50 protein-coding genes and 1 pseudogene (1 of these 51 cut by a window edge) are annotated in these 57,265 nt (G+C 66.2%); 22 read left to right on the top strand and 29 right to left on the bottom strand.

The features are described 5' to 3' along the window. The 7 genes and pseudogenes from LDO54_RS26205 to LDO54_RS26235 all read right to left on the bottom strand — a co-directional run. Positions 1-1,008 (bottom strand): ESPR-type extended signal peptide-containing protein (locus tag LDO54_RS26205; protein WP_290371137.1); only part of this gene is annotated, 1,008 nt, incomplete at its 3' end. Between the two features lie 471 nt (positions 1,009-1,479). Further along, a complete protein-coding gene (locus tag LDO54_RS26210) occupies positions 1,480-6,006 on the bottom strand; it encodes a YadA-like family protein (RefSeq protein WP_224013670.1) in 4,527 nt (1,508 codons plus the stop codon). Positions 6,007-6,102: 96 nt separating this feature from the next. Next, positions 6,103-6,342: pseudogene (locus tag LDO54_RS39065) on the bottom strand (ESPR domain-containing protein); the annotation flags it as partial. Between the two features lie 334 nt (positions 6,343-6,676). Next, positions 6,677-7,582, bottom strand: coding sequence for a cation diffusion facilitator family transporter (locus LDO54_RS26220; protein WP_224013591.1), 906 nt, complete (start codon positions 7,580-7,582; stop codon positions 6,677-6,679). Further along, positions 7,579-8,652, bottom strand: a complete 1,074-nt coding sequence (gene selD / locus LDO54_RS26225; RefSeq protein WP_224013592.1) for a selenide, water dikinase SelD — start codon at positions 8,650-8,652, stop codon at positions 7,579-7,581. The genes LDO54_RS26220 and selD overlap by 4 nt, the downstream gene beginning before the upstream one ends. A gap of 54 nt (positions 8,653-8,706) precedes the next feature. Further along, positions 8,707-9,651: an alpha/beta fold hydrolase gene (locus LDO54_RS26230; protein WP_224013593.1), complete on the bottom strand. Its 945-nt coding sequence runs from the start codon at positions 9,649-9,651 to the stop codon at positions 8,707-8,709. Then, positions 9,648-10,682, bottom strand: a complete 1,035-nt coding sequence (locus tag LDO54_RS26235) for a M14 family zinc carboxypeptidase (protein WP_224013594.1) — start codon at positions 10,680-10,682, stop codon at positions 9,648-9,650. Before LDO54_RS26235 ends, LDO54_RS26230 begins: the two co-directional genes overlap by 4 nt. Before the next feature lie 305 nt (positions 10,683-10,987). Here LDO54_RS26235 and phnC point away from each other — a divergent pair, with 305 nt between their 5' ends. The 4 genes from phnC (at position 10,988) to LDO54_RS26255 (ending at position 14,944) form a co-directional block, all read left to right on the top strand. Further along, the gene (gene phnC, locus LDO54_RS26240; RefSeq protein ID WP_224013595.1) at positions 10,988-11,881 is read left to right on the top strand and encodes a phosphonate ABC transporter ATP-binding protein; all 894 of its coding nucleotides are present in this window, start codon (positions 10,988-10,990) and stop codon (positions 11,879-11,881) included. A gap of 62 nt (positions 11,882-11,943) precedes the next feature. Further along, complete coding sequence (gene phnD, locus LDO54_RS26245) at positions 11,944-12,930, top strand: phosphonate ABC transporter substrate-binding protein (protein ID WP_224013596.1); 987 nt, start codon at positions 11,944-11,946, stop codon at positions 12,928-12,930. An 8-nt stretch (positions 12,931-12,938) separates the two neighbouring features. Beyond that, positions 12,939-13,799: a phosphonate ABC transporter, permease protein PhnE gene (gene phnE, locus LDO54_RS26250; RefSeq protein WP_224013597.1), complete on the top strand. Its 861-nt coding sequence runs from the start codon at positions 12,939-12,941 to the stop codon at positions 13,797-13,799. Positions 13,800-14,107: 308 nt separating this feature from the next. Continuing rightward, positions 14,108-14,944, top strand: a complete 837-nt coding sequence (locus LDO54_RS26255) for an EamA family transporter (protein WP_224013598.1) — start codon at positions 14,108-14,110, stop codon at positions 14,942-14,944. Positions 14,945-14,973: 29 nt separating this feature from the next. On the opposite strand, the gene LDO54_RS26260 is transcribed toward LDO54_RS26255, so the two are convergent. Further along, positions 14,974-16,767, bottom strand: a complete 1,794-nt coding sequence (locus tag LDO54_RS26260) for a PLP-dependent aminotransferase family protein (protein WP_224013599.1) — start codon at positions 16,765-16,767, stop codon at positions 14,974-14,976. Positions 16,768-16,891: 124 nt separating this feature from the next. Here LDO54_RS26260 and gabT point away from each other — a divergent pair, with 124 nt between their 5' ends. Together gabT and gabD are read left to right on the top strand one after the other, a co-directional pair. Further along, entirely contained in the window at positions 16,892-18,184 is a 1,293-nt protein-coding gene (gabT, locus tag LDO54_RS26265) for a 4-aminobutyrate--2-oxoglutarate transaminase (RefSeq protein WP_224013600.1), read from the top strand. A 175-nt stretch (positions 18,185-18,359) separates the two neighbouring features. Further along, positions 18,360-19,811 (top strand): NADP-dependent succinate-semialdehyde dehydrogenase, encoded by a 1,452-nt coding sequence (gene gabD / locus LDO54_RS26270; protein WP_224013601.1) that lies wholly within the window; start codon positions 18,360-18,362, stop codon positions 19,809-19,811. Between the two features lie 173 nt (positions 19,812-19,984). Here the strand turns inward: gabD and LDO54_RS26275 are convergent, their stop codons facing one another. From LDO54_RS26275 to cyoA, 6 genes are all read right to left on the bottom strand, one after another. After that, positions 19,985-20,605, bottom strand: coding sequence for a hypothetical protein (locus LDO54_RS26275; protein ID WP_224013671.1), 621 nt, complete (start codon positions 20,603-20,605; stop codon positions 19,985-19,987). 324 nt (positions 20,606-20,929) lie between these two features. Continuing rightward, positions 20,930-22,132: a 3-oxoadipyl-CoA thiolase gene (gene pcaF, locus LDO54_RS26280; RefSeq protein WP_224013602.1), complete on the bottom strand. Its 1,203-nt coding sequence runs from the start codon at positions 22,130-22,132 to the stop codon at positions 20,930-20,932. 315 nt (positions 22,133-22,447) lie between these two features. Beyond that, positions 22,448-22,765, bottom strand: a complete 318-nt coding sequence (gene cyoD, locus LDO54_RS26285) for a cytochrome o ubiquinol oxidase subunit IV (RefSeq protein WP_224013603.1) — start codon at positions 22,763-22,765, stop codon at positions 22,448-22,450. Beyond that, the gene (gene cyoC, locus LDO54_RS26290) at positions 22,766-23,377 is read right to left on the bottom strand and encodes a cytochrome o ubiquinol oxidase subunit III (protein ID WP_224013604.1); all 612 of its coding nucleotides are present in this window, start codon (positions 23,375-23,377) and stop codon (positions 22,766-22,768) included. A gap of 3 nt (positions 23,378-23,380) precedes the next feature. Further along, positions 23,381-25,384, bottom strand: a complete 2,004-nt coding sequence (cyoB, locus tag LDO54_RS26295) for a cytochrome o ubiquinol oxidase subunit I (RefSeq protein WP_224013605.1) — start codon at positions 25,382-25,384, stop codon at positions 23,381-23,383. A 6-nt stretch (positions 25,385-25,390) separates the two neighbouring features. Next, on the bottom strand, positions 25,391-26,284 hold the full coding sequence (cyoA, locus tag LDO54_RS26300; protein ID WP_224013606.1) for a ubiquinol oxidase subunit II: 894 nt from the start codon (positions 26,282-26,284) through the stop codon (positions 25,391-25,393). Between the two features lie 614 nt (positions 26,285-26,898). Here cyoA and LDO54_RS26305 point away from each other — a divergent pair. Further along, on the top strand, positions 26,899-27,723 hold the full coding sequence (locus tag LDO54_RS26305) for an IclR family transcriptional regulator (RefSeq protein WP_224013607.1): 825 nt from the start codon (positions 26,899-26,901) through the stop codon (positions 27,721-27,723). 76 nt (positions 27,724-27,799) lie between these two features. On the opposite strand, the gene LDO54_RS26310 is transcribed toward LDO54_RS26305, so the two are convergent. The 4 genes from LDO54_RS26310 to phnF form a co-directional block, all read right to left on the bottom strand. Then, a complete protein-coding gene (locus tag LDO54_RS26310; protein ID WP_224013608.1) occupies positions 27,800-28,693 on the bottom strand; it encodes a LysR family transcriptional regulator in 894 nt (297 codons plus the stop codon). Positions 28,694-28,828: 135 nt separating this feature from the next. After that, the gene (gene phnN / locus LDO54_RS26315) at positions 28,829-29,410 is read right to left on the bottom strand and encodes a phosphonate metabolism protein/1,5-bisphosphokinase (PRPP-forming) PhnN (protein WP_224013609.1); all 582 of its coding nucleotides are present in this window, start codon (positions 29,408-29,410) and stop codon (positions 28,829-28,831) included. After that, positions 29,407-30,174 (bottom strand): DUF1045 domain-containing protein, encoded by a 768-nt coding sequence (locus LDO54_RS26320; RefSeq protein ID WP_224013610.1) that lies wholly within the window; start codon positions 30,172-30,174, stop codon positions 29,407-29,409. Before LDO54_RS26320 ends, phnN begins: the two co-directional genes overlap by 4 nt. Then, positions 30,171-30,926: a phosphonate metabolism transcriptional regulator PhnF gene (gene phnF, locus LDO54_RS26325; protein WP_224013611.1), complete on the bottom strand. Its 756-nt coding sequence runs from the start codon at positions 30,924-30,926 to the stop codon at positions 30,171-30,173. The genes LDO54_RS26320 and phnF overlap by 4 nt, the downstream gene beginning before the upstream one ends. 257 nt (positions 30,927-31,183) lie before the next feature. On the opposite strand from phnF, the gene phnG reads away from it, so the two are divergent. From phnG to LDO54_RS26380, 11 genes are all read left to right on the top strand, one after another. After that, positions 31,184-31,681, top strand: a complete 498-nt coding sequence (phnG, locus tag LDO54_RS26330; protein ID WP_224013612.1) for a phosphonate C-P lyase system protein PhnG — start codon at positions 31,184-31,186, stop codon at positions 31,679-31,681. Beyond that, positions 31,678-32,352: a phosphonate C-P lyase system protein PhnH gene (phnH, locus tag LDO54_RS26335; protein WP_224013613.1), complete on the top strand. Its 675-nt coding sequence runs from the start codon at positions 31,678-31,680 to the stop codon at positions 32,350-32,352. Before phnG ends, phnH begins: the two co-directional genes overlap by 4 nt. Next, positions 32,352-33,446, top strand: coding sequence for a carbon-phosphorus lyase complex subunit PhnI (locus LDO54_RS26340; protein WP_224013614.1), 1,095 nt, complete (start codon positions 32,352-32,354; stop codon positions 33,444-33,446). Before phnH ends, LDO54_RS26340 begins: the two co-directional genes overlap by 1 nt. Then, on the top strand, positions 33,443-34,363 hold the full coding sequence (locus LDO54_RS26345; protein WP_224013615.1) for an alpha-D-ribose 1-methylphosphonate 5-phosphate C-P-lyase PhnJ: 921 nt from the start codon (positions 33,443-33,445) through the stop codon (positions 34,361-34,363). The genes LDO54_RS26340 and LDO54_RS26345 overlap by 4 nt, the downstream gene beginning before the upstream one ends. Beyond that, a complete protein-coding gene (phnK, locus tag LDO54_RS26350) occupies positions 34,360-35,130 on the top strand; it encodes a phosphonate C-P lyase system protein PhnK (RefSeq protein ID WP_224013616.1) in 771 nt (256 codons plus the stop codon). The genes LDO54_RS26345 and phnK overlap by 4 nt, the downstream gene beginning before the upstream one ends. A gap of 13 nt (positions 35,131-35,143) precedes the next feature. After that, positions 35,144-35,917, top strand: coding sequence for a phosphonate C-P lyase system protein PhnL (gene phnL, locus LDO54_RS26355; protein WP_224013617.1), 774 nt, complete (start codon positions 35,144-35,146; stop codon positions 35,915-35,917). Positions 35,918-36,034: 117 nt separating this feature from the next. Continuing rightward, positions 36,035-37,168 carry an alpha-D-ribose 1-methylphosphonate 5-triphosphate diphosphatase gene (locus tag LDO54_RS26360; protein ID WP_224013618.1) on the top strand — a complete coding sequence of 378 codons (1,134 nt, stop codon included), beginning with the start codon at positions 36,035-36,037 and terminating at the stop codon, positions 37,166-37,168. A 552-nt stretch (positions 37,169-37,720) separates the two neighbouring features. Next, a complete protein-coding gene (locus LDO54_RS26365) occupies positions 37,721-38,488 on the top strand; it encodes an ABC transporter substrate-binding protein (RefSeq protein WP_224013619.1) in 768 nt (255 codons plus the stop codon). Positions 38,489-38,703: 215 nt separating this feature from the next. Continuing rightward, positions 38,704-39,843, top strand: coding sequence for a succinylglutamate desuccinylase/aspartoacylase family protein (locus tag LDO54_RS26370; protein WP_224013620.1), 1,140 nt, complete (start codon positions 38,704-38,706; stop codon positions 39,841-39,843). Between the two features lie 492 nt (positions 39,844-40,335). Then, the gene (locus LDO54_RS26375; protein WP_224013621.1) at positions 40,336-41,496 is read left to right on the top strand and encodes a porin; all 1,161 of its coding nucleotides are present in this window, start codon (positions 40,336-40,338) and stop codon (positions 41,494-41,496) included. 190 nt (positions 41,497-41,686) lie between these two features. Further along, positions 41,687-42,130 (top strand): DUF6232 family protein, encoded by a 444-nt coding sequence (locus LDO54_RS26380; protein WP_224013622.1) that lies wholly within the window; start codon positions 41,687-41,689, stop codon positions 42,128-42,130. Positions 42,131-42,250: 120 nt separating this feature from the next. Here the strand turns inward: LDO54_RS26380 and LDO54_RS26385 are convergent, their stop codons facing one another. After that, positions 42,251-44,704: a glycogen/starch/alpha-glucan phosphorylase gene (locus tag LDO54_RS26385; protein WP_224013623.1), complete on the bottom strand. Its 2,454-nt coding sequence runs from the start codon at positions 44,702-44,704 to the stop codon at positions 42,251-42,253. 664 nt (positions 44,705-45,368) lie between these two features. Between LDO54_RS26385 and LDO54_RS26390 the strand changes: the two genes are divergently transcribed. Next, positions 45,369-46,718 carry an MFS transporter gene (locus tag LDO54_RS26390; protein ID WP_224013672.1) on the top strand — a complete coding sequence of 450 codons (1,350 nt, stop codon included), beginning with the start codon at positions 45,369-45,371 and terminating at the stop codon, positions 46,716-46,718. A 77-nt stretch (positions 46,719-46,795) separates the two neighbouring features. Here LDO54_RS26390 and ltaE read toward each other — a convergent pair whose 3' ends face one another. Continuing rightward, a complete protein-coding gene (gene ltaE, locus LDO54_RS26395) occupies positions 46,796-47,800 on the bottom strand; it encodes a low-specificity L-threonine aldolase (RefSeq protein ID WP_224013624.1) in 1,005 nt (334 codons plus the stop codon). Between the two features lie 51 nt (positions 47,801-47,851). Here ltaE and LDO54_RS26400 point away from each other — a divergent pair, with 51 nt between their 5' ends. Then, positions 47,852-48,070: a hypothetical protein gene (locus tag LDO54_RS26400; protein ID WP_224013625.1), complete on the top strand. Its 219-nt coding sequence runs from the start codon at positions 47,852-47,854 to the stop codon at positions 48,068-48,070. Positions 48,071-48,102: 32 nt separating this feature from the next. Here the strand turns inward: LDO54_RS26400 and LDO54_RS26405 are convergent, their stop codons facing one another. Further along, positions 48,103-48,846: a murein hydrolase activator EnvC family protein gene (locus LDO54_RS26405; RefSeq protein WP_224013626.1), complete on the bottom strand. Its 744-nt coding sequence runs from the start codon at positions 48,844-48,846 to the stop codon at positions 48,103-48,105. 336 nt (positions 48,847-49,182) lie between these two features. Between LDO54_RS26405 and LDO54_RS26410 the strand changes: the two genes are divergently transcribed. Then, positions 49,183-49,503 carry a hypothetical protein gene (locus LDO54_RS26410; RefSeq protein ID WP_224013627.1) on the top strand — a complete coding sequence of 107 codons (321 nt, stop codon included), beginning with the start codon at positions 49,183-49,185 and terminating at the stop codon, positions 49,501-49,503. A gap of 130 nt (positions 49,504-49,633) precedes the next feature. Continuing rightward, positions 49,634-50,488, top strand: coding sequence for a DUF2968 domain-containing protein (locus LDO54_RS26415; RefSeq protein WP_224013628.1), 855 nt, complete (start codon positions 49,634-49,636; stop codon positions 50,486-50,488). 779 nt (positions 50,489-51,267) lie between these two features. On the opposite strand, the gene LDO54_RS26420 is transcribed toward LDO54_RS26415, so the two are convergent. The 8 genes from LDO54_RS26420 to LDO54_RS26455 form a co-directional block, all read right to left on the bottom strand. Beyond that, positions 51,268-51,594, bottom strand: coding sequence for a DUF4148 domain-containing protein (locus tag LDO54_RS26420; RefSeq protein ID WP_224013629.1), 327 nt, complete (start codon positions 51,592-51,594; stop codon positions 51,268-51,270). Positions 51,595-51,842: 248 nt separating this feature from the next. Beyond that, positions 51,843-53,255, bottom strand: coding sequence for an NADP-dependent phosphogluconate dehydrogenase (gene gndA, locus LDO54_RS26425; protein ID WP_224013630.1), 1,413 nt, complete (start codon positions 53,253-53,255; stop codon positions 51,843-51,845). A gap of 139 nt (positions 53,256-53,394) precedes the next feature. Continuing rightward, positions 53,395-54,036: a DUF938 domain-containing protein gene (locus LDO54_RS26430; RefSeq protein ID WP_224013631.1), complete on the bottom strand. Its 642-nt coding sequence runs from the start codon at positions 54,034-54,036 to the stop codon at positions 53,395-53,397. A gap of 28 nt (positions 54,037-54,064) precedes the next feature. After that, on the bottom strand, positions 54,065-54,682 hold the full coding sequence (locus tag LDO54_RS26435; protein ID WP_224013632.1) for a pyridoxamine 5'-phosphate oxidase family protein: 618 nt from the start codon (positions 54,680-54,682) through the stop codon (positions 54,065-54,067). A gap of 67 nt (positions 54,683-54,749) precedes the next feature. Further along, the gene (locus LDO54_RS26440; protein WP_224013633.1) at positions 54,750-55,631 is read right to left on the bottom strand and encodes an NAD-dependent protein deacetylase; all 882 of its coding nucleotides are present in this window, start codon (positions 55,629-55,631) and stop codon (positions 54,750-54,752) included. 40 nt (positions 55,632-55,671) lie between these two features. Then, positions 55,672-55,875, bottom strand: coding sequence for an oxidoreductase-like domain-containing protein (locus LDO54_RS26445; protein ID WP_224013634.1), 204 nt, complete (start codon positions 55,873-55,875; stop codon positions 55,672-55,674). A gap of 127 nt (positions 55,876-56,002) precedes the next feature. Beyond that, positions 56,003-56,812, bottom strand: coding sequence for an SDR family oxidoreductase (locus LDO54_RS26450; RefSeq protein ID WP_224013635.1), 810 nt, complete (start codon positions 56,810-56,812; stop codon positions 56,003-56,005). A 36-nt stretch (positions 56,813-56,848) separates the two neighbouring features. Next, on the bottom strand, positions 56,849-57,265 hold the 3' portion of the coding sequence (locus LDO54_RS26455; RefSeq protein ID WP_224013636.1) for a LysR family transcriptional regulator. 468 nt of this gene lie beyond the right edge of the window; 417 of the gene's 885 nt are visible here — the last part of the coding sequence; its start codon lies off the right edge, out of view; the stop codon is at positions 56,849-56,851.

The following is a 57,265-nucleotide window of genomic DNA, read 5'->3' on the forward strand; positions in this document are numbered from 1 at the left end:
CGAGCCGTTCACCGCATCGGTACTCGATGCGGTCAGCGCGCCGCTTGCCACGTTGTGAAGCGCCACAGGCGTATTCGCGTCAACACCGCCGAGCGTCACCGAATCATGCGCCGACGACTCGTACATCACCGCATCGGCTGTCTGACCTTGCAACGCCGTGATCGCCGTCGTATTCGCCGTCACCGCCGTGTTGGTCGCGTTGAGTTGCGAGCCGTTCACCGCATCGGTGCTGCTCGACGTGATCTGCCCCGCCGCCACATTCGTCACCTGACGCTCCGCGCCCTTCGCGCCCACGCTCACCACGCCGGTGGGCGACACGCCCGCGAAATCGTACGTCTTGCCGCCGATCACGCCGCTCGCCGTCGCGACAGCCGCAGACGTCGCCGCACCACTGCCCAACGCCACCGAATTCGCCACCAACGCCTTCGCGCCATTGCCGATCGCCACCGAACTGCCCACGGCGGCCGTCGCGCCGCTGCCGAGCGCAAGCGAGTCGTCGCCTTGCGCGAGCGTCGACGCGCCCACCGCCACGGCACGCGCGCCCGTCGCCTTCGCGGCGCCGGTCTGGGTGGCGTCCACCCTGTCGCCGCCGAGCGCGACCGATTGCACGCCGCCGGCCGTCGCGCCGCCGCCCAGCACGGTGGCGCCGTCCGCGAGCGCGTTGCTGTGATCGCCGAACGCAAGCGCCGACACGCCGTTCGCGACCGACGACGTGCCAATGGCCATCGAATCGGTGTCGTTTGCATAGGCATTACAGCCCATCGCAAAGTAATTCAGGCCCGAACCGCCGATCGTCGTGCCCGAGCAGCTATCCGCCGAAATGACCGGCGAACCTTCCGTATCCAGCACAAGGGCCGCGCGCGCGTCGTCCAGTGCGCCACTCGATGCAGCGGCCACGGCGAGCGCACTCAGGAGCACGCCCCCCTTGCCCCGGGCGCGCGCGCTCTCCTGCACCGCGACCCAGCACCCCGTTGCGGCGCTCCAGATGCTCCGATAAATCCTGTTCATTCGCCATCCTTATCATTGCAACAACACCGCGAATCCAGAGAGAACGAACAGGATTCGTCAGGCTCCGACGCGCTTCGCGATTCAGCATTGCAGGGCGTCCACGCCGGACGCCCACGTCGCGCATCGGCCGCTGCGACAGTGCGGCGGCACATCGCGCCGCCTGCGTGGAGCGGGACGCAACATGCAACAAAGATTTGCAATCGATGAAGTATCGACCGAGGGGAAATCCTATGACCGCGTAGGACGCAGAAAAATAGGAATATTCCTAAATGAGATAGGGCGCGGACCTGCGCGCAGGGTCCACGTCAAACTCGTCCGATATTGGCGATGTCGCCCATGCGGCCATCCTGCGTCACGCCGCCGCAATAAAAAAAAGCCCGGTGGTCTTTCGACCACCGGGCCTGGAATGCGCGGCTTGTGTGCTCAGCCGCGCGGTTCACCCCGTAGCATTGTTTTTTTCCTGGCGCTCGATTACCACTGATAACCCGCGCCAACGGTCACGCCGGTGTTGCCCTGGCTGCTCGAACTCGCCGATGCCTTGGCGACCCAGCGGTTGTTGCGCGTCACGTAGGACACACCGAGCGCCATGCCGGTCTGACCGCCGATACGCGAACCGGCAGCGGCCACCATCGTCTTGCCCGGCTCGGTCGGCTGGGGGAGACCCGCCACCGCCATCGCCGCCGCCGCCGCGCCGAACGCGTCCTTGCGCACGTCGCTGATCTGGTTCTGCACGCCAGCGATACGCTGATCGACATAACCCTGACCCTGCGAGGCCATCGCGTTGAGCTGGTTCACGTTCACCGCATCGGTGCCCGCCGTGCCCGCCGCGACGTTGGTGATCTGGCGTTCGCTGCCCGCCGAGCCCACCGACACCGCGTTGTCGCGATCGGCGATCGAACCTGCGCCCAGCGCCACCGCGTTCGTGCCGCTGGCCTGTGCGTTCGCGCCGATCGCCACCGACTTCTCGCCGCTGGCCACCGCGTTCGCACCCGCCGCCGTCGCATGAGCGCCGGTTGCCTGCGCGCCTTCCGTGTCGCGGTTGCCTTGCGCCGCGAAGAACGGGTTGACCGCCGCTTCCGCCGCCTGCTGGACCGACGCGATGGCGTCGTTCATCTGGCCGACGTTGACCGCATCGGTGTTCGCCGTGCCGGCCGCGACGTTGTGCAAGCCGACCGGCGTGCTGCCGTCGCCGAACGTCACCGAATCGTGCGCCGACGAGTCGTACATCACCGCGTTCGCCATCTGCCCTTGCAGGTTCGTCACGTTGCCTTGCAGGCCCGCGATGTCGGTCGTGTTCTGCGCGACCTGCTGATTCGTCGCGTAGAGCTGCGAGCCGTTCACCGCGTCGGTGCTCTGCGCGTTCAGCGCGCCCGCCGACACACCGGTCAGCACACGCGTGCCCGCCGTGCCCGTGAAGTCCACCAGATTGCCGTCGGTGCCCTTCGCGACCGTGATGGTGCGCGTGGTGGCGTCCTGCTGCACGAGGCCGATGGTGCCGCTGCTCAGCGCGTCGGACAGATCCTTCACGCGGCCGTCGATGTTCGTGAAGGCATCGCCGGCGTTGTTGAACGTCGAGCCGCCGATGTTGTACGTCGGACCGGAAATCGAGCCGTCGTCGTTCACCGTCGAGCCGCCGCCCAGACCGGTCGCCGTGCTGCTGGCGAGCTTGTAGAGCTGCGAGCCGTTCACGGCGTCGGTGCTCGACACGTTCACCGCGCCCGCCGCCACGTTGTGCAGCGCGACCGGCGTGCTCGAACCGGCACCGCCCAGCGTCACCGAGTCATGCGCCGACGAGTCGTACATCACCGCGTCGGCCATCTGACCGCCGAGGCTGGTGATGCTGCCCGCGAGGTTGCTCACGTCGCCCTGCAGCGTCGTCACCGAGCCTTGCAGATTGCTGATGTTGGTCGTGTTCAACGTCACCTGCGTGTTGGTCGCGTAGAGCTGCGCGCCGTTCACCGCGTCGGTGCTGGTCGACGACAGCGTGCCCTGCGCCACGTTGCTCAGCTTCACGTTCGTGCTCGCGCCGACACCGCCCAACGTCACCGAGTCATGCGCCGACGAGTCGTAGATCACTGCGTCCGCCATCTGACCGCCGAGGCTGGTGATCTGGCTCTGCATGGTGGTGATGTTGTTGTTCGTTGCGTACAGCTGCGAGCCGTTCACGGCGTCGCTGCTGGTCGACGACAACGTGCCTGCTGCCACGTTGCTCAGCTTCACCTTCGTGCTCGCGCCGACACCGCCCAGCGTCACCGATGCATGCGCCGACGAGTCATAGATCACCGCGTCAGCCATCTGGCCGCCGAGGCTGGTGATCTGGCTTTGCAACGTCGTGACGTTGCCCGCGATGTTCGACACGTTCGTGTTGGTCGCGTAGAGCTGCGAACCGTTCACCGCATCGCTGCTGGTCGACGACAACGTGCCCGCTGCCACGTTGCTCAGCTTCACGTTCGTGCTCGCGCCGACACCGCCCAGCGTCACCGAAGCATGCGCCGATGAGTCGTACAGCACCGCATCCGCCATCTGACCGCCGAGGCTGGTGATCTGGCTCTGCATCGTGGTGATGTTGCTGTTCGTCGCGTAGAGCTGCGAGCCGTTCACCGCATCGCTGCTGGTCGACGACAGCGTGCCTGCTGCCACGTTGCTCAGCTTCACGTTCGCGCTCGCGCCGACACCACCCAGCGTCACCGACGAATGCGCCGACGAGTCGTACATCACCGCATCCGCCATCTGGCCGCCGAGGCTGGTGATGCTGCCCGCGATGTTGCTCACGTCGCCTTGCAGCGTCGTCACCGAGCCTTGCAGGTTGCTGATGTTGGTCGTGTTCAACGTCACTTGCGTGTTGGTTGCGTAGAGCTGCGAGCCGTTCACGGCGTCGCTGCTGGTCGACGACAACGTGCCCGCTGCCACGTTGGTCAGCTTCACGTTCGTGCTCGCGCCGACACCGCCCAGCGTCACCGATGCATGCGCCGACGAGTCGTACAGCACCGCGTCAGCCATCTGACCGCCGAGGCTGGTGATCTGGCTCTGCAACGTCGTGACGTTGCCCGCGATGTTCGACACGTTCGTGTTCGTCGCATAGAGCTGCGAACCGTTCACTGCATCGCTGCTCGTCGACGACAGCGTGCCCACCGCCACGTTGCTCAGCTTCACGTTCGTGCTCGCGCCGACACCGCCCAGCGTCACCGATGCATGCGCCGACGAGTCGTACATCACCGCGTCAGCCATCTGACCGTTGAGGCTGGTGATCTGACCTTGCATCGTCGTGACGTTGCCTTGCAGATTGCTGATGTTCGTCGTGTTCGCCGTCACCTGCGTGTTGGTCGCGTAGAGCTGCGAGCCGTTCACCGCGTCGGTGCTGGTCGACGTCACACGGCCTGCTGCGACGTTCGTCACCTGACGTTCTGCGCCTGCCTTGCCCACGCTCACCACGCCGGTCGGCGTCGTGCCTGCATAGGTGTATGTCGTGCCACCGATCACACCATTGGCGGTCGCCACAGCCGCAGCCGTGGTTGCGCCGTTGCCCAGCGCCACGGAGTTCACCGTGGAAGCATTCGCACCGGTACCGATCGCAACCGCGCCGGCTGCGCTAGTCGAAGCGAGTGCGCCGATGGCCGTCGAGTTGGCCGCCGCCGCGCTGGCCGCGCCGCCAAACGCAACGGCGCCCGATGCCTTGGCATAGGAACTGCTGCCCACTGCCACGTTGTTGCCGCTCCCTCCTGCCGAGCCTGCATTCGCGTTGTTGCCCAGCGCGACCGAATCGTAGCCTTCAGAGAACGCGGACTGACCGATCGCGATATCGGAGGAATTGTTGTAGAGCGACCCGGTGTTCGTTTGAGCCCCATTGCCGATGGCAATCGAACGATAGCCCTGCGCCGACGCGCTTGCACCCAGCGCGACATTGCCGCCCTGCGAGTTAAAGCCCGCTCGGCTTGCCGCCGCTCCATCACCAATCGCGATGTCATCCGCGTAATTGGCAGCGGCGGCCGGCCCGATCGCCGTCGAGTTCGCACCGTTCGCCACCGAATCCGCCAGCGACGAGTTCGTGTGGAAGTACTTGATGCCGCCGCCGTTCGTGATGTTGTTGACGGCGCTGTTGAGGCTCGTGATCGAGGTCGTGTTCGCCGTCACCTGCGTGTTGGTCGCGTAGAGCTGCGAGCCGTTCACCGCGTCCGTGCTGCTGGACGTCACTTGACCCGCCGCGACGTTCGTCACCTGACGTTCGGCGGTTGCCTTGCCCACGCTCACCACGCCGGTGGGCGACGTGCCTGCATAGGTGTACGTCGTGTCGCCGATCACGCCATTGGCGGTCGCCACAGCGGCCGCCGTGGTCGCGCCATTGCCCAGCGCAACCGAGTTCACCGTGGAGGCATTCGCGCCGTAGCCGAGCGCGGTGGCATTCGTCGCGGATGCCGTCGCCCGGGGGCCGAGCGCGGTACTCCACGAACCGCTCGCGGTCGTCTGATAGCCGGTCGAAACCGCTACGCCATTGGCATACGATCCGTTGCCCAAAGCCACGCCAGAGTTGTTGCTATCGGTCGATGCAACCGTGGCACCTTTACCCAGCGCGACGCCGTTTGCGATGCTGCTGGCGGCAGAGCCAATCACGATCGCGTCGTTCCCCAGGGACGTGGCGCCGGTACCGATCGCTACGGCGTTTGACGCCGTCGTCGTCGACGCATTGCCGATCGCGATGGCATTCGCACCACTCGACGACGCAGCGGAGCCGATCGCAACACTGTTGCTGCCGGCGGCGTTCGCCGTGAAGCCGAATGCGTTGCTGCCGGTACCGCCCGCATTGGCCTGCATGCCGACTGCCGTCGCGCTACCTGCCGCGGTCGAGCCGAATCCCATGGCGACGCCATAGTCGCCCTTCACCGAGGCGAACGCGCCATAAGCCGTGGCCGCAAGCATGTTGCCGCCCGAGGCGGAACACCCTGCGACCAGCGAATAGGATCCGCTACCGTCGATCGGGTTGGTTTCCGCGGCGTAAGCCACGCCGTTGATGGTCCCCGCGCCAGTGCTGCATGTGCCAGTCGAAGGCACAATGGTAGAGGCCTTGGCATTCATCGCGACACCGCCAAACGCAGTGGCCGCAAGCGACGCAGCAAGCACGGTCCGAACCGTCCGCAGGCGCGAACCTTTTCCACGCGCCCGCGCGGTTTCCTGCGCCACCACCCACGCACCAATCGCCGCGTTCCACACAGTGCGATAAATCTTGTTCATCTTGGATTCCTCGGGAAAAGTTACTGGACAGCGATTCACAACCAAAAACTTCGCTATCCGAAATAAATGCCTCTTCACAGAGCCCGTGGCACGAATGTCTGCCTCCATTCAAATCAGGTAGCAGAACAATCGATGGGGTTGTGGAAGCGATGAACCCAGTCTAAAAATTTCCGCGATGCGAGCGAATAGGACGAATTCGAATCAGGGCCGGTGCGGCGTGGGTTGACGCACGGCGGCCACGCGCAAGCCGAGGTGTCTCGCATATCGGAGAAACCATCGGAATAGGACGAATTCGAAAGGCGGGAAAATCGCGCACGAGAACCGGGCGCGCGGTACGCGAGAAAGCGTGAGGAGAGAGAAAAACAAAACGGGCCGCGCTCAAGGAGCGGCGGCCCGTTTAAACATGGTCAGATCCGCACAAGACGGATCGCACAAAAGAACTTTAACGATTCACGAAATCCGGTTCGAAAAACACCCAGCGCACTTCTGGAAAACGCGCCTGCAAATCGGCCTCGATTTCGTTGATGGCTTCGACCATCGTGCGGCTGTGATCGTAATCGATCATTTCGGCCTGCACCGCCACGACGATTTCCTTGCCCCATTGCAGCGTGATGATGTTCATGATCGCGCGGATCTCGGGACGCGCGCGCAAATACGCCTCGATGGCGCGGCGCATCTCCGGGCTCGCCGATTCGCCCACGATCATCGACTTCACCTCGCGCGCGACGAGCCACGCGATCGTCATCAGCAAAAAGCCGATGCAGATCGAGCCGCACGCGTCCCACACCGGGTTGCCGGTAACGACGGTCAGCAGCACCGCGACGAACGCAATCGCGAGACCCGCGAGCGCGGCGACGTCCTCGCCCGCCACGACCAGCAGATCGGAATCGCGCGTCTCGCGAAACCAGCGCCACAGCGGTTTGCCGGGATTGCCCTTGCGAATCTCGCGCATCGCGCCGTACAGCGAAAGCGCCTCCAGCACCACCGAAATGCCGAGCACGGCGAGCGCGATATAGACGTACTGCAGCGGCTCGCGCGTGAACAGCCGATGCACGCCCTCGTAGACGGAAAACGCGCCGCCCACGAAGAACAGCAGCAGCGCGACCAGCAGCGAGTAGAAGTTGATCGCGCGGCCCGAGCCCATCGGATGCAGCGGCGAAGGCGGCTCGCGCGACTGGCGCAGGCCGAACAGCAGCAGCAGTTGATTGCCGCAATCGGCGGTCGAGTGAATCGCCTCAGCGAACATCGAGCCGGAACCCGTGAACACCGCCGCCGCGTATTTGCAGACGGCGATGCCCGCGTTTGCCGCGAGCGCGTAGAAAATGGCTTTCGGCGACTCCGCGCTCATACGACCTCGACGCGCGCGGGGCCTTCGCTCAATTCGCCGATCACGCGCGCATCCGCGAAACCGTCGTCGCGGAACAGCGCGAGCACATCCTCCACGCGTTCCGGCGCGCAGGCGACGAGCAGGCCGCCTGAGGTCTGCGGATCGGTGAGCAGCGTGCGCGCGCTCTCGGGCAGGCCCGGCGCGAGCGTCACGCCCTCGCCGTACGAGGCCCAGTTGCGCCCCGACGCGCCCGTGAACACGCCCTGATCGACGAACGCCTCGACGCCCGGCAGCCACGGCAGATCCGCGTAACGCACGCGCGCCGTGAGACCCGCGCCGCGCGCGATTTCGAGCGTATGGCCGAGCAGGCCGAAGCCGGTCACGTCGGTCATGGCGTGCACGTCGTCGAGTTCGGCGAGCGCCGCGCCCGGCTTGTTGAGCATCGTGGCGGCGGCGACCATCGCCTGGTAGCCGGCATCGTCGAGCAGATCTTTCTTGAGCGCCGCCGAGAGCACGCCCACGCCGAGCGGCTTGCCGAGCACGAGCACGTCGCCCGCGCGCGCCGACGCGTTGCGCTTCACGCGCGACGGATGCACGACGCCGAGCGCCGCGAGCCCGTAGATCGGCTCGACCGAGTCGATCGAATGGCCGCCCGCGACGGGAATGCCCGCCGCCGCGCAGACGTCCTCGCCGCCGCGCAGCACCTGCGCGATGACTTCGTGCGGCAGCACGTTGATCGGCATGCCCACCAGCGCGAGTGCGAGGATCGGCTTGCCGCCCATCGCGTAGACGTCGGAGAGCGCGTTGGTCGCGGCGATGCGGCCGAAGTCGTACGGATCGTCGACGATCGGCATGAAGAAGTCGGTGGTCGCGACGATGGCCTGCTCGTCGTTGAGCTGATAGACGGCGGCGTCGTCGGCCGTCTCGGTGCCGACGAGCAGATTGGGGAACGCGGCCGTGAGCGGCGTGCTGCGCGCGAGCAGCGCGGAGAGCACGCCCGGCGCGATCTTGCAGCCGCAGCCGCCGCCGTGCGAAAGGCTCGTGAGGCGCGGCGCGGCGCTGCCCGATGAAGTGCGGACGGTGTCGTTCATGGCGGGAAATCTTCCTGAAAGTGCTGACGAAACGTCCCTATTATGGGGCAATCGTCACGGCGGCGATGCAGGCTCGTCCGGCGCGAGGGCGGGCGAATCGGCTTGCGGTTCCGCCTCGGCGCTCGCGCTCGCGGAATCGCTCACAGAATCGCTCGCGGGATCGCTCGCTAATTCGCTTGCGGATTCCGTCACGGATTCATTCACCGCTTCGATCGCGCAGATCGCCTCGATCAGCCAGTGCGGATCGTCGTGCGGCAAATCGTGGCCCGCCCACGGATGCTCGACGTGGCGCGCGCCCCACGCCTGCGCGAGCCGCGCCGAACACACGGGATTCACCAGTTGATCCGCGCGCGACGACGCCACCAGCACCTCGCAGCGCGGCACGCCGCGCGCCGAAAACCGCGCGGCGGCCCAGAGCTGGCGCAGCGCGTTCGCACGGCTCACCGGCGCGCTCGCGCGGATCGCGCGCCAGGTGTCGAGATCGGCGGCGAGCGTGTTGCGGCGCGCGCAGGTCGCGGCATGAATGCGCGTCTCGGCCACGCCGATGCGGTCGCGCCCGCGCCAATGCTGCGCCGCGTGCAGCAGCGCGGGCCACGCGGCGGGCCGCAGGCGCTCGTCGAAACGGCTGAAGGGCTGCATGCTCGTGTTCACGAGCACGAGCCGCGCGATCTCGGCCGGAAAGCGCAGCGCCCAGGCCGTCGCGACCATGCCGCCGAGCGACATCGCCAGCACGCGGACCGGCGGCGCGCCCTCGCGGAGCACCAGCGCGCGCTGAAGCTCGTGGCGCACGGCATCGACGTAATCGTTCACGTCGAGCGGCGACACCGCGTGATGGCGCGTGCCGTTGCCCGGTAGATCGACAGGCAGCACGGCGCCGCCACGCGCTTCGAGCAGCGGCGCGAACGCGCCCCAATGCCGCGACTCGCGCGTGAGCCCGCGCAGCAGCACCCACGGCGCTGAAGCCGCCGACGACGACGATGGGTTCAGGTTCGCACTCATACGCCGGGCCGCTGATACCAATGCCCGATCGCGCTTTGCAGCACCTGCTGGCGCGCGACGCCTTCGGGCAGCCAGCGTTCGGACGAATACGCGGCGCGCGTGAGGAAATCGAACAGATTCGCGTGACGCCGCAGCACGCGCGCGGTGCGGTGCTGCATCACCGGATTGAACATGCCCTGACGCGAAAAGATCTGGCGCGGATTTTTCTTGATCCACAGCCACGAGCCCAGTTCGAGCGTGAGCGGCAGGAACACGTTGTCGGCGGGCGCGCGATCGTACGCGCAATCCCACAGATCGCCGTGCAGCAGATATTGATGGCTCTGCGGCTCGAACGTGTAACCGTGATGCGGATGCGCGCGTTCGAACATCGTTTTCAGCACGTACATTTCAGGCAGATGACGCATGAGCTGACGCGTGCGCGCGTACGGAAACCAGATGCTGTCGCTCCATCCGTAACCCGAATGACAATCGAGCGCGAACGCGAGCGGCCGGTTCGTGAGTTCGTCGTCGACCACTTTGAGCAGCGCCGAGGCTTCGGTTTCCATCGTCGCGCCGCGCCGTCCGCGATACCACGGCAGCCACGACCCCACGCGCTGGCCGCCCGCGAGAAAGGGCACGCGCTCGTCGGCGTCCTGCGGCGCGTTGCGCATCAGATCGACGCCATTCGGATTCGCGCGCGTGGCGAGCCACATGCCGCCCGGGTTGACGATGGGCATCATCACGAGCCGCACCGATTCGAGCTGGCGCATCAGCAATTCGTCCCACGCGAGACGGCCCACGAGCGCGCGCATGTAATCGAGCACGAGTTGCGAGCCGATGCGTTCGAGCCCATGAATGCCGCCGAAAAAGCCGATCGCGGGCGCGTGCGGATCGCGCGAGCCCACCGCCGCCACGTAGAGCGAAAACGACCGGCCGCGCACCGCGACCTCGCCCGCGCTGCGGATGTCGAACCAGGGCGAGCCCGCGTCGAGGAGCGTTTTCAGGTCCTCGTATTCGGCGAAGCTGTCGGGAAGGAAGCTCAGTGCCTGCATGGCGTCGCGGGTCGTCGCTCGTTCGGTTCAAGGGAAACAGCGCGGCATTCGAAAACCGGGGACAGCACATGCGTTTGCCAACAATATAGCCCTTTCATGCGGCATTCCGCGTGACATGTGTGAGACGTCACACAGATGTCATCACCTCGACTTGTTGCGCCCTCGTGAACGTCTTGTGAATGTGTAGTCGTCTAGACGTCGCGACACCTTCACTCAACCGTCATAGTCGCTTCCTAGAATGTCCCCGACTCGAGCACGGGATGCGCACGCCTCCCACTCATCGGATGAATGGAGCCGACGCTGACATGAGCGCGCAAATGGACGCAATTCGAATCGAACGACTGTCGAAAACTTTCGGGCCGCAGCGCAAGGCGCTCGACGAAATCAACCTGCGCGTGGGCGTGGGCGAAATGGTCGCGTTGATCGGCGCATCGGGCTCGGGCAAGTCGACCTTGCTGCGCCATATCGCGGGTTTCGTCGCCGCCGATCCGCAGCCTTCGCGCATCGAGATTCTCGGCCGCCCGATCCAGCAGGACGGACGCATCGTGCGCGAAGTGCGCCGCATTCGCCGCGACGTCGGCTTCGTGTTCCAGCAGTTCAATCTCGTGCATCGCCTGAGTGTCGAGACCAACGTGCTGATCGGCGCGCTCGCGCGCCTGCCGCTGTGGCGCCGTCTCACCGGCCGCTTTCCGCGCAGCGAGCGCGAGTTGTCGATCGCGGCGCTCGCGGAAGTCGGTATCGCCGATAAAGCGCACGAGCGCGCCGCGAATCTCTCCGGCGGCCAGCAGCAGCGCGCCGCGCTCGCCCGCGCGCTGGTGCAGCGCGCGCGCCTGATTCTCGCCGACGAACCGATCGCCTCGCTCGATCCCGAATCGTCGCGCCGCGTGATGGACATGCTGCGCATGCTCAATCGCAATCACGGGCTCACGGTGGTGGTGTCGCTGCATCAGGTCGATATCGCCATGCAGTATTGCCCGCGCACGATCGCGCTGCGCGACGGCCGCGTGGTCTACGACGGGCCGTCCGCCGCGCTCACGCCCGAGCTGTTGCAGAAGCTGTACGGCAGCGCCGCGCGCGAATTGCTCGAAGCGGATGCGGCGCCTTCACAGGCGTCCACGCAAGCGGAAACACAAGCAGCAACACAAGCGGCAACGCAAGCACGCGCGCAGCAGTTCGGCGCGCAGCCGAAGGCGGCCTAGCCCCTTCTGCGCGAATCGCAAGCAAACGTTTTCTTCCCCAACCGAACCGGACCGCCTCTCACATGAAACTGATCCGTTCCCTGCTTTCCTGCTGCGCCGCCGGCGCCGTTGCGTTCGCCTCGCTCGGCGCATCGGCCGCTCATGCCGACGACCTGAACTTCGGTATTATTTCGACCGATTCATCAGCAGTCCTCAAGCAGCGCTGGCAACCGTTCATCGACGACATGAGCCGTCAGACTGGCCTGCACGTGAATGCGTTCTTCGCCACCGACTACTCGGGCATCATCGAGGCGATGCGCTTCAACAAGGTGCAGATCGGCTATTTCGGCAACGCCTCGGCGATGGAAGCCGTGGACCGCTCGAACGGCGAAGTGTTCGCGAAGGTGCTCTACGCGAACGGCGACGCGGGCTACAAGTCGGTGCTGATCACCAACGTCGACAGCCGCGTGAAGACGCTCGACGACGTATTCAAGAATCCTAAGGAACTCACGCTCGGCTGGGGCGACCCGAATTCCACGTCCGGCTCGCTGATCCCCGGTTATTACCTGTTCGCGCAGCGCAATCTGCCCGTGAACGCGACCACGTTCAAGACCGTGCTGCCGTCGAGCCACGAAGCGAATCTGCTCGCCGTGGTCAACAACAAGGTCGATATCGCCACCAACAACACGATGGAACTGGCCACGCTGGAACGCAAGCACCCCGACCGCTTCAAGCAGGTGCGCGTGCTGTGGACCTCGCCGCTGATTCCGTCCGATCCGCTCGTGATGCGCAAGGATCTGCCCGAGGCGACCAAACAGAAGCTGCGCGACTTCTTCTATCACTACGCGAAGACCGATCCGCGCGAGAAGAAGATCATGGCCGATATCACCGGCTACGCGGGCTTCGCGCCGTCGAGCGACGAGCAACTGCTGCCGATCCGCCAGATCGCGCTGTTCCAGCAAAAGCAGAAGATCACCGCCGACACGCATCTTTCCGACGACGACCGCAAGAGCCAGATCGCGGCCATCGACGCGAAGATCGGCGCGCTCAACGCCGCCGCGAAACCGTGATGGGCGCGATGGACTTCGACGCCCCGCCGATCGCCGCGCAGAACGCGCAGAACGCCCCGAACGCCCAGAGCGCCCAGAGCGCCGATGCGAAAGCGCGCCTGCAAGCCGCCTCAAGCAAGCGCAGCTGGTCCTCGCTCGTGCTGTGGGCGATCGTGCTGATGCTGCTCGGCGCGGCGTGGCGCGGCGCGGACATGCGCCCGCTCGACCTGCTCTCCGATTCGGCGAACATGGGCACCTTCGCTGAAGGCTTCTTTCCGCCCGACTTCCACGAGTGGCGCACCTACGTGCACGAAATGTGGGTGACCATCGCGGTCGCGCTCTGGGGCACGGCGCTCGCGCTCGTCTGCGCGGTGCCGTGCGGGCTGATGTCGGCGCACAATCTCGCGCCGCGCTGGGTGCTGCATCCGGTTCGCCGCCTGATGGACGCGTGCCGCGCCATCAACGAGATGGTGTTCGCGATGATCTTCATCGTGGCCGTCGGGCTCGGTCCGTTCGCGGGCGTGCTCGCGCTGTGGGTGCACACCACGGGCGTGCTCGCCAAGCTGTTCGCGGAAGCCGTCGAAGCCATCGATCCGCGTCCCGCCGAAGGCGTGCGCGCGACCGGCGCCACGCCGCTCGACGAAATCATCTACGGCGTGCTGCCGCAAGTCATGCCGCTGTGGATCTCCTACGCGCTCTACCGTTTCGAGTCGAACGTGCGCTCGGCGATGGTGGTGGGCATGGTGGGCGCGGGCGGCATCGGCGTCGTGCTCTACGAGGAAATCCGCTCGTTCGACTATCCGCAGACCTGCGCGGTGCTGATCATGGTCGTGGCCGTGGTGACGGTGATCGATCTGGTGTCGGCGCGGCTGCGCGCGCGCGTGATCTGATCGCGGTTTTCGCCGATACGGCGCTTCTTGTGCGCCGCGTTGTGCGCCACGCTTGCGTGCTGATCGACGCGAGCCCCGGGACGAGGGTCTCGCGGCTCGCGTTGCGCATTGCTCGCGTGGCTCAAGCAGCGTGACAAACGCGCTACAGGGTGAAATTCGCCGCGAGGTTCGCGGCCAATTCGCTGGCATCGCCCGCCATTCGCTGGAATAATGAGAGCCTTGCGGCGATTTGCATCGCTTTGTGGCAAATTGTGGCATTCACCGCGCCGCGTTCTCCACCTCCAACCGCCTCACCGCGATCACTCTCGATGGCCAGTTTCGTCGTCCTGCTGGTTTTGCTCTCGGCGCTCATGCACGCGAGCTGGAATGCCTTCCTTCATCTCTCGAACGACCGCGTCTGGCTGCTCGGCATGTTCTCGGTGCCGTATGTGATCGTGAGCGCGATCGCCGTCTGCGTGCTGCCGCTGCCCGACGCCGCGAGCTGGCCGTACATCGCCGCCTCCGCCGTGCTCGAACTCGCGTACTGCTTCACGCTCGTGCGCGCCTATCGCAGCGGCGACTTCGGCCAGATCTACCCGATCGCGCGCGGACTCTCGCCGCTGCTCATTTCGGCGGGCGCGCTGGTGTTCGTGCACGAGGAACTGCACCCGCTCGCGGCAACCGGCGTCGTGCTGGTCTCGCTCGGCATCATGTCGCTGGCGTTCCGGCGCGGCATGCGCTTCTCCGGCGAAAGCGTGCCGTATGCGCTGCTCACGGGTCTGTTCATCGCGGTCTATTCGATCGTCGACGGCCTCGGCGCGCGCGCCGCGGGCAACGCGCTCAGCTACATCATGTGGGTCTATCTGCTCTGGAACGTGCCGCAGTTCCTGATCGTCTGCAAGATGCGCGGCGGTGCGGCACAGATGTTCACGTCGAAGGCCGCCGTCGCGCGCGGCATGCTCGCGGGCGTGCTCGCGCTCGTCGCGTATTGCTTCGTGATCGAGGCGTTCCGTTTCCTGCCGATCGCGATGGTGTCGGCGCTGCGCGAACTGTCGTCGATCTTCGCGGTGCTGATCGGCTGGCTGTTCATGAAGGAGCAACTCACGGCGCGCCGCATGATCGCGTGCGCGCTCGTGACTTGCGGCGCGGTGTTGATCCGGCTTTAAACAGCTTTAAGCGGCTGCAGGCGCGCAGTTCAAGCGAACGTCGGCAACGTCACGTCGATGGCTTCGGCGAGCGTGTCGAACGCGGGCGCGATCTCCTCGTCGGGCACGCACGCATAGCCGATCAGCAAGCCCGACGCCGCGCGCTCGCGCTCCGAGTAATACCCCGACAAGGGCCGCACGACGATGTTGCGCGCGAGCGCGGCCTCGGCCACGGCGCGGTCGTCGCTGCCTTCGGGCAACTGCATCACGACGTGCAGGCCCGCATCGCCGCCGAGCGCGGGCAGCGCGTCGCCGTAACGGCGCGTCGCGGCGTCGAGCAGCGCCTGACGACGCTGGCCGTAAAGCGCGCGCATCTTGCGGATATGCGACGTGAAATGCCCCTCGGCGATGAACTCCGCCAGCACGGCCTGCTGCAATAGCTGGCCTTCGCGATACAGCTCGGCGCTCGCGGTCGCGAAGCTTTCGGCGAGCGGTTCGGGCGCGACCAGATAACCGACGCGCAGCCCCGGAAACAGCGTCTTGCCGAAGCTCCCCACATAGATCACCTGCCCCGCCGTATCGAGCCCTTGCAGCGATGCGAGCGGACGGCTGCCGTAACGGAATTCGCTGTCGTAATCGTCCTCGATGATCCAGCACTGATGCTGGCGCGCGTATTCGAGCAACATGCGGCGGCGCGCGAGGCTCATCACCATCCCGAGCGGATATTGATGCGACGGCGTGACGAGGATGAGCTTCGGCGGCGGCGCGGCGAAATCGGCGGCGGACGGGTTGATGCCCTCGCTGTCGACGGCGACCGGACGCGCCTTCAGCCCCGACACGTGCAGCACGCTGCGCACGCCCCAGTAGCACGGATCTTCGGTCCAGATGGTGTCGCCGGGATCGGACAGCAGACGCACGGCCAGGTCGACCGACTGGTGGATGCCGGTCGTGATGATGATCTGCTCGGGCGAGCAGCGCACCGAGCGCGAGGTGCGCAGATAGTCGGCGAGCACGTGACGCAGCAGCGCGAGGCCGCCGCCCGGCGCGTAGGTCAGCAGGTCGGGGCGCAGGCTGCGCCAGTATTTGTTGTGCAGACGCGTCCAGACGCGCGCGGGAAAGCGCGAGACGTCGGGGACGCCCGGCATGAACGCGCCGCCCTGACGCTTCGAGACGCCCGCGCCCGCGATCAGGCGCGCGCCGCGCGTGGATAAGGCACGCGCGGCGGGGCGATGGATCTGGGCGGCGGCGGCGAGTGCGTCGGGCGGTAGCGAGAGCGATGGCGATGGCGTCGCGGTGGATGCGGATGCGGCGAGGCCTGGGTGCGCCGCACTCGCCACGGCCGCCGCGAGCGTGCCGCCTGCTGAATGCCGCGCGTTCGCGCTCGCGGGTGATCCGGCTGCGGCTCCGGTTGTGGCCCCAACTCCGGCTCCAGCTCCGACTCCGGCCAGCCCCATCGCGCCCCGCACGCCGGGGCTGTTAGTTGCAATCCCGACGCCCGACGATCCGGCTCCTCCCGCTACGCCACTTTTCCGCCCATCGACAGAGCCAATTTCCGCCGCGCCGACGATTTCATCCGGCGACGTATCGGCGACAAACGTGCCGCGCCCGGTCGCCGAGGTCACATAGCCTTCGAGCACCAATTGTTCGTAGACCTGCGTGACGGTATTGCGCGCGATCCCCAATTCCGCCGCCAGCAGCCGTGAAGACGGCACGCGCGCGCCCGCGGGCAGCTCGCGCGACAGGATCGCCTGCTGCAACAGCCGGTGCAACTGGCGATAGACGGGCTGTCCGCTGCCGCGCTCGATCCGCTGGGCCAGCCAGTCTGACAGGACACTCGCTCGCATCGAAATTGGCTCCTATGAATTTATTTGAATGGCTCTGAAATTTAGAGCCAAACGTGAGTATAGTCGCGCCATGGACTGCTTGCCGGTCCACCAACCAATCCGAAAACCGAAGTTTGTGAAGGAGATGAACGTGAGCAAGAACGCCGATCTGCAGAGCCGCAAGGACGCCATCACGCCGCGCGGCGTGGGCGTCATGTGCAACTTCTACGCCGAGCGCGCTGAAAACGCGGAACTGTGGGACGTCGAAGGCCGCCGCGTCATCGACTTCGCCGCCGGCATCGCCGTGTGCAACACGGGCCACCGCCATCCGAAGATCGTCGCCGCCATCAAGGCGCAGCTCGATCGCTTCACGCACACCGCCTACCAGATCGTGCCGTACGAGTCGTACGTCTCGCTGGCCGAAAAGGTCGCCGCGCGCGCACCGGGCAGCTTCGCGAAGAAGGCCGCGTTCTTCACGACCGGCGCCGAAGCCGTCGAAAACGCCGTCAAGATCGCCCGCGCCTCGACCGGCCGTCCGGGCGTGATCGCCTTCGCGGGCGGCTTCCACGGCCGCACGATGATGGGCATGGCGCTCACCGGCAAGGTCGCGCCGTACAAGCTCGCGTTCGGTCCGTTCCCGGCCGACGTCTACCACGCGCCGTACCCCAACGCGGTCCACGGCATCAGCACGGCCGACTCGCTCAAGCACATCGAGATGCTGTTCAAGGCCGACATCGATCCGAAGCGCGTCGCCGCGATCATCTTCGAACCGGTTCAGGGCGAAGGCGGCTTCTACCAGGCGCCGGCGGACTTCGTGCGCGGCCTGCGCCAGATCTGCGACACGCACGGCATCCTGCTGATCGCCGACGAAGTGCAAACGGGCTTCGCGCGCACCGGCAAGCTGTTCGCGATGGAACACTACGACGTCACGCCTGACCTGATGACGATCGCCAAGAGCCTGGCCGGCGGCATGCCGCTGTCGGGCGTGGTCGGCCGCGCCGAAGTCATGGACGCGGCAGCGCCCGGCGGCCTCGGCGGCACGTACGCGGGCAACCCGCTGGCCGTGGCGTCGGCGCACGCGGTGCTCGAGATCATCGAAGAAGAAAAGCTCTGCGAACGCGCCACGAAGCTCGGCGACAAGATCAAGGCCAAGCTCAACGCGATGAAGGCAGAAGTGCCGCAAATCGCCGACGTGCGCGGTCCGGGCGCGATGAACGCCGTGGAATTCTGCAAGCCGGGCACGAGCGAAGCCGACGCCGACTTCACGAAGCGCGTGCAAACCGCCGCGCTGAACCGCGGTCTGCTGCTGCTGGTTTGCGGCGTGTACTCGAACGTCGTGCGTTTCCTGTTCCCGCTGACGATCCAGGACAACGTGTTCGACGAAGCGCTCGCGATCCTCGAAGAGTCGATCAAGGAAGCCGTGGGCGTGCCGGCGTAAGCCTCACAGCCTGCATCGCGACCGCTGCAAGACCTCCGGCCCGCCGCGCGCGGGCCATCCCTGACGGCACATCGGCACTTGCCGCTGTGCCGTTCGTCGTTGTGCGCCGTGCGCCGCGACGACCCACCGAATTACATCGCATTCAATCGAATCGAAGCCTGTCGGGAGTTCTGAGATGAACCTGAAAGACGCATCGCTGCTGAAGAATCTGGCCTACATCAACGGCGAATGGCAAGGCGCCGAAGACGGCGCCACGCTCGACGTGACCAATCCCGCCACCGGCGCGCTGATCGGCACGGTGCCGCGCATGGGCGCCGCCGAAACGCGCCGCGCGATCGCCGCCGCGAACGCCGCGTGGCCGAAGTGGCGCGCGAAGACCGCGAAGGAACGCAGCGTCATCCTGCGCAAGTGGCACGACCTGATGATGGAAAACGCCGACGACCTCGCGCTGATCCTCACGACCGAACAAGGCAAGCCGCTCGCCGAAGCGAAGGGCGAAATCGGCTACGCCGCCTCGTTCCTCGAATGGTTCGCGGAAGAAGGCAAGCGCATTTACGGCGACACGATCCCGACCGTCGCCAACGACAAGCGCCTCGTCGTGACGAAGGAAGCGATCGGCGTGTGCGCCGCGATCACGCCGTGGAATTTCCCCGCCGCGATGATCACGCGCAAGGTCGGCCCCGCGCTCGCCGCAGGCTGCCCGATTGTCCTCAAGCCCGCCGAAGCCACGCCGTTCTCGGCGCTCGCGCTGGCCGTGCTGGCCGAACGCGCGGGCGTGCCCGCGGGCATCTTCAGCGTCGTCACGGGCGACCCGAAGGCCATCGGCGGCGAACTGACGAGCAACCCGACCGTGCGCAAGCTGTCGTTCACGGGCTCGACCCCGGTCGGCCGCCTGCTGATGAGCCAGTGCGCCTCGACGGTCAAGAAGGTCTCGCTCGAACTCGGCGGCAACGCGCCGTTCATCGTGTTCGACGACGCCGATATCGACGCCGCCGTCGCGGGCGCAATCGCCTCGAAGTATCGCAACAGCGGCCAGACCTGCGTCTGCACGAACCGCTTCTACGTCCACGACGCCGTGTACGACACGTTCGCCGCGAAGCTCAAGGACGCGGTCGAAAAGCTCAAGGTCGGCCTCGGCACCGAGGGCGGCGTGACGCAAGGCCCGCTGATCAACGAAGCGGCCGTGCTGAAGGTCGAATCGCATATCGAAGACGCGCTCGGCAAGGGCGCGCACGTGCTGACGGGCGGCAAGCGCCACGCGCTCGGCCACGGCTTCTTCGAGCCGACCATCCTGACGGGCGTCACGCCCGCGATGAAGGTCGCGCGCGACGAGACCTTCGGCCCGCTCGCGCCGCTGTTCCGCTTCTCGTCGGACGAGGAAGTGATCAAGATGGCGAACGACACCGAGTTCGGCCTCGCCGCCTACTTCTACAGCCGCGACATCGGCCGCGTCTGGCGCGTGGCGGAAGCGCTCGAATACGGCATGGTCGGCATCAACACGGGCCTGATCTCGAACGAAGTCGCCCCGTTCGGCGGCGTGAAGCAATCGGGCCTCGGCCGCGAAGGCTCGCACTACGGCGTGGACGATTACGTCGTCATCAAGTATCTGTGCATGGCGGGGATGTAAATCTGCCTGTCGATTGACCCGGCGCGCGCGTTGCTCAAGCGCGCCGCGTTGCTCGTACGCTTGCACGTAAAAACGCCGGCGCATCGCGATCACTCGCGGTGCGTCGGCGTTGTCTTTAATGACGCCGGAAAGCGCGCTTGCGCAGCGCTTTAGTCCGTCGCTTACTCAGTCGCTTACTCCGTCGCGCCCACCGGCGTGACCTGCGTCGCGTAAGCCGACACGAACACGGCATGCACCGTGTCGCCGACCTTCAGGCTCTTGAGATCGATATCCGACGGCGCTTCGAGCGTGACCGTCTGATACGCGCCGCGCAGCGTAACCTCGCGCTTCTTCGCGTTGATGTGCTGCACGGTCGCCTGCACCTCGACCTGGCGCGCGGCGTCGTAACCCGACGAAGCGGGCAGATAAACGTTGGTATCCACGCGCTTGCGGATGCCCTTTCCGCTGCCGGTCACCTTCTCGGCCGTCACGAGCAGCGCGTTCTTGTAGAGCACGTCAACGGTATCGCCAACGTTCAGCTGATCGAAATTGCTGACCTGCGGGCTCAGCGCGATATCGACGTCGTTGCCGCGCGGGCCGCGCAGCGTGACCACGCGTGCGGCGCGGTCGATGCCGACGATCTTCGCCTTCACGTGCACCGGCGGCACGTTGGCGACGATCGCCTGCGCCGCGCCCGCCAGCGCCGATTGTCCACCCGCCTGGTCCGGCTGCGCGGGCTGCTCGTTCTGCGCCCACGCCGCCTGGCCGACGGCCACACCCATCACCATTGCTGCTGCCAAAGTCGCTGCCTTCATCATCCGCGTTCTCCTTCAAAGACGGGGTTTGAATCACGATGCAACGGAATTGCGATCGGCTGCGATCGTCGATTGCGACCGACGACCTCGCGCCGATGTGGAGGCGATTTTACGCGCGGCTTTCTGATCGAGCGTCGTAACTGTCCGCGTCCGGTATCAGGTTATTCGCGTTGTATGAAGGACTTCGACGCGCAGTCGATGGGAATTGGACTTCGCGCAAATCAGCGGAGATTCGGGACGAAAAAAAACCGCGAACCCGAAGGTCCGCGGTTTCGCGCAATCGATGCGGCATGTTTCAAAACATCGCCGCGTGATGCCTTGGGCTTAGACGCGCTCGATCGCGATGGCGATGCCCTGGCCGACGCCGATACACATCGTGCACAGCGCGAAGCGGCCGTTGGTGCGATGCAGTTGATACATCGCCGTCGTCACCAGACGCGCGCCGCTCATGCCGAGCGGGTGGCCCAGCGCGATCGCGCCGCCATTCGGGTTGACGCGTGCGTCGTCGTCGGCCACGCCGAGCATGCGCAGCACGGCGAGACCTTGCGAAGCGAACGCTTCATTGAGCTCGATCACGTCGAACTGATCGATCGTCATGTTCAGACGCGCGAGCAGCTTTTGCGTGGCCGGGCCCGGGCCGATGCCCATCACGCGCGGCGCGACGCCCGCGGTGGCGATGCCGAGCACGCGTGCGCGCGGCGTGAGGCCGAAGCGCTTGGCGTTTTCTTCGTTGGCGAGCAGCAGCGCGCAGGCGCCGTCGTTCACACCCGACGCGTTGCCGGCCGTGACCGAGCCGTCCTGGCCCACGACGCCCTTGAGCTTCGCGAGCGCTTCGAGCGTGGTTTCACGCGGATGCTCGTCGCGCGAGAACACGAGCGGATCGCCCTTCTTCTGCGCGATCGACACCGAGACGATTTCCTGCGCGAGCGTGCCGTCGGCGATGGCGCGCGCGGCCTTCAACTGGCTGCGCAGCGCGAAGGCGTCTTGATCGGCGCGGCTGATGTTGTAGTCGACCGCGACGTTTTCCGCCGTTTCCGGCATCGAGTCGACGCCATATTGCTGCTTCATCAGCTTGTTGACGAAGCGCCAGCCGATGGTCGTGTCGTAGATGGCGGCGTCGCGCGCGAACGCGGTCGCGGCCTTGCCCATGACGAACGGCGCGCGGCTCATGCTTTCCACGCCGCCCGCGATCATCAGACCCGCTTCGCCCGACTTGAGCGCGCGCGCGGCGATGCCGACGGCGTCCATGCCCGAGCCACAGAGACGATTGACGGTCGAGCCCGGCACGGCCTGCGGCAGGCCCGCCAGCAGCGACGACATACGCGCGACGTTGCGGTTGTCTTCGCCGGCCTGGTTCGCGCAGCCGTAGATCACGTCGTCGATCGCGGCCCAGTCCACTTCCTTGTTGCGCTCCATGAGCGCCTTGAGGGGCACGGCGCCGAGGTCGTCGGCTCGAACCGGGGAAAGGGTGCCCGCGTAGCGGCCGATCGGCGTGCGAATCGCGTCGCAGATGAATGCTTCCGTCATTGAAGTCTCCTGTGGACCCTGGTGCGAGCGTGGTGGCTCGACCCGAATCTCATGCAAAGCTGATTGAGATAGACGGACTGCGCGGGCGAAAAGGAGGGATCGAACGCGCACGTCCTCGTGCGTGATGTTCGATATGCGAACTCATGGTCGATAATCGAACATTTGGCGCCCATGATAGGCGTCGCGGCGCGCGAGTGTCAAGCGTGCAACCCGTCCATAAAGCGCAGACAAAACGGCAACGGCCGCACAGATCAAGGAACTGTGCGGCCGTTGCGGGTAGTGCCTGCGCGCCAGGCAGGACGCGCGCGATGCGGCTTAGCGCGACATCATGTTCATACTGACGTTATGCATGACCCAGATCGTGCCGAAGATCAGGAACGCAGCGGCTAGCACAGTATAGGCGAGCGACAGTACGTTCCAGCCCTGCCCCGACGAGTTCAGATGCAGGAAGAACACGAGGTGGACGACAACCTGCACGAAGGCCAGCACGGCGATCACGATCAGCGCGGTGGTGGCGTCCAGCGTACCGTGCAGCACGATGCCGAACGCGCCGGCGGTCAGCAGCACCGAGAGAATGAAGCCCGTTGCATAGGTGCTGAGGCTGCCATGGGCTTCTGCTTGAGGATGAGCCATTTAGAGCACGCTCCCGAGATAGACAAAAGAAAACACGCAGATCCAGACCACGTCCAGGAAGTGCCAGAACAGGCTGAGGCACGTGAGGCGGCGGATCGCCTGGTCGTCGAGTTGCGGCTGGCGCATGACCTGCACCATCAGCACGATCATCCAGACGAGGCCGAAGAACACGTGCAGACCGTGCGTGCTCACCAGCGCGAAGAACGACGAGAGGAACGCGCTGCGCTGCGGACCCGCGCCTTCGGCGATCAGGTGCGAGAACTCGTTGAGTTCCAGCCCGAGGAACGCCAGGCCGAGCACGAAGGTCACGGCCAGCCAGCCGAGCACCGCGCCGGTCTTGCGGCGGTGCGCCGCGAGCATCGCGAAACCGTAGGTGATGCTCGACAGCAGCAGTGCGGCGGTTTCCACCGCGACATCGCCGATCTTGAACAGGTCCTTGCCCGTGGGGCCGCCCGCGAACTGATGGCCGAGTACGCCGAACGTGGCGAACAGCGACGCGAACAGAATGCAGTCGGTCATCAGGTACACCCAGAAGCCGAACACCGAATTCGACGGCGGATGATCGTGATGATCGAGATCGGCGAGCGTTGCCGTATGAGTTTTCTGTAACATCGTTTAAGCCTCCAGCGCTTCCATTTCGCGCTCGGCGGCAACCGCCGCGCGATGGCGCTTCTCTTCGATCTCGCGGACCTTGGCGGCCGGAATGTAGTAGCCGTCGTGCTTGCCGAAGCTATGCAGCGCAACCGTCACGACGATGGCGACCAGCGAGAGCACCGCGAGCCACGTGATGTGCCAGATGCCCGCGAAGCCCAGCACCAAGCTGAACATGCCGATCAGGAAACCCGACGCCGTGTTCGACGGCATATGGATGTCCTGGTACTTCGCCGCGAGACCCAGGCCACGGCCCGTTTCCTTCATGTGCGCGAAGGCGTCGATGTCATGCACCTGCGGGATGACCGCGAAGTTATAGACCGGCGGCGGCGACGAGATCGACCATTCGAGCGTGCGCGCGTCCCACGGATCGCCCGTGACGTCCTGGCATTCCGCCTTGTTGCGGTTCACGAACGCCATCACCCACAGCACCACCTGGAACACCACGCCCAGCGCGATGATGGCCACGCCCACGGCGGCCAGCAGGAACCACGGATGCCATGCCGGATTGTCGTAGTGGTTCAGACGGCGCGTGGCACCCATGAAGCCGAGCACGTACAGCGGCACGAAGGCCACGTAGAAACCCACGAACCAGCACCAGAACGACGCCTTGCCGAGCTTCTCGTTCGGCTTGATGCCGAATACCTTCGGGAACCAGTAGTGCAAGGCCGCGAGGTAGCCGAACACCACGCCGCCGATGATGGCGTTGTGGAAGTGAGCCACGAGGAACAGCGAGTTGTGCAGCACGAAGTCCGCACCCGGGATCGCCATCATCACGCCGGTCATGCCGCCGATCGAGAAGGTGACCATGAAGCCGATCGTCCACAGCACGGGTGCCGTGAATTCGATGCGGCCGCGATACATCGTGAACAGCCAGTTGAAGATCTTCACGCCCGTGGGGATCGCGATGATCATGGTCATGATGCCGAAGAACGCGTTGACGTCGGCGCCCGAGCCCATCGTGAAGAAGTGGTGCGCCCACACGAGGAACGCGAGAATCATGATGACGCACGAGGCGTAGACCATCGTCTTGTAGCCGAACAGCGGCTTCTTCGAGAACGTGGCCATGACTTCCGAATAGATGCCGAACGCGGGCAGCACGAGGATGTACACCTCGGGGTGGCCCCACGCCCAGATCAGGTTCAGATACACCATCGGGTTGCCGCCGCCGTCATTCGTGAAGAAGTGCGTACCGACGTAACGGTCGAGGCCGAGCAGCGCGAGCGCGATCGTGAGGATCGGGAACGTGGCCATGATCAGCACGTTCGAGCAGAGCGCGGTCCACGTGAACACCGGCATCTTCATCAGGCTCATGCCCGGCGCGCGCATCTTGATGATCGTGACGAAGAAGTTGATCGCCGTGATCAGCGTGCCGACGCCCGACAACTGCAGCGCCCAGATGTAATAGTCGACCCCGACGCCTGGACTGTATTGCAGCTCCGAAAGCGGCGGATACGCGAGCCAGCCCACCTGCGCGAATTCACCGATCACGAGCGACAGGTTCATGAGGATCGCGGCGATTGCTGTCATCCAGAACGAGAGCGAATTCAGGAACGGGAACGCCACGTCGCGCGCGCCGATCTGCAGCGGCACCACGATGTTGAACAGGCCGACCATGAGCGCCATCGCCATGAAGAAGATCATGATGACGCCGTGCGCCGTGAAGATCTGGTCGTAGTGGTGCGGCGGCAGATAGCCGGGCGCGTCGAACGCCAGCGCCTGCTGGATACGCATCATGACCGCGTCGGCGAAGCCGCGCACGAGCATGAGCACCGCGACGATCATGTACATGACGCCGATGCGCTTGTGGTCCACGCTCGTGAACCACTCGTTCCACAGGTACTTCCACTTGCCCGTCACGGTGATGAGGCCGAACACCGCGAGCACGATCAGCGCCATGAACGCGGCCGCGCCCATGATGATCGGCTGATCGAATGGAATCGCCTCTAATGTAAGTTTGCCGAACATGCCTGCTTACCCCTTGGTCGCGCACGACGGGTCACTGAAATTCGTGACGTGGCCGTTGTTGTACTTCGCGATGATGTTGTTGAAGAGCTTCGGGTCGACCGTCGAGAAGTACGCCACCGGCGCCTTCTCCTGCGGCTGCGCGACGCTCACGTACTGGTCCATGGTGAGGTCGGCGCGCGACGCCTTGACCTTCTGGACCCACGCGTCGAAGTCCTGCTGGCTCGTGGCGAGCGTGCGGAACTTCATGTCGGAGAAGCCCTTGCCGCTATAGTTGGACGAGATGCCCGCGTAGTCGCCCGCGTGGTCGGCGATCAGGTGCAGACGCGTCTGCATGCCGGCCATGGCGTAGACCTGGGTGCCCAGCTGCGGGATGAAGAACGAGTTCATCACCGAATCCGACGTGATGCGGAAGTTCACCGGCGTGCCGACCGGGACGGCGAGCTGGTTGACCGTGGCGATGCCGAGGTCCGGGTAGATGAACAGCCACTTCCAGTCGAGCGCGACGACGTCGACGTTGATGGGCTTCGTGTTCGACTCCAGCGGCTTGTAGGGGTCGAGCTCGTGCGTGGTCTTCCACGTGAGGACCGCGAGGAACAGGATGATGATGGCCGGAATGGTCCAGACCACCACTTCGATCGCGGTGGAGTGCGCCCACTTGGGTGCGTAGGTGGCGTTGCGGTTCGACGCTCGATAGCGCCAGGCGAAGTAGAGCGTGAGCAGGATCACGGGCACCACGACGAGCAGCATGGTCCATGTTGCCGTGGCGATGAGTTCTTTCTCGGCGACGCCCACGCTGCCTTTGGGATCGAGCAGAACCATGTTGCCGCTACATCCCGCGAGGGAGACGAGCAGCCCGCTGCCGAGGGGGATTAACCACCTTTTGAAGGCCTTTCTCTTCATAATTGCCTGATTTTCCGTTGAACCACTTTGGACGCTTCACGCACTCGCATTGCAATAAAACCGCTCTGCAAAATGCACCCGTATCGTATTTGGCGAAATTCTACGGAAAGGAACTATTCAAAAATTTGATCAGCGCCAAGGTTTACCGAATGCGACAAATCTCGCCCGGCCAAGCGCGACGGAAAGACGCAAATATCTTTCAAATAGCTTTCTTGCTTGACAGGCGGCGCGTGCGCAGGCATCGCTTCTCGAGCGGTGCGGATAAACAGTGTGGCAAAGCCGCGCTTTTCGAGACGCGTCGGCCTCGTCTCGAATACGGAAAATTCGACCGATAAACGGACGCGATTTTATTTACCCGAGTTAATCACTACAGCATTCAATCGTCCGATTAAAAAATCGTCGCAATATCGCATCGAGAAAATATCGTCAATGTGATTATGCGAGGTGAAAATTGAGCTAAATCAAATCTACGGATAAAATGTGAGGACGAAACCCGTGATCGCGCCGCATCCGCTCAGCTTTTCCCTATGCCGGTTGGCGAAACAATGCGCTTGCGCTATCGTGACGGGTTCCTCACGCGCCGCCTCCCGCCCTTGATCCGACGCCAAGACGCCATGACTTCCGCCACCAGCGCCTCGCCCGACCGTCCCGACGAGCAGCCGGACACGCCCGAAAAGCCGGGCGACTCCTACGTGCAGTCGTTTGCGCGCGGCCTTTCCGTCATCCGGGCGTTCAACGCCGAGCATCCCGAGCAGACGCTCACCGACGTCGCGGCCGCCACCGGCCTCACGCGCGCCGGCGCGCGCCGCATCCTGCTCACGCTGCAGACGCTCGGCTACGTCGAGGCCGACGGCCGCCTGTTCCGGCTCACGCCCAAGATTCTCGACCTCGGCTTCGCCTATCTCACGTCGATGCCGTTCTGGAATCTGGCCGAGCCGGTCATGGAGGAACTGTCGGCCACGGTCCACGAAAGCTGCTCGGCGGCCGTGCTCGACCGCACCGAGATCGTCTACGTGCTGCGCGTGCCCACGCACAAGATCATGACGATCAACCTCTCGATCGGCAGCCGCCTGCCCGCGTATTGCACGTCGATGGGCCGCGTGCTGCTGGCCGCGCTCGACGACGACGCGCTCGACGCCACGCTCGGCGCCTCGCCGCTCTACGCGCACACGCCGCGCACGGTCACCGACAAGGACGAGCTCAAGAAGATCATCGCCCAGGTGCGCGCGCAGGGCTGGGCCATCGTCGATCAGGAACTGGAAGGCGGGCTGATTTCGATTTCGGCGCCCATCCGCAACCGCCAGGGCCGCGTGATCGCCGCGATGAACATCAGCGGCAACGCCCAGCGCACCAGCGCGAAGCAGATGGTCAAGACCTTCCTCGATCCGCTTCAGCAGGCCGCGCAGCGCGTCTCCGGCATGGTGTCGCGGCGCACTTGAAACGCACCTGAAGCGCACCTGACGAGCCGCTGAGGCGCGCGCCGCCTCGCGGCCGCATCAGCGTCTCGCGTCAACCTCACCCCGCCTCGGCGAACGCCTGCACGAGCCAGTCGGCGAACGCGCGCACGCGCAGCGCCAGTTGCCGGCTCTGCGGATACAGCACCGAGACCGGCATCGGCGGCGGCGGCTGGTCCGCCAGCACGACGCACAACTCGCCGTTGGCCAGTTGCTCGCGCACGCGATAGCGCGGCACCTGCACGAGTCCCAGTCCCGCGACGGCGCCCGCCGTGTACAGTTCCGCGCCGTTCACCGCCACCGGTCCCGGCAGCGTGACGTTGCGCACGCCGTCGGGCAGCGCGAATTCGAGCGGATGCGCGCGGCCCGAAGCCGGCGAGAGATAGTTGACGGCGTGATGGCCGTCGAGCAGCGCGTCGATCGTCGCCGGATCGCCGTGACGTTCAAGGTAAGCGGGACTCGCGCACGTCACCTGTTCGAGCAGCGCCACGCGCCGCGCGATCATCGACGAATCGGCCAGTTCGCCCGCGCGCAGCACGCAATCGATGCCCTCGCGCACCAGATCGACGAAATGATCGCCCGAGCCGATGAACAACTCCACGCGCGGATAACGTTCGAGAAACTGCCCGAGGCGCGGCATCACGAAGTAACGCGCGAGCGTCTCCTGCATGTTCACGCGCAAGCGGCCTTGCGGGTCGGTGTCGCGGAACGCTTCCTCGGTTTCTTCCAGGTCGGCGAGCAGGCGCGTGCAGCGCTGATAGTAGGCTTCGCCGTCGTGCGTGGGCTTCACGTGGCGCGTGGTGCGTTCAAGCAGGCGCACCCCGAGACGGGTCTCCAGACGTTTGATCGAATTCGTGACGGTGGCGCGCGGCAAGTTCAGATCTTCGGCCGCCTGCGTGAAGCTGCGGCGATCGACGATGCGCGTAAAGATCTGCATCTCCTGGAAACGGTCCAAGGGCGTTCTCGTTTTGGTTTGCGCATGATTCGCGGGGTCGCCTGCATCTTCTCATGCCATATTGGGGCGGCCAAAAATAACGCGCACGGCAACAAGAGCCACAAAGTCCACGGGCCGATCCCGGCTCCAGGCGGCTTAGTCCAGCGCCACCCGCTGCACGGCGCGCACGAACGCGGTGCCGGCCTCGTCGAGCCGGCCCGAGTTGTCGATGCGCGTGAACGATGCGCCCGCGGGCACCTCGAACGGCGCGCGTCGCGCCAGCCGCGCGGCGACCTGCTCGGGCGTCTCCCGCGCGCGCGAGGCGAGCCGCGCGGCGAGCACGTGCGGCGCGGCTTCCACGTGCACGAGCGTCATGCGCGGATAACGCGCGAGCGCGTCGTTCACGTAGGCGCGCGAGCCGTTCACGACCACCGTGCAGCCGAGCGCCAGCCACTGATCGATTTCCACGCCGATGCCGTAACGCAGCGCGTGACTGCGCCATTGCAGCGCGAACAGGCCGCGCGTCGAGCGCGCTTCGAATTCGGCGTCGGTCAGCGCGATGTGATTCTCCGGGCCGCCGTCCTCGCGCGTGATGTAGCGATGCGCGAACACCACGCCTTCGCTCGCGAGCCGCGCGCGCGCATAGCCGAGCAGCGTGTCCTTGCCTGCGCCCGACGGGCCCATCACGTAGATCAGGCGCGTGGCGGTGAGAGGTGTCGTGCTGGTAGCGGAGGTCATTCGCGCGCTCCCGCCGCAAACGCCGCGCGCCGCCACAGCGCGAACGGCGCGCCCGGACGCGGCTCCACGTAAAGCGCCACGCCGTGCACCGGCAGCGCGCCCGCGTCGCGCATCCGCGCATTCCAGGCCTGCGTGAGTTGCGCGCGCGCGGCGCTGTCGTCGAGTGAATCGGAAAGTGAATCGGAGAGCGTCATGTGAAAGCGGAATTCGTCGAACACATACGGATAGCCCCAAGTCTCGACGTACTCGCGCTGACGTGGCGTGAGCGGCGCGTCGAGGCGCTTCGCGAGTTCGGCGGCCGTCTGCGTGGCGCGCAGCGGCGCGAGCGTGCGCAGCGCGTCGGCGGCCAGTTCGCGCAGCGCGTGCTCGCCCGTTTCCTCGGCGGCGCGCAGCGCGACGAAGCGCCCGAGCGTGGCCGCCTCGGCCGCCACCTCGAAGCCCGCGCGCCGCGCGGCCCACGTCTGCACGGCGGCGCACAGCGCTTCGGGCGTCACGCCCGCAGCGAGACGAAACGGCGGCACCAGGGTGCCGTGCCAGCCGTAGCGGCTCGGCGCGAGCGTCAGCGCGCCGAGCGGCCGCGCGAGCCCGTCGATGGCGGGCGGCGTCAGCGTCGCGCCGCTTTCGGGATCGCGCCCGAGCCACGCGCAGCCTTCGCGCCACCAGGCCGACTCGCGCGGCGGCGCGTAATAGAGCGCGAAACGCGTCGCGCCGGTCCAGCCTTCCTCCGCGAGATTCGCGGCCCGCAACGCCTGCGCCGGACTCATAGGTCGTGCTCCACCATCAGTTGCACGCGGTCGGCCGCGAAATGCGTGATGCCGTATTTGATCGGCGTGCCGTCGACATCGACGTCGACGTTTTCGACCCACAGCACCGGCTGCTGGCGATTGATGTTCAGCCGCCGCGCCACTTCGGGCTCGGGCAGCACGCTGCCGATGCGGCTCCACTTGCGCAGATAGTCGGTCACGCCGAATTCGGCGAGCGCCTTCGAGGTGCTGTCCACGCGCTCCATCACGGCGGGCAGATCGGCGAAACGCGCGGCCGGATACCAGCTGCGCGCGTAGGTGAGCGGCACGCCGTCCGACTCGTGCAGTGTTTCCAGCCGATAGACCAGCGCGCCCGCGCGCAGCCCGAGCGCCTTCGCCGCCGTGGGATCGGCCTTCACGCGCGACGAGGCGAGCAGCCGCCCCACCGCCGAATGCTGATGACGTTGCAGGTTTTCCGTGAAGCGCGTGCGCTTGCCGATGCTGTAGTCGATCGCGCCGGGCTGCACGAAGGTGCCGCGCCCCTGCTCGACGCTCACGAGACCGAGCGCGGCGAGGCCCAGCATCGCGCGCCGCACCGTATGGCGGTTCACGTCGAAGCGCCGCGCCAGTTCGCCCTCGCTCGGCAGGCGGCCGTCCTCGCCGAAACCCTTCGCCGCGATCTCCGCCGCGAGAATCTGCTCGATCTGCCGCCACACCGCCACGCCCGCGCCGCGTTCGAGCGTGCTGTGCGTCGCCTCGTCGTTCGATGTCATGGTGCTGTCATTCCTCTGGTTTTCAATATCGTTTTGCGCATTGTAGTGCGCAAGGCGTGATGGAAATATGAAACGCCCCGCCCGCCGTGTTCGGTCGACTGCACCATTAAACGTCTAGACGTCTGGATGAATAGATGCTCAAATGTCTAGCCGGGGTCCGGCAGAAACGCGGCAGAAAAGTGGCGCCAGATTTCCCGCAGTCGTAGTCATTCGCAGTGGTCTGAAATGATCCTTCCGTTCTCGACACAGGAACTCCGATGAACGCATCTTCCGCCCCGCCCACCGCCGCCGGCTCCGACGCCCGGCGCGCCTGGATGGCGGTCCTCGCCCGCACGTCGCGCGCCGAGCTTGAAACGGCGCTCGCCCGCGTCCTCGGCGGCGCCCCGGCGCCCTCCTACGACTGGCTGCGGCCGCCCCAGACGGGTCTCGCGATGGTGCGCGGACGCGTCGGCGGCACCGGCAACGCCTTCAACCTCGGCGAAGCCACAGTCACGCGCGCCACGCTGCGGCTGCGCGCGCCCGAAGGCGAAGCCGCCACGGTCGGCGTCGCCTGCCATCTGGGCCGCGACAAGCGCCGCGCCGAACTGGCCGCGCTCGCCGACGCGCTCCTGCAACAGCCCGCCCGCCACGCTCAACTGCACGCCGAATTGATCGCCCCGCTCGCGCAACGCCTCGCGGCACAGCGCGCGGAGCGCCGCGACGAGGCGGCCAGCACCAAGGTCGAGTTCTTCACGATGGTTCGAGGCGACGCATGAACGACGCTCAAATGCCCACCCACACGCCCACGCACGCGATGCTGGAAGCGCTTGCGCCCGGTTTCGCCGATCCGGTCCACGACACGCAAACGGTCTTCCGCACGCTGCTCGATGCGCTCGCGCGTCCGGGCACGATCGGCGTGATCGAAACGCCGCTGCCCGCCGCTGCTGCATCGTCTACATCGACGCAATCGGCGCAGAACCAACAGCAAAACCGCGCGGGCCTCGCCGCCTTCGCGGCCCTGCTCGCGCTCGCCGATTACGCCACGCCGGTCTGGATCGCGCAGCCCGACGCCGCGCTCGCCGCCGCGCTGCGTTTTCATGCCGACGCGCCGCTCGCCGCCACCCCGCACGAAGCCGCGTTCGCCTATGTGCACGCCGCCGCCGCGCTGCCGCCGCTCGACGCGTTCGCGAGCGGCACGCCCGAGTCGCCGGAGCAGTCGGCCACCGTGTTCGTGCGCGTCGACTCGCTGACCGAAGGCGCGCCGCTCACGCTGCGCGGCCCCGGCATCGCATCGACGCAGACCATCGCGCCCGTTGGACTGCCCGCGCGTTTCTGGCAGGAACGCGCCGCGCTCGCGCCGCTCTTTCCGTGCGGCATCGACTTCTATTTCGTGTGCGGCGACCGCCTCATGGGCCTGCCGCGCACGACTCGCGTGGAGATGAACTGATGTACGTCGCCGTCAAAGGAGGAGAGCGCGCGATCGAAGCGTCGTGGCGTCTGCTCGACAAGGCACGCCGTGGCGACACGAACGTGCCCGAACTCAGCGTCGCGCAGATCCGCGAGCAGATGCGCCTCGCCGTGGCGCGCGTGATGGCCGAAGGCTCGGTCTACGACGAGGAACTCGCGGCGCTCGCGATCAAGCAGGCCGCGGGAGATCTCGTCGAAGCGATCTTCCTGCTGCGCGCGTATCGCACGACGCTGCCGCGTTTCGGCTATATGCTGCCCGTGGAAACGGAAAACATGGCGGTGGAGCGCCGTATTTCCGCGACCTTCAAGGACGTGCCCGGCGGTCAGGTGCTGGGCGCGACTTACGATTACACGCAGCGTCTGCTCGATTTCGCGCTGCTCGCGGAAGGCGATAACGATACGGATACCGAATCAATCGCCTCGGCACTCGCGCCGCAGGAAGCCGAGCCGATGCCGCGCGTCGTCACGCTGCTGAACAAGGAAGGCTTGATCGAACAGGAAACCGTCTCGCCGGACGCCGCCGAACCGGGCGACCTTTCGCGAGAACCGCTGTCGTTTCCCGCCGACCGCTCGGTGCGCCTGCAAAACCTCGCGCGCGGCGACGAAGGCTTCCTGCTCGCGATGGGCTACGCCACGCAGCGCGGCTACGCGCACTCGCATCCGTTCGCGGGCGAGATCCGCTTCGGCTCGGTGGCCGTGGAGATGGTGCTGGACGAGTTGGGCGAAGCGGTCGAGATCGGCGAAATCGACTTGACCGAGTGCCAGATGATCAACCAGTTCGCGGGCAGCAAGGACGTGCCGCCCGCGTTCACGCAGGGCTACGGCCTCACGTTCGGCCACGCGGAGCGCAAGGCCATGGCGATGGCGCTGGTCGACCGCGCACTGCGTGCGGAAGAACTCGGCGAGACGCTCGCCTCGCCGACCCAGGACATCGAATTCATGCTCTCGCACAGCGACAACGTGGAAGCCTCGGGTTTCGTGCAGCATCTGAAACTGCCGCATTACGTGGACTTCCAGTCCGAACTCGAACTCGTGCGCCGCCTGCGCGCGCAGCACGAAGGAGACGCCGCATGAACGCGCCCGACACCTTCGACACGTCGCTCGCCTCGCACGAAACGCAGGCCGCCGACGGCTACAACTTCGCCTATCTCGACGAGCAGACCAAGCGCATGATCCGCCGCGCGCTGCTCAAGGCCGTGGCGGTGCCCGGCTACCAGGTGCCGTTCGCCTCGCGCGAAATGCCGCTGCCGTATGGCTGGGGCACGGGCGGCATTCAGGTGACGGCGGCGATCATCGGCGCGAACGACACGCTCAAGGTCATCGATCAAGGTTCCGACGATACGACCAACGCCGTGAACATCCGCCGCTTTTTCGCGCGCACGACGGGCGTGGCGACCACGCGCCGCACGAGCGAAGCGACCATCGTGCAGACGCGCCATCGCATTCCCGAAACGCCGCTCACCGAGAAGCAGATTCTCGTCTATCAGGTGCCGATGCCCGAGCCGCTCTATCGTCTGGAGCCGCGCGTGGCCGAGTGCAAGAAGCTGCACGCGCTCGCCGACTACGGGCTCATCAGCGTGAAGCTCTACGAGGACATCGTCCAGCACGGCAGCATCGCCACCACCTACGACTATCCGGTGACGGTGAACGGCCGCTATCTGGCCTCGCCTTCGCCGATCCCGAAGTTCGACAATCCGAAGCTGCACATGAACGCCGCGCTGCAGTTGTTCGGCGCGGGCCGCGAGCGCCGCATCTATGCGATTCCGCCTTATACGCCGGTGAAATCGCTCGATTTCGACGATCATCCGTTCGAGGTGCAGCGCTGGGAACACGCATGCGCGCTGTGCGGTTCGCGCGAGAGTTTCCTCGACGAAATGATCGTCGACGATGCGGGCCAGCGCATGTTCGTCTGCTCGGACAGCGATTATTGCCACGATCGTCGCAAACATCAGGATACCGAACAGTTCAATCAACCGGGAGACCGCGCATGACGCCGCTACTCAGCGCCCGCCAGCTCACGAAGCAGTTCGGCGGCAAGAACGGCTGCCGCGACGTGAGCTTCGACCTGTATCCCGGCGAAGTGCTCTGCATCGTCGGCGAATCGGGCTCGGGCAAGACCACGCTGCTCAACACGCTCGCGCTGCGCACGCCCGCCGATTCCGGCGCGTTGAGCTACGTGAACGCAAACGGCGAAACGCTCGATCTGCGCACGCTCTCCGAGCCGCGCCGACGCCTGCTCGCGCGCACCGAATGGGGCTTCGTGCAGCAGAATCCGCGCGACGGACTGCGCGCGGGCGTCTCGGCGGGCGCGAATATCGGCGAGCCGCTGATGGCCGTGGGCGCACGTCATTACGGGCAGATCCGCCACACCGCACAGCAATGGATGTCGCGCGTCGAACTCGACGCCACGCGCATCGACGAACTGCCTTCGGCGTTCTCGGGCGGCATGCAGCAGCGCCTGCAAATCGCGCGCAATCTCGTGACCGGTCCGCGCCTCGTCTTCATGGACGAACCCACGGCGGGCCTCGACGTCTCCGTGCAGGCGCGCCTGCTCGACCTGCTGCGCACGCTCACGACCACGCTGCATCTTTCGGTGCTGATCGTCACGCACGACATCGGCGTGGCGCGCCTGCTCGCGCATCGCCTGATGGTGATGCAAGGCGGCACGGTGGTCGAATCGGGCCTGACCGATCAGGTGCTGGACGACCCGCAGCATCCCTATACGCAGACGCTGGTGGCCTCGGTGCTGCCGGTCTAGGATGGTGAACACGATGACACTCAATCCCTCATCCGCGCGCGCGTTCGCCGAGCGCCCCGCGCTCATGCTGCGCGCCGAAGACGTGCGCAAGACCTTCACGCTGCATGGTCAGGGCGGCATCGGCATCGAGGCGCTCGCGGGCGTCTCGCTCGATGTCGAGCGCGGCGAATGCGTCGTGCTCGTCGGTCCCTCGGGCGCGGGCAAGAGCACGTTTTTGCGCTGCCTGTACGGCAACTATCTCGCGAGCGGCGGCACCATCGCGATCCGCGACGATGCGCTGCCGCATCAGCATCTGGAAATCACGGGCGCGGAACCGCACGACGTGCTGCGCCTGCGCCGCAACGTGGTGGGCTACGTGAGCCAGTTTCTGCGCGTGATTCCGCGCGTGAGCACGCTCGATATCGTGGCCGCGCCGCTGGTGGCGCGCGGCGTCGATGAAGACGAAGCGCGCGAGCGCGCCGCGCAACTGCTCGCGCGCCTGAACGTGCCGCAACGTTTGTGGCCGCTCGCGCCCGCGACGTTTTCGGGCGGCGAGCAGCAGCGCGTGAACATCGCGCGCGGCCTGATCGCGCAGCATCGTGTGCTGTTGCTCGACGAGCCCACGGCGTCGCTCGATGCGGAAAACCGCGCCGTGGTCGCGCAACTGATCGTCGAGGCGCGCGAGCGCGGCGCGGCGATCGTCGGCGTGTTCCATGACGAGGACACGCGCGAGCGCGTCGCCACGCGCGTGCTGACGCTCGCCGCGCCGCGCGCGCCTGCCGCCGTGGAAGCGCAGGCCGCCGCATAACGGACCACGCGAAGAAACTGCAACGTGTCACGCGCGGCATGCACACTAGAGGCATGGAACCGGCTTTGATCCGCGCGCGCCACAACCTGATGACGACCTGATTTCTGGAGCCCGACGATGTTGATCACCAACGCTCGCATCGTGACGCGAGACGACGTATTCACCGGCACGCTGCGCGTGGAAGACGGCATGATCCGCGAGCTGTCGCGCGGCACGACCGCCGCGCCTGAAGCCGAGGACTGGGAAGGCGACTTCCTGCTGCCCGGCCTCGTCGAACTGCACACCGACAACCTCGAAAAACACCTCGCGCCGCGTCCCGGCGTGCACTGGAACATCGACGCCGCGTTCGTGATTCACGACGCGCAGATCGCCGCCGCCGGCATCACCACGGTGTTCGATGCGCTCGCCATCGGCACGCGTCTTTCGGTGGGCGTGCGCGGCCGCGACGTGCAGCTCGCGAGCGCCGCCGCGCTCTCGCGCTTCACCGAGCGCAAGCTGCTGCGCGCCGATCACTTCCTGCATCTGCGCTGCGAGATCGCCACCGAGGACGTGATCGAACTATTCGACACGCTCAGCGTGCATCCGCTGCTGCGCCTCGCCTCGGTGATGGACCACACGCCTGGCCAGCGCCAGTGGCACGACCGCGCGCAGTGGCGCCGTTATCAGGAGCGCCACGGCAAATGGACCGACGAGCACGCCGACAACCTGCTCGCCGAAATGGCCACCGAGCAGGAGCGTTACGCCGATGCGCACCGCCGCGAGATCGTCGAGCGCTGCCGCGCGCGCCACATTCCGCTCGCGAGCCACGACGACACGCTGATCGAGCACGTCGAACAAGCGGCCGAAGAAGGCATCGTGCTGGCCGAATTCCCGACCACGCGCCTCGCCGCCGAAGCCTCGAAGCAGCGCGGCATCGCCACCATCATGGGCGCGCCGAACGTGGTGCGCGGCGGCTCGCATTCGGGCAATGTGTCGGCGCTGGAGCTGGCGCAGGCGGATCTGCTCGACATCCTCTCGTCGGACTATGTGCCGTCGAGCCTGCTGACCGCCGCGTTCGACCTCGTCACCAAGGCCGACTGGACGCTGCCGCGCGCGGTCGCCACCGTGTCGTGGGAGCCCGCGCGCAAGGCCGGCCTGCACGACCGCGGCGCGATCGAACCGGGCCTGCGCGCCGACTTCGTGCGCGTGACCATGCTCGACTCGCTGCCGGTGCCGCGCGCGACGTGGCGCGCGGGTCAGCGCGTGGTTTAAGCATGTGATTCAAGCGCATGGTTTAAACACGTGGTGAACCTGCGCCGAACGTGCTTCAAGCACGCTCATGCACGCATCGGAAGCATTGCTGCAATGCGATATCGGCGCGCCCTGGCTTGCTGCGAAGCCAACGGCGCGCCGTCGAAAACCAACGGCGCGCTCTCGTTTCGTTTTCAACTTCCCTTCAAGTTCCGCGCGCCGCCCCGCATCGGTGCTTGCGCAGTCATCCGACTGTTGCGGCAGAGCATCGCAATCGCGCTCGCGCGCGTCTGCCGCGAGCCAGCATCGATACGCCGCACGCCTTGTCCAGCAAGGCTTTGCGGCCGACGTCCGCGATCCGCGAACAGGCGCTAGAGCGTTGCCTCTCCCGCCATCCGGTATTTCACTAGCGACGCAGCAATTTTGACCGGGTAAGCTTTGCGGCGCCGCTCGCAACACGCTCGACGTGAATTGCGAGGCCACCACAGTTCCTGCGCGAGCCGCGCCGGAACACAGCGCGGCGGCGGCACGACCGCACGCTGCGCGTCCTGAACCATACGAGGAGTACACATAGTGAAGAAACTGCTTGCCGCCCTGTCGGTTGCCCTGCTGGCCGTCTCGGCCAACGTCGCCCAGGCGAAGGACTGGACCACCGTGCGCTTCGGCGTCGACGCGAGCTACGCGCCGTTCGAATCGAAAGCACCCGATGGCAAGCTGGTCGGTTTCGACATCGATCTCGGCAACGAAATCTGCAAGCGCATGAACGCGAAGTGCGTGTGGGTCGAGCAGGATTTCGACGGCATGATTCCGGGCCTGAAGGCGAAGAAGTTCGACGGCGTGCTCTCGTCGATGACCATCACCCCGCAACGTCAGGAACAGATCGCGTTCTCGGCCAAGCTGTTCAACACGCCGACGCGCCTCGTCGCCAAGAAGGGCACGAGCTTCCAGCCGACGGCTGACTCGCTCAAGGGCAAGTCGGTGGGCGTCGAGCAAGGCACGATCCAGGAAACCTACGCGAAGGAAAACTGGGCGCCGAAGGGCGTGAACGTGGTGCCTTACCAGAACCAGGACCAGGTCTACGCCGACCTGATCTCGGGCCGTCTGGACGCCGCGCTGCAAGACGAAGTGCAGGCCGACATCGGCTTCCTGAAGACCCCGCGCGGCGCGGGCTTCCAGTTCGCGGGCAAGGAAATCCCGACGGGCGCGGCGGCCATCGGCCTGCGCAAGGAAGACACCGACCTGAAGGCGAAGATCGACAAGGCCATCGCCGACATGATCAAGGACGGCACGTACAAGAAGATCGAAGCCAAGTACTTCGACTTCGACGTGTACGGCGGCTAAGCCTCGCAGCGTCTGCTTCGCGACCGCCACCGCGCGGTCCGCAAAGCAAAAAGCCCAGACCCCGGTCTGGGCTTTTTGCTTTGCGGCGCGCCGCCGCCGCGATTCTGCCGCTTGCGCAGATCGGCTAAGATCATGGGCACCGGTCCGCCAGCGGACCGACAACCTACCGTCACTTCGAACGCGCCTCGCGCTCAACCGCGTCGCGCGCACTCATCATGCAAACCCGCAACCATGCGCTGATCGCGCCCGCCCTCGGCACCGCGCGACAGATCACGAGCTTCCATTACGGCCCCGCCGCCGACGCGACTGCGGCCTCGACGGGCGGCCCGAAGGTCTACATCCAGTCGTCGCTGCACGCCGACGAACTGCCCGGCATGCTCGTCTCGTGGACGCTGCGCCGCAAGCTCGCCGCGCTCGAAGCCGCCGGACGCCTGCGCGGCGAGATCGTGATCGTGCCGGTGGCGAACCCGATCGGCCTGAACCAGCACTGGCTCGGCCATCTCGTGGGCCGCTTCGAATCGAACACGGCACAGAACTACAACCGCAACTTCCACGACCTCGCGGCGCTCGTGCTGCCGCATATCGAGGCGCGTCTGGGCGCGGATGCCGCCACGAACCTGAAGACCATCCGCCAGGCGATGGGCGAAGCGCTCGCAGCGCAGCAGCCGAAGACCGAACTCGATTCGCAACGCCTCGCGCTGCAACGTCTCTCGTTCGACGCCGACATCGTGCTCGACCTGCATTGCGACTGGGAAGCCGCGATGCACATCTACACGAATCCCGAGCTGTGGCCCGAGGTCGAGCCGCTCGCGCGCTATCTCGACGCGAAGGCCTCGCTGCTCGCGCTGAACTCGATCGGCAATCCGTTCGACGAGATTCACAGCTTCTGCTGGAGCGATCTGCGCGAGCGCTTCGGCGAGCGTTTCCCCATTCCGCACGGCTCGATTTCGGTGACCGTCGAACTGCGCAGCCAGCGCGACGTCTCGCATGAATTCGCCGAGCACGACGCCCAGGCCATCGTCGAGTATCTGACTGCGCGCGGCGTGATTGCCGGCGAAGCCGCGCCGCTGCCGCCGCTCGCGCATCCGGCCACGCCGCTCGCGGGCACGGAGCCGATCGTCGCGCCGACGAGCGGCGTGATCGTGTTCCGCGCCGAATGCGGCGCGTGGCTCGAAGCGGGCGCGCCGGTCGCCGATATCGTCGATCCGCTCACCGACGAGCTGATCACGCTGCACGCCAGCGTGAGCGGCGTGATGTACGCGCGTCACAGCGCGCGCTTCGCGACGGCCGGCATGGAAGTCGCGCGCATCGCCGGCGACACGCCGATCCGCTCGGGCTCGCTGCTCTCGCTGTAATTCCCTCCCTTATCGACGTCTTCGTCATGGCTCATCGCAACCGGTGAGCCATGGCGTAATACGCTTATTGCACGGCTTGCCGATTTACCAGTCACTTCGCAATCCCAACTTTATTCGCGCGATAAAAAATACCATGCGCGGCTCATTCCGCGACTCAATCAATTGCATGGATCCGCAAATAAATCTGCTAAAAGCCGCGATCCATATACGAAATCCAATCGTTCAAAGCAGAAAATTTTATAACGCGCGAAATCGTCCTTTTTTTGCCTTAATTTTCTTTCGAATCGGCTCGCAAGCCGCTTCCTGACTGGATTTGCGCCGCTTCCGCCTGGCCGCAAGCCTCTTGTCGCTTTTACACCACACCCTGGCGACATTCATGAGGCATTTCCTTACTGTCACAATCCTTTCGTTCTCGACCCTTAAATTGCAGCGCGTCGCACAGACCGGCCCAAAAGAGGCCGGCACATACTTTTCCTTCACCCGGAGCAACAGTTGAAAAAGAAAATTCTGACCACCGCTATCCTTGCAACCATTGCGGGCGCGGCCCACGCTCAAAGCAGCGTGACCCTGTATGGCTTGATCGACGCAGGCGTGAGCTACATCAATCACGTGCAGACGTCGACGGGCAGCGCGAAGGCAATCCAGTACGGTGACGGCGTGGCGCAAGGCAGCCGTTGGGGCCTGCGCGGCTCGGAAGACCTGGGCGGCGGCCTCAAGGCAATCTTCGTGCTCGAAAACGGCTTCAACAGCGGCAACGGCACGGCTGGCCAGGGTAGCTCGATGTTCGGCCGTCAAGCCTACGTCGGTCTGACGCAAAGCAACATCGGCTCGCTGACCTTCGGCCGTCAATACTCGTTCAGCACGGACGTCCTCGGTTCGCTGTACTCGACCGGCGGCAACACGGTTTCGGGCAACTGGGCGTACCACGTCAACGACGTCGACCAGCTGACGTCGAGCCGTATCAGCAACGCCGTCAAGTTCCAGAGCGTGAACCTCTCGGGCTTCACGTTCGGCGGCATGTACGGCTTCTCGAACACGACGTCGTTCGCCGGCTCGGCATCGGGCACGTCGACGGCTTCGTCGCGCGCATTCAGCTTCGGCGCGAACTACGCGTACGGTCCGTTCAGCCTCGGCGGCGCGTACACGGACATCACGTACCCGGCAGCAGCATCGCCGACGACGTTCTCGACCACGCTCGCCAACGTCAACACGACGGGCGGCGGCACGATCCGCGACCTGCGCTCGTTCGGTTTCGGCGGCCGCTATGTCTACGGCCCGGCTACGGCATGGCTGCTGTGGACGAACACGCGCTTCGAGCCGATCACGGGTTCGTCGACGATCTACAACGCGTACGAAGCAGGCGTGAAGTACGCCTTCACGCCGGCCCTGACGGGCGGCCTGGGCTACACGTACTCGCGTTCGTCGGGTCTCGTGAACGCCCACTGGAACCAGGTCAACGGTTCGGTCGACTACGCGCTGAGCAAGCGCACGGACGTCTACGGCCTCGTGGCCTACCAGGACGCATCGGGCACGTACAAGGGCCAGGCGGTGCAGGCACAGATCGGCGATTCGTCGTCGAGCATCTTCGCGCCGTCGGGCACGGGTTCGCAGAACCAGGTCGCCGTGCGCGTCGGCATCCGCCACAAGTTCTAAGCACGCACGATGCCGCGCCCGCTTCGCGGGCGTGGTGCACATGCGCGAAAGGGCGTCCTTCGGGACGCCCTTTTTGTTGCGCGCGGCGCGTGATCGCCGCGGCGGGAGGCGGTCTGCGGCAGCACGCGATCTGCCGCCGCGCGCGCGCTTCTGGTACGCTGCGGCCTTTCCACTCGCAGCATTCGAATCGATGGAACTTCCTTTCAACGAAGCGGCCGTGACGGTCACCCGCACTTCGCTATCCGCCGCCGGTCAGGTGATCGCGATGCGCGACATCGAAGACACCCGCATCGTCACCGTGGAGCGTAGCCGCGCGGTGCCGGTCGCGATCTCGCTGATCGGCGTGGCCATCGCCGCGGCCGGCGGCATCTGGGGCTCGGGCGCCGCGCTCGGTTCCGGCGTGATGCTGGCCGTGGTGGGCTGGCTCGCGTGGATCTGGCAAGAAGTCTCGCACCGTCTGATCGTGACGGTGGGCGGCGCGCCGCGCGAAGCCGTCGTGAGCGGCGACCGCGCCTTCCTCGAACGCGTCGAGCAGGCCGTGCGCGCCGCCAAAGCCGACGCCGCCGCGGCTCCCGCACCCGCACCCGCCGCCGATACGTCCAGCGCCCGTCCGCCCGCCAGTCCCGCGAACTGAGCTACGAACTGAGCCGCGAACCGGACCTCGCACCGCGCGGCCAGCATCGGCCCCGAGCCGCTCCCGCGCGCCAGCCAGCCTCCTCGCCAGCCACCTGATTACCGCCCGCGTCCGCGCACGTCACTCGAGATCGATTGGCCGCGTGTGCCAGATGTCGCGCGCGTATTCGGCAATCGCCCGATCCGACGAAAACGTCCCCATGCCCGCGATATTCTCGATCGCGCTCGCCGTCCAGGCCGGCACGTCGACGAAGCGGCGGTCGGCGGCTTCCTGCGCCTCGACGAACGCCGCGTAGTCGGCCAGCACGAGGTAGTGATCGCCCCAATCCACGAGCGTGTGGAAGATGTCCGTGTAGCGCGCCGGATCGCCGGGCGAGAAAAAGCCCGTGCGGATCTGGTCGAGCACGGCGCGCAGCTCGGCATTTTCTTCGTACACCTGACGGGACCGGTAGCCCGAGCAGCGCAGCGCATCGACCTGATCGGACGTGTGGCCGAAGATGAAGATGTTGTCCGGCCCCACGGCGTCGCGGATCTCGATGTTCGCGCCGTCGAGCGTGCCCATCGTCAGCGCGCCGTTGAGCGCGAGCTTCATGTTGCCGGTGCCCGACGCTTCCGTGCCCGCCGTCGAAATCTGCTCGGAGAGATCGGCCGCCGGAATCAGCACCTCGGCCACGCTCACGCCGTAGTTCGGCACGAACGTCACCTTGAGCCGGTCGCCGACCACGGGATCGTGATTGATCTTCTCGGCCACGTCGTTGATCAGGCGGATGATCATCTTCGCCATGCGATACGCCGAAGCGGCCTTGCCCGCGAACAGCACCACGCGCGGCACCCAGTCGCGCTCGGGTTCCGCGAGAATGCGGTTGTAGCGCGTGATCACGTGCAGCACGTTGAGCAGTTGCCGCTTGTATTCGTGGATGCGCTTGACCTGCATGTCGAACAGCGCGTCCGGGTCGAACGGCAGCCCCGTGCGCGCCGTAAGCCGGCGAATCAAACGCACCTTGTTTTCGCGCTTGGCCGCGCGGAACGCGGCCTCGAACGCCGGGTCGCCCGCCAGCTTGCGCAGCGCGCCCAGCTCGAACAGATCGGTGCGCCAGCGCGTGCCGATGGTGTCGTCGACGAGCCGCGCGAGCGGCGGACTCGCCTGCCCGAGCCAGCGGCGCGGCGTGATGCCGTTCGTCACGTTGGTGAAGCGCTCGGGATAGAGCCGCGCGAAATCGCCGAAGATATCGCGCGTCATCAGTTGCGAATGCAGCTTCGAAACGCCGTTCACCTTGTGGCTCGCCACGATCGCGAGATACGCCATGCGCACGCGCCGCTGACCGTATTCGTCGACGAGCGAAATGCGGCGGATAAAGTCGAGATCGTGCGTGCCCTTCTCGCTCGCCTCGCGCAGAAACGCGGCATTGATATCGAAGATGATTTCGAGGTGGCGCGGCAGCAGGCGCGCCAATAGTTCGACGTCCCAGGTTTCGAGCGCTTCGGGCATCAGCGTGTGATTCGTGTACGAGAACACGCGCTTGATGTGGCCCATCGCCTCGTCCCACGGCATGTGATGGATATCGACGAGCAGCCGGATCAATTCGGGAATCGCCAGCACCGGATGCGTGTCGTTCAGATGCACGGCCACCTTGTCGGAGAAGCGGCCGAACGTGCTGTGCGTGCGCAGATAGCGGCGGATCAGATCCTGCATCGTCGCCGACACGAAGAAATATTCCTGACGCAGACGCAGCTCGCGGCCCGCCATCGTCGAGTCGTCGGGATACAGCAGACGCGATACGTTCTCCGAAACATTTCTCGCTTCGACCGCGCGCTGATAATCGCCCTTGTTGAACGCGGAAAGGTCGAGTTCCTCGTCAGAGCGTGCGGACCACAGGCGCAGTGTGTTCGTCGCGCTGGTCGCGTAGCCGGGAATCACGGTGTCGTAGGCCATCGCGTTCACGTGCTGCGTGTCGATCCATTCGACGTGGCCGTCGCGCTGCACGGTGCGCCCGCCGAAGTGCACGGGATACTGCACCTCGGGGCGCGGAAACTCCCACGGATTGCCCGAGCGCAGCCAGTAGTCGGGCGCTTCGACCTGCTCGCCGTTGATGATCTGCTGGCGGAACATGCCGTAGTCGTAGCGGATGCCGTAGCCGAAGCCCGGAATGCCGAGCGTCGCCATCGAGTCGAGGAAGCACGCGGCGAGCCGGCCGAGGCCGCCGTTGCCGAGCGCGGCGTCGGGTTCGAGGTCGATCACCGAATCGAGGTCCACGCCGACATCGGCGAGCGCCTCTTTCATCTGATCGTGGATGCCGAGCGCGAGCAGCGCATTCGAGAACGTGCGGCCGATGAGAAATTCCATCGACAGGTAGTAGACGCGTTTGACGTCCTGATCGTACTGGCGGCGCGTGGTGATCATCCAGCGCTCGACCAGCCGGTCGCGCACGGCGAGCGCGGCGGCGTGCAGCCAGTCCTGCGGGCGCGCCGTGACGGCGTCCTTGCCGACGCCATACATCAGGCGATTGGAGATGGAGCGGCGCAGCGCATCGGCGCTGCTCTTCAACTGGTCGAACTCAAGACCGACTGCTGTCATCGAATGCCTCCCGGAAAAGCGACGCGCCGCGAATGCGAGCAGATGCCAGCAGATGCGGTGGCGCGCGGTCGTTCAGGGGCTGCGCGCGGGCACCGTTCGAGTGCATGCGATTGCGTTCGGATGCGTTCGGATGCGTTCGATTGCGTGCCTCAGTGGCTCGCATCGGTTCGCATCGACTCGCACCGGTTCGCATCACTTCGCATGAAGGCCCCAGGCCCGCAGACGCAGATCAGTTTGCAGATTAGGACATTTTCGGATCGCGTGCGGCAGCGCGGCATGGCGAACGCGCCTGGTTCGCCATGCCGCGAAAGCGCTCGCGGCACGCGAGGCGGGGGACTCGGCCCGATGCGGCGAGGTTGGCGGTTAGTTGCGTTCCAAACATCGGACGATGGCGTCCGACGACTTGCCGCCTCACTTGCCGCCTCACTTGCCGCCTCACTTGCCTCCTCTTGCGCGAGACCTCGCACCCTCGCGCGCGACGTCGCGAGCGCTCGCCTTACAAGCGCCTCACGCTCTGAAGCAGGCGCTGCACAAACGCGCCACGTCTGTAACAATCGCACTACAGCCGCGCCGTGCGCGCACGCCCTCCGATTCGCCCGAGACCGCCGCCTTGTCCGATACCCACACCGCGCCGCCCGACACCACGCCGCGCGCCGACGAGCCCATGTCGGCGAAAAACCGCCGCGCCATGGCCGCGATCATGCTCGCCGTCGCGCTCGCGACGCTCGACACCGCCATCGCCAACACCGCGCTGCCCGCCATCGCCACCGACCTGCACGCGGCGCCCGCGGCCTCGGTCTGGATCATCAACGCCTACCAGCTCGCGATGGTCGCCACGCTGCTGCCGCTCGCGGCGCTCGGCGACATCGTCGGGCATCGGCGCATCTATATCGCCGGCCTGGCGATCTTCACGGTGGCCTCGCTCGCCTGCGCGGTCTCGCCCACGCTCGGCGCGCTCGCGGCGGCGCGCGTGCTGCAAGGGCTCGGCGCGAGCGCGATCATGAGCGTCAACACGGCGCTGATCCGCTTCCTCTATCCGCCGCACCGGCTCGGACGCGGCCTCGGCATGAACGCGCTGATCGTGGGCGTGTCGTTCGCCATCGGCCCGACCATCGCTTCGCTGATTCTCTCGGCGGGCACCTGGCCGTGGCTGTTCGCGATCAACGTGCCGCTCGGCGCCATCGCGCTCGTGTTCGCGATGCCCGCGCTGCCGCACACCGCGCGCGGCAAGCACAGCTTCGATCCGCTCGCGGCGCTGCTCAATCTCGTGACCTTCGCCGCGCTGATCTTCGCGCTCGGCGAGGCGGCGCAGCGCGCGCCGCTGCGCGAAGTGGGCATCGCCGCCGTGATCGCGCTGGTGTTCGGCCTGCTGCTGATCCGCCGCGAGGCCGGTCATCCCGCGCCGATGCTGCCCGTCGACCTGTTCAAGCGGCCCGTGTTCGCGCTGTCGTCGCTGACCGCGGTCTGCTCGTTCGCGGCGCAGGGCCTCGCGTTCGTCTCGCTGCCGTTCTATTTCGAAACCGTGCTGATGCGCAGCCAGGTGGAAACCGGCTTCCTGATGACGCCCTGGCCGGTCGTGGTGGCCGCCGCCGCGCCCATCGCCGGGCGGCTGTCCGACCGCTATCCGCCGGGCCTGCTCGGCGCGATCGGGCTGGCGATCCTCGCGGCGGGCATGGCGTCGCTGGCGATGCTGCCCGTGCATCCGAGCGTGCCCGACATCGTGATCCGCATGGCGATCTGCGGCGCGGGCTTCGGTTTCTTCCAGTCGCCGAATCTGCGCGCGATCATGGCCGCCGCGCCGCCCGAGCGCAGCGGCGGCGCGAGCGGCACCATCGCCGTCTCGCGTCTGCTGGGACAGACCACGGGCGCGGCGCTCGTGGCGCTGTGTTTCGGGATCGTGGGTTCGCGCGGCCCGACGCTCGCGCTCGGTCTCGGCGCGGCGTTCTCGGCGGCGGCGAGCATCGCGAGCGGCTTGCGCCTGTTCGCGCCGTCGCACCGCGCGGTGCGCAAGTGAAGTGCCGGTGAGCCGCTCGCTGAAGCGGCGCGCGTCGGCGGTTTCGCGGCGCGCGCCCGGTTGAATCCGCGCCCGGATCAGCGCTTGAAGTACGCCTTCACGGCGTCGACGAAGGTGTCGATATCGGCGGCGCTCACGTCGAGATGCGTGACGAAGCGCGACGCATAGAGCATCTGCGTGAGGATGCCGCGCTCCTTGAGCCACGCTTCGAGCGGCGCGCAATCGGCCTGCGGGAACTGCGCGAACACCATGTTGGTGGCGTGCGACATCACCTTGACCTCGTCGATCTGCGCGAGCCCGGCTGCGAGGCGCGCGGCGTTCGCGTGATCGTCGGCGAGACGCTCGACATGATGATCGAGCGCGTAGAGACACGCCGCCGCCAGCACGCCCGCCTGGCGCATGCCGCCGCCCAGCATCTTGCGCCAGCGATGCGCCGAGTCGATCAGCGCGCGGCTGCCCACCAGCACCGAACCCACCGGCGCGCCCAGCCCTTTCGAAAAGCAGAGCGACACCGAATCGAAGCCCGCCGTCAGCGCCTGCAGCGGCTGTTTTGAGCCGACCGCCGCGTTGAACGCGCGCGCGCCGTCGAGGTGCGTCGCGAGCCCGCGGCCGTGCGCGAACTGCGTGGCCTCGGCGACATAGGCCGCCGGCAGAATTTTCCCGCCGATGGTGTTTTCGAGCGCCAGCAGACGCGTGCGCGCGAAGTGATCGTCGATCGGCTTGATCGCGGCGGCGATGCGTTCGAGCGGGATCGAGCCGTCTTCCGCATTGTCGAGCGGCTGCGGCTGGATGCTGCCGAGCACCGCCGCGCCGCCGCCCTCGTACTTGTACGTGTGGGCCGCCTGGCCGACGATGTATTCGTCGCCGCGTCCGCAATGCGCCATCAGCGCGGCCAGGTTGCTCTGCGTGCCGCTCGGGAAGAACAGGCCCGCCTCCTTCCCGGCGTGCTCGGCCACGCGCGCCTGCAGGCGCAGCACGGTGGGGTCGTCGCCCCAGACGTCGTCGCCGGTTTCGGCGCCGCTCATGGCGGCAAGCATGGCGGGGCCCGGACGGGTGACGGTGTCGCTGCGCAAATCGATCATGCGATGAAGTCCTCGAAGTCCTCGTGACGGCCGCGCTCAGAGCCGCGCGGCATGGGAATCATCGAGTGTATTTTCAAACGGCGCAGCGAGGCAACCGCGCGAAAAATCGGCGGCGGCAAGAGAAAGGCGTCGGGCGATGAGGGGAAGCGGCGCGGATCGGCTATGAATCGGCCACGAATCGGCTATGAACCGGGTACGAATCTGCCGCGAATCGGCAAAAATCAGCCGTGGCGGAAAAAACGGCCGATACAAGGAAAACGCGGCGCCTGAGCGCCGCGCATCCGTTCGACGGGGGAAAGAGACTAGCGCGAGAGCAGCGGCAGCGGATCGACGGGCTTGCCGTCGCTGCGCACCTCGAACTGCACGCCCGCGACGCCATTGTTGTCGACGCCCATTTCGGCGATCGGCTGGCCTTGCGTGACGGCGTCGTCTTCCTTCACGAGCAGCCTGCCGTTGTGGCCGTAAGCCGTGACGGTCTGGTCGTTGTGCTTGATGATGACGAGCGGGCCGTAAGCCTCGATGCCCGTGCCCGCGTAGACCACGCGCCCGGCAGCGGCGGCGCGGACCTGCGCGCCCGGCTGGCCGCCGATCACGATGCCCGTGGACTTGCCCGGCACGAAGCGTTGCAGGATCGGGCCGCGCGCGGGCCAGGCCAGCGTGAGCTGCGGCGCGACAGGCGCGGGCGCGGCCACGCCGGCTGCGGCCGGCGCGGAATTCGGCGCGCCGAACCCGGGCTGCTGAGGCGCGGCGCCCGCGTAGTTCGCGGGCGGCGCGACGCGCAGCACCTGGCCGGGCAGCACCTGCGCGTTCGACGGCAGCTGGTTCCAGCTTGCGAGATCCTGCGGCCGCTGGCCGTAGGCGGAGGCGATGCGCGAGAGCGTATCGCCGGGATTGACGCGGTAATAACCGGCCGGGACGCCCGTGGTCGATGCGGTGGGCGCCGAACTCGGCTGGCCCTCCCACGGGGTGAGCGTACAGGCGCTGCAGACGAGCGTGAGCGCGGCCAGTGCCGCGTATGCGCCCGGGTTTCGCCGTTGTCGATTCATCTTGCTATACCTCGCTTGTTCCTCGCTACGTACGTCGGGGATACGTATATCTGGATGCGCGTGGGACCGCCGGCGTTCGCCCGCGAGACCCTCCGCTAAATATGGCGAACGGCCCCCATTATATCGTTCCGGGCGCGACGGTCCTTTCAAGGCGCCCGTCTCCCGGTTTTCAACCAGCATACGACGCTCGTCAGAACCGCCCTACAGTCTGCAAGGACAAACACGACTCTTCTGTTCGCCCCCTCGCCTATACTGCCTCAAGCTGCTCATCAGATAATCAGACGAAAGAGACAATGCACCTCTCGCCGCGGCCCCACGTCCGTGAGGATTTCGAGCATGAACAAAGCCACTTTCCTGTCCGTCCAGCTCAATGTCGAAGACGTCGCCGCGTCTCCGGGGCTGGTCGAATTGCTCAATAACCATCTCGTTTTTGCCGCCGACGTGGCCGAAGCCGCCGACGAACTGGTCCAGCACGCGAGCGTCGCCGGGATCTCGGGCGGCGCCGACGCGACCGTGCAGATTCCGGCCGTGGTGATCGAGCGTCTGCGCGACGCGCTCGACACCTTGAGCGGCTACGACGAAACCTGGCTGTTCGCGCTCGAACCGGGCCGTGCGCTGTTCGACGATATCGCACGCCGCTCGCGCCTCTTGCACTGAGGCGCCGCAGGACCGCGCGGAGCGGACCGCGCCCGCCGGCGCGCGCCTGTCCCGCCTTGCCGACATGCCGCCGCCCCGGCCGCCCCGCGCGCGCCACGGACGAGCGGCATGATCCTCTGGGGGAAACGCCGTGAAATCCTTTCTGAACCGCCGTCATGCCGCGCAGCCGGGCGGCCCGTCTCCGTCATCTCATCTCGTCGCGGTGGCGCGCGACGCCTCGCAGGAAGCCGCCGACGCTTCCGCGGACGCCCAAGCCGCCCGCCGCATCCACGAAACCGACCACCCGCCGCACCCCGAAGCCGAAGCCGCCGATCAACGCGACAACGCCGACACGCTCGATGACCGCGTCAGCGTCAGCGCCGCCGCGGTGACCGCGCGCATGCCGAGCCACATCGGCGGCGCGCCGCGTCCGGTTTCTACGCTGCACGCGGTGCCATCCATGCCCGCGCATCTGAGCGGGCGTCCGGTGCAGATCGCCGATGGCGCGTCGTTCGAGGCGCTCGTCGCCACACGCACGCTGGCCACGTTCCGCTCGTTTCGCAGCTTCGATTACACGGTGACGATGCTGTTTCACAGCGAGTCGCTGGGCTATTTCGTGGCGCTGCATCAGGACGGCACGCTCTGGCATGCGTTCCGCGCCACCGATATCGATTCGGCGAGCGCGGTGTTTCACCATCTGCAAGAGCAAGCGACGCGCCTCGCCGACGGCGAAACGCGCTTGGCGCAGCTGAGCGCGCAAAACGTGCTGCTGGCGAGACAAATCGAGGATTCGGAAGCGCAGGCCGAACGGCTGCGCGTGGATCTGCAACGGCACTCCGAGCAGGAGCACCGCGTGAGCGCGCGCCAGCATCAGGTGCGCAAGGACGTGGCGCAACTGGAGGCGCAGCGCATTGCGGCGCAGGCGCAATTGAACAAGGCGCACCGCGCGATTCATCAACTGACCGTGACGAGCAGCGAAGGCGTGCCGCATTTGCACGGACGCTGAGGCGCGGCTTCGCGCCGCCGCATCGCCAGATCACGCGCCCAAAAGAAAAGCGCGGGCCGGTTCTCGACCGGGCCGCGCTGGACTGCTGCTACTGCGTACTGCATTTTCACTTCTACTGCGTGCTGCGCACTTCTGCTGCATACAGCGACTGCTGCTACTACTCACTACGCACTGCAACTGCCAACTTCAACCTCTTTGCTTACTGCCGACTTCAACATCTACTGCTAACTGCGTGCTTCTACTACCAACTTCTACTGCGTCAAGCAACTTCAACTGCGTGCTGCAACCTCTACTGCGTAAAGCAACCTCTACTGCGCACTGCAACCTCTACTGCGTAAAGCAACTTCTACTGCGTACTGCAACCTCTACTGCGTAAAGCAACTTCAACTGCGTACTGCAACCTCTACTACGTACTGCAACTTCAACTGCGTACTACAACCTCTACTGCGGAAAGCCACTTCAACTGCGCACTGCAACCTCTACTGCGTAAATCAACCTCTACTGCGTACTGCAACCTCTACTACGTACTGCACCTCTGTGTGCTTACTGCGACCTGCAACTGCCTACTGCAACCTCTACTGCCTGCTACACACTGCAACCTCTACAACCAAAACAACCTGCTACTGCACTGCACCTGCCACTTCTACTTCATCTTCAACAACACACAACAACCGCTCTCTGCTCTCTGGGCACAACTCACAACAACTTCGACTGCTTCACTGCCTGGTTAGCGAGACCGCACTGAGCGATCTCGCCGATACTGCCAGCCACCAACTTGCTTAGTGGCCGAAATACACGGCTTGCGACGGCGCGACATGCGCGGGCTGCACCGGGGCGCCCGACTGCGAGGTGCCGACGGCCGGAGCGCCGTAGCCGCTGGTTTCACCGTTCGCCAGCTTTTCCTGGTTCACGCGAGCCTGGGCGGCCTGGATGTTTTCGGGGTAATTCACATGGTCGAGCGACGGGTTGTAACCAGCCTGCTCGAGTTCGACGAGCTCCGCGCGGACTTGTGCGCGGGTCAGACCTTGCTGGCTCGACTGGGCGAACGAGATCGCCGGGATGGCCAGTGCTGCTGCAACGACAACGGCGGGAATGAGCTTGTTCATGATTTAACCTCCATCTGTTTTTTTGCGCTTCGGGCTTTGTTTTCCTCAGCGCTTGATGAAAGTTTAGGCGTTTCCTTGATCTAGGGAAAACCCTAATAACAAAAAACACCGTTGCAAAATTGGTAATAAAAAAGGGGAACCCGGTTGGTTCCCCTTTTATTCAGACAAAAGACCGCAACGACTATGGGGCCGATAGCCCCTTACAGCGCGCCCACATCCGGGCGCTCAGCGTCGGCGATCAGGACCGGTCACGACCAGTCGGCGTGGAAGCTGCCCGGCTTGTCGGTGCGCTCGAAGGTGTGCGCGCCGAAGAAGTCGCGCTGCGCCTGCACCAGATTCGCGGGCACGCGCTCCGAGCGATAGCCGTCGAAATACGCAACCGCCGACGAGAACGCCGGCACCGGCACGCCCGCCGCCACCGCCTGGATCACCACGTCGCGCAGCGCGGCCTGGTAGTTCGCGGCGATATCGCGGAAATAGGGGTCGAGCAGCAGGTTATCGAGCTGCGGATCCTTCGCGTAGGCGTCGGTGATCTTCTGCAGGAAGCGCGCGCGGATGATGCAGCCCGCGCGGAAGATCTTGGCGATCGTGCCGTATTGCAGATCCCACTTGTACTCGTCCGAGGCGGCGCGCAGCTGCGCGAAACCCTGTGCGTACGAGATGACCTTCGAGAAGTACAGCGCGCGGCGCACCGACTCGACGAACGCCTTGCGGTCGCCCGCGAACGGCTTGGCGTCCGGGCCCGCGAGCACCTTGCTGGCCGCGACGCGCTGCGTCTTCAGCGACGACAGCACGCGCGCGAACACCGCTTCGGTGATCAGCGGCAGCGGCGCGCCGAGGTCGAGCGCGTTCTGGCTCGTCCACTTGCCCGTGCCCTTCTGCGCGGCGCGATCGAGGATCACGTCGACGAGATACTGGCCGGTTTCGTCGTCCTTCTTCTGGAAGATCTTCGAGGTGATTTCGATCAGGTAGCTGTCCAGCTCGCCCGCGTTCCACTCGGTGTAGACCTCGCCCAGCTCCTCGTTCGTGAGGCCGAGCACCTGCTTGAGCACCGCGTAGCTTTCGGCGATCAGCTGCATGTCGCCGTATTCGATGCCGTTATGCACCATCTTCACGTAGTGGCCTGCGCCGTCCGGGCCCATGTAGGCCACGCACGGCTCGCCGTCCGCCGGCGCCTTCGCCGCGATTTCGGTGAGGATCGGTGCCACCAGATCGTACGCGTCGCGCTGGCCGCCCGGCATGATCGACGGACCCTTGAGCGCGCCTTCCTCGCCGCCCGACACGCCCGTGCCGATGAAATGCAGGCCCGCCTTCGCGAGTTCCTGGTTGCGGCGGATCGTGTCGGTGAAATGCGTGTTGCCGCCGTCGATCAGGATGTCGCCCTTGTCCAGCAGCGGCTTGAGCGCCTCGATGGTGGCGTCGGTGGCTTCGCCGGCCTTGACCATCAGCAGGATGCGGCGCGGCTTTTCGAGCGACTCGACGAATTCTTCGAGCGTGTAGGCCGGCACGAGCTTGCGCTCGGGGAATTCAGCGATCAGCTCATCGGTTTTTTCGCGGCTGCGGTTGAACACCGACACCGCATGGCCGCGGCTCTCGATGTTGAGCGCAAGATTGCGCCCCATCACGGCCAGACCCACCACGCCGATTGCCTGTTTGCTCATGTTGACTCTCCACTTCAATCAATTGGGGTGACGCGCGCGCGGCCTCGCGCCGCGCGTCGATCGTGCAAGCATAAGGGAAACGTCCGTGCGCTGCGCGAAGGCGCGCACGGCATCCCGGCCCGAGGGCCGCGATTATCGCCTACTCGCGGCCCGCCGCTGCCTGCCTGCGGAAAACGAGGCTGAAATTATTCGCCGGCATCGCCACCACGGCCTCGCAGACGAGCCCTTCGGCCGCCGCGAGCGCCTCCACTTCCTCCATGTCGCGCACGCCCCAGGACGGGTCGCGCGCGCGCAGATCGGCGTCGAAGGCTTCGTTGCTCGGCGCCGTGTGCGCGCCGCCGCGCCGGTACGGGCCATACAGCACCAGCGCGCCGCCATCCGCAAGCCGCGCGCCCGCGCCTTTCAGCAAGGCAACAGCGGCTTCCCACGGCGCAATATGAATCATGTTGACGCAGACGATGGCGTCGACCTGGCCGATCGGCCAGGGTTCGCGGCGCACGTCGAGATCGAGCGGCTCGCGCAGATTGGCGAGCCCCGTGTGCGCGCGCCAGGCGGACACCGAGGCGCGGGCGCGCGGGTCGGCGTCGCTCGGCTGCCAGTCGATGCCGGGCAGCGCGGAAGCGAAATGCACCGCGTGCTGGCCGGTGCCGCTGGCGATTTCGAGCACGGTGCCGCGCGCGGGCAAGGCGCCGCGCAGCACGTCGAGGATCGGCGCGGCGTTGCGTTCGGCCGCGGGCGCGTGCAGGCGCTCGGGGCGCGGGCTGGGATCGGAAACGGTCATATGAAACGGAAAAATGGAGAAGGTGCGCTCAGTACAGGCTTTTCTTCATGCGCTCGGCGAGATCGGCTTCATAGCGTGCGGCGTCGAACGATTCGCCGTATTGCTCGTCGTTCACGCGGCGCAGCATGTCGCCCGCGCTCGGCAGCTGCGAGCGCTCGACGTGGCGCGACGCGTCCCAGAGGTTCGAGCGCGCGATCGCCTTCGCGCAATGGAAATAGACGCTCTCGACGTCGATCAGCATCACCGAGCGCGGCGGCTTGCCGTCGACGGCGAAGCGTTCGAGCAGCCCGGCGTCGACGCTCACGCGCGCGCGGCCGTTCACGCGCAGCATCTCGCCCACGCCCGGCACCATGAACAGCAGGCCGACCTGCGGCGCGGCCACCACGTTGCGCAGACTGTCGACGCGATTGTTGCCGGGCCGGTCGGGCAGCGCGAGCGTGCGCTCGTCGAGCACGCGCACGAAGCCCGGCGCGTCGCCGCGCGGCGAGCAGTCGAGGCCGTCCGGCCCGCCCGTGGCCAGCACGACAAACGGCGAAAGCTCGATGAAGCGGCGGTAATCCGCGTTCACGTGGTCGATTTCCTTGCGCAGCGCGCGCTCGTGCGGCGTGCCGTAATGGGCTTCGAGTTCGGCGGTCGTGGTCAGCATCGGTCGGCTTCCTGTCGATTTCCTGTCGATTTCCGTCCCGCTTGCGGCGATAAAAACGGCGCGAAATTCACACGCCGAGCCGCGCCGCCAGCGCGTCGAGCGTCGCGGCGCACGGCGCCTCGACTTTGAGCGCGAGCAGCGGATCGGCGCGCGTCTTGCCGAGGTTGATCGCGGCCACGGGCTTGCCGCGCTGCTGCGCCCACGCGCAGAAGCGATAGCCCGAATACACCATCAGCGACGAGCCGACCACGAGCACCGCATCGGCATCATCGAGCGCCGCCGACGCCGACGCCACGCGCTCGCGCGGCACGTTCTCGCCGAAAAACACCACCGACGGCTTGAGTATGCCGCCGCAAGCTTCGCAGGCCGGAATGTCGAAGGCGTGTTCGCCGTCGAAGTCGAGATGGGCGTCGCCGTCGGCGGCCGGTTCCGCGAACGCGCCCGCGAGCGCCGGATTACGCGCCTCCAGCTGCGGCTGGATCGAGGCGCGCGTGTACTGCGCGCCGCAGGCGAGGCAATGCACATGGCCGATGCTGCCGTGCAGTTCGATCACGCCGTGACTGCCCGCGCGCTGATGCAGGCCGTCGACGTTCTGCGTGACCAGCGCGCCCACGCGCCCCGCGGTTTCGAGCCGCGCGAGTGCGCGATGCGCGCCGTTGGGCTGCGCGAGCCCGACGGTCGGCCAGCCCAGCATGCTGCGCGCCCAATAACGGCGGCGCGAGCTGTCCGAGCCGAGAAACTCTTGCAGCGTGATCGGCGGCGAACGCTTCCAGGCACCGTTTTCGTCGCGATAACCGGGAATGCCCGAGTCCGTGCTGATGCCCGCGCCGGTCAGCACGAACAGGCGCGGGTGGCGCTCGGCGAACGCCTGAAGCGCGTCGAGCGCATCCGGCGCATCCGGCACATTGGCGGGCGCACTCACGGCAGGAAGATCGAGGGATTCGGACATGACGGCTCGGCGGGGTTGGGGACGCAGGACGGCGCGGAATTCAGCGCGGCGGTTCGGCCTCGGCGGCCTGGCGCGTGGCTTCGCGCCCTTCCCACTCCGCGAGCGCTTTGCGCCAGCGCTGCACCTCCTCGGCATAGAGATCGAAGATGCAGGGCTCGCAGCCGCTCTGGCAGCAATCGCCGTCGTTGGGCCGCTCGGGCGGTTCGGGGCGCGGGTCGTCCTCGGGACGCAAAGACAATGACATGGGGCAAACGTCGTAATGATTCGACGTCCAGTATACGGGAGCGCGCGTTTGCGCGTGCGGGCGCCCCGCCGCCCGCCCAGCGCGCGCCGACGTCGCCCTACGCCGGCCTACGCCCGCCTACGCACCTTCATCCGCGCCCAACGAACGGCATCTTCGTCGCCATGATCGTCATGAACTGGACGTTCGCGGCCAGCGGCAGCTGCGCCATGTGCAGCACCGCGTCGGCGACCAGTTCCACGTCCATCAGCGGCTCTACGGCGATCTCGCCGTTCGCCTGCGGCACGCCGCGCGCCATGCGCTCGGCCATGTCGGTGCCCGCGTTGCCGATGTCGATCTGGCCGCAGGCGATGTCGTAGCGCCGTCCGTCGAGCGACACCGACTTCGTGAGGCCGGTGATGGCGTGCTTGGTCGCCGTGTACGCGATGCTGAACGGACGCGGCGCATGCGCCGAAATCGAACCGTTGTTGATGATGCGTCCGCCTTGCGGGCTTTGCCGCTTCATCAGCGCGAACGCCGCGCGCGTGCAGAGAAAGACGCCGGTCAGGTTCGTATCGACCACGGCGCGCCAGTCCTCCACGGAAAGCTCGTCGATATCGACGGCCTTCGCGTTGCGCCCCGCGTTGTTGAACAGCAGATCGAGACGGCCATAGCGCTGGCGCACCGTCTCGAACAGCGACTCGACGGCCGCCGCGTCGCTGACATCGCACGGCACGGCCAGCGCGTCCTGGCCCGCCGCGCGCGCCTCGGCGGCGAGCGCGTCGAGCGGCTCGGCGCGGCGGCCCGTGAGCACGACCGCGTAGCCGTTCGCGAGCAGCTTGCGCGCGCACGCGCGGCCGATGCCGCTGCCCGCACCCGTCACGAGCGCCACCTTGCGCGCGTTGTTTTGCTGACTTTCCTGCGTCTGTTCCTGCGTCTGTTCCTGCGTTGCCTCAGTCATCGTGCCTGCCTCGTTTGCTTCGATCGTTGTTGACCTTCAATCCTGTGCGAATCCCGCGCGCAGCACGTCGACGAACGCGTTGCCCGCCTGCGAATCCATGCCGCCATCGCGCCACATCGCGAACACGCCCACGCTCAACTCCGGCTCGACGCGCCGGATCGCGACCGGCTCGCCCGCGCTTTTCGCCGTGATTTCGTCGAGCAGCACGCGCCCCACGCCGCGCGCCGCGAGCGAGCGCGCCACGTACCAGGTCTGCGCCTCGACCACGGCGAGCCGCCCTTCCACGCCCTGCGTTTCGAGCAGATGCCCGATGGTCTCGCCGAGCGGATCGACGTTGCCGATGCTGATCCAGTCGCCCGCGACCACGTCCTGCAAGGCGAGCGGCACATCGGCGGGCGTCGGCTCGTCGGGCGGCGCGACGCAGACCACAGCCGTGCGCCCGAGTTCGAGCGA

The sequence above is a fragment of the Paraburkholderia tropica genome, assembly GCF_914484835.1.
In the GTDB taxonomy this organism is placed as follows: domain Bacteria; phylum Pseudomonadota; class Gammaproteobacteria; order Burkholderiales; family Burkholderiaceae; genus Paraburkholderia; species Paraburkholderia tropica_A.

What these genes read in the sequence shown, in the direction of transcription:
- LDO54_RS26440 (WP_224013633.1), bottom strand. Translation starts at nt 55,631, where the DNA reads ATGTCCGAATCCCTCGATCTTCCTGCCGTGAGTGCGCCCGCCAATGTG.
- selD (WP_224013592.1), bottom strand. Translation starts at nt 8,652, where the DNA reads ATGAACGACACCGTCCGCACTTCATCGGGCAGCGCCGCGCCGCGCCTC.
- LDO54_RS26235 (WP_224013594.1), bottom strand. Translation starts at nt 10,682, where the DNA reads ATGCAGGCACTGAGCTTCCTTCCCGACAGCTTCGCCGAATACGAGGAC.
- cyoB (WP_224013605.1), bottom strand. Translation starts at nt 25,384, where the DNA reads ATGTTCGGCAAACTTACATTAGAGGCGATTCCATTCGATCAGCCGATC.
- phnK (WP_224013616.1), top strand. Translation starts at nt 34,360, where the DNA reads ATGACGCCGCTACTCAGCGCCCGCCAGCTCACGAAGCAGTTCGGCGGC.
- LDO54_RS26400 (WP_224013625.1), top strand. Translation starts at nt 47,852, where the DNA reads ATGGGAATCATCGAGTGTATTTTCAAACGGCGCAGCGAGGCAACCGCG.
- phnG (WP_224013612.1), top strand. Translation starts at nt 31,184, where the DNA reads ATGAACGCATCTTCCGCCCCGCCCACCGCCGCCGGCTCCGACGCCCGG.
- pcaF (WP_224013602.1), bottom strand. Translation starts at nt 22,132, where the DNA reads ATGACGGAAGCATTCATCTGCGACGCGATTCGCACGCCGATCGGCCGC.
- LDO54_RS26450 (WP_224013635.1), bottom strand. Translation starts at nt 56,812, where the DNA reads ATGACTGAGGCAACGCAGGAACAGACGCAGGAACAGACGCAGGAAAGT.
- LDO54_RS26420 (WP_224013629.1), bottom strand. Translation starts at nt 51,594, where the DNA reads ATGAACAAGCTCATTCCCGCCGTTGTCGTTGCAGCAGCACTGGCCATC.
- LDO54_RS26230 (WP_224013593.1), bottom strand. Translation starts at nt 9,651, where the DNA reads ATGAGTGCGAACCTGAACCCATCGTCGTCGTCGGCGGCTTCAGCGCCG.
- LDO54_RS26410 (WP_224013627.1), top strand. Translation starts at nt 49,183, where the DNA reads ATGAACAAAGCCACTTTCCTGTCCGTCCAGCTCAATGTCGAAGACGTC.
- LDO54_RS26275 (WP_224013671.1), bottom strand. Translation starts at nt 20,605, where the DNA reads ATGAAGGCAGCGACTTTGGCAGCAGCAATGGTGATGGGTGTGGCCGTC.
- LDO54_RS26220 (WP_224013591.1), bottom strand. Translation starts at nt 7,582, where the DNA reads ATGAGCGCGGAGTCGCCGAAAGCCATTTTCTACGCGCTCGCGGCAAAC.
- LDO54_RS26370 (WP_224013620.1), top strand. Translation starts at nt 38,704, where the DNA reads ATGCAAACCCGCAACCATGCGCTGATCGCGCCCGCCCTCGGCACCGCG.
- LDO54_RS26255 (WP_224013598.1), top strand. Translation starts at nt 14,108, where the DNA reads ATGGCCAGTTTCGTCGTCCTGCTGGTTTTGCTCTCGGCGCTCATGCAC.
- gabT (WP_224013600.1), top strand. Translation starts at nt 16,892, where the DNA reads ATGAACGTGAGCAAGAACGCCGATCTGCAGAGCCGCAAGGACGCCATC.
- cyoC (WP_224013604.1), bottom strand. Translation starts at nt 23,377, where the DNA reads ATGTTACAGAAAACTCATACGGCAACGCTCGCCGATCTCGATCATCAC.
- phnL (WP_224013617.1), top strand. Translation starts at nt 35,144, where the DNA reads ATGACACTCAATCCCTCATCCGCGCGCGCGTTCGCCGAGCGCCCCGCG.
- phnF (WP_224013611.1), bottom strand. Translation starts at nt 30,926, where the DNA reads ATGACATCGAACGACGAGGCGACGCACAGCACGCTCGAACGCGGCGCG.
- LDO54_RS26380 (WP_224013622.1), top strand. Translation starts at nt 41,687, where the DNA reads ATGGAACTTCCTTTCAACGAAGCGGCCGTGACGGTCACCCGCACTTCG.
- LDO54_RS26435 (WP_224013632.1), bottom strand. Translation starts at nt 54,682, where the DNA reads ATGCTGACCACGACCGCCGAACTCGAAGCCCATTACGGCACGCCGCAC.
- LDO54_RS26260 (WP_224013599.1), bottom strand. Translation starts at nt 16,767, where the DNA reads ATGCGAGCGAGTGTCCTGTCAGACTGGCTGGCCCAGCGGATCGAGCGC.
- phnH (WP_224013613.1), top strand. Translation starts at nt 31,678, where the DNA reads ATGAACGACGCTCAAATGCCCACCCACACGCCCACGCACGCGATGCTG.
- LDO54_RS26390 (WP_224013672.1), top strand. Translation starts at nt 45,369, where the DNA reads ATGTCGGCGAAAAACCGCCGCGCCATGGCCGCGATCATGCTCGCCGTC.
- cyoA (WP_224013606.1), bottom strand. Translation starts at nt 26,284, where the DNA reads ATGAAGAGAAAGGCCTTCAAAAGGTGGTTAATCCCCCTCGGCAGCGGG.
- gndA (WP_224013630.1), bottom strand. Translation starts at nt 53,255, where the DNA reads ATGAGCAAACAGGCAATCGGCGTGGTGGGTCTGGCCGTGATGGGGCGC.
- cyoD (WP_224013603.1), bottom strand. Translation starts at nt 22,765, where the DNA reads ATGGCTCATCCTCAAGCAGAAGCCCATGGCAGCCTCAGCACCTATGCA.
- LDO54_RS26305 (WP_224013607.1), top strand. Translation starts at nt 26,899, where the DNA reads ATGACTTCCGCCACCAGCGCCTCGCCCGACCGTCCCGACGAGCAGCCG.
- phnC (WP_224013595.1), top strand. Translation starts at nt 10,988, where the DNA reads ATGAGCGCGCAAATGGACGCAATTCGAATCGAACGACTGTCGAAAACT.
- LDO54_RS26385 (WP_224013623.1), bottom strand. Translation starts at nt 44,704, where the DNA reads ATGACAGCAGTCGGTCTTGAGTTCGACCAGTTGAAGAGCAGCGCCGAT.
- LDO54_RS26405 (WP_224013626.1), bottom strand. Translation starts at nt 48,846, where the DNA reads ATGAATCGACAACGGCGAAACCCGGGCGCATACGCGGCACTGGCCGCG.
- phnD (WP_224013596.1), top strand. Translation starts at nt 11,944, where the DNA reads ATGAAACTGATCCGTTCCCTGCTTTCCTGCTGCGCCGCCGGCGCCGTT.
- LDO54_RS26445 (WP_224013634.1), bottom strand. Translation starts at nt 55,875, where the DNA reads ATGTCATTGTCTTTGCGTCCCGAGGACGACCCGCGCCCCGAACCGCCC.
- LDO54_RS26340 (WP_224013614.1), top strand. Translation starts at nt 32,352, where the DNA reads ATGTACGTCGCCGTCAAAGGAGGAGAGCGCGCGATCGAAGCGTCGTGG.
- ltaE (WP_224013624.1), bottom strand. Translation starts at nt 47,800, where the DNA reads ATGATCGATTTGCGCAGCGACACCGTCACCCGTCCGGGCCCCGCCATG.
- LDO54_RS26430 (WP_224013631.1), bottom strand. Translation starts at nt 54,036, where the DNA reads ATGACCGTTTCCGATCCCAGCCCGCGCCCCGAGCGCCTGCACGCGCCC.
- phnE (WP_224013597.1), top strand. Translation starts at nt 12,939, where the DNA reads ATGGACTTCGACGCCCCGCCGATCGCCGCGCAGAACGCGCAGAACGCC.
- phnN (WP_224013609.1), bottom strand. Translation starts at nt 29,410, where the DNA reads ATGACCTCCGCTACCAGCACGACACCTCTCACCGCCACGCGCCTGATC.
- LDO54_RS26320 (WP_224013610.1), bottom strand. Translation starts at nt 30,174, where the DNA reads ATGAGTCCGGCGCAGGCGTTGCGGGCCGCGAATCTCGCGGAGGAAGGC.
- LDO54_RS26360 (WP_224013618.1), top strand. Translation starts at nt 36,035, where the DNA reads ATGTTGATCACCAACGCTCGCATCGTGACGCGAGACGACGTATTCACC.
- gabD (WP_224013601.1), top strand. Translation starts at nt 18,360, where the DNA reads ATGAACCTGAAAGACGCATCGCTGCTGAAGAATCTGGCCTACATCAAC.
- LDO54_RS26345 (WP_224013615.1), top strand. Translation starts at nt 33,443, where the DNA reads ATGAACGCGCCCGACACCTTCGACACGTCGCTCGCCTCGCACGAAACG.